We start from the raw sequence: 55,081 nt of genomic DNA, 5'->3' as shown, positions 1-55,081 counted from the left end.
GATGGCCAGCGCGGTGGGATTGCGCACGCCCGAGGCGTAGATGCGGCTCGCCCCGCTTTCCCGGTCGATTTCCCAGATCACCGCGCGGTCCTCCTCCACGTCCATCCCGCGCTCGCCGACATTGCTGTTGGAGCCGATGCCGACATAGAGCCGCGATCCGTCCGCGCTCGCGGTCATCGCCTTGGTCCAGTGGTGATTGATCCTGGACGGAAGTTTCGTCACCTCCGTGCCGGGGCCGGGAAGGCTGGTTGCCCCCTCGGTATAGGGGAAGCTGACCAGATTGCCCTGATTGGCGACGTAGAGCGTGTTGTCGACAAAGGCGAGGCCGTAGGGCGCGTCGAGCCCGTCGATGAAAACCGTCTGCAGATCGGTGCGCCCGTCGCCGTCGCTGTCGCGCAGGAGCGTGATGCGGTCGCCCCCCTCGACCGGGCTTTTGCCGCGGCTCTTGATCAAACCGGCGATGACATCCTTGGGCCGCAGTTTCGGGGCATGGCCGCCGGACCCCTCCGCCACCAGGATATCGCCGTTGGGCAGGACGAGCGTCTGCCGCGGGATTTTGAGATCGCGGGCGATCGGCGTGACGGTAAACCCGGCGGGAACGGTCGGCAATTCATCGTCCCAACCTTCGGGCGTCGGTATCTCCATCGCGGGCACGAGCGTATCATTCTGCGTCGGGAGGTCGGGCCGCGCGCCGGTCTGGTCGAGCGAGGGATCGGACGAACGCTGACACGCCGAGAGCGAGAGCGCCGCCGCAAGGGCCAGAAGGGGAAGACGGTTCATCGGCCATACTCCACCGCGCGCCCGCTCCCATAGGCGAGCCAGCCCGCGACGAGCGCGAGCACCGAACACAGGATCGACAGGACAAGCCCCACCGTACCCACCGAATGCCAGCCATCGCGCGCATGTTGAAACGCGTTCACCACGCCCAGGACGAACATGACCGCCACGACGATCAGATAGAACACGCGCCGCCCCCTGCCCTGTCCGGACCGACCGAAAAACACGGCAAGCAGCGCCCAGGCGAGAACGAGACCGGAAAACAGATCTGCCCCCGCGATCAACCACTGGGAGAAATTGGTCCACTGGACCTCCGCGGTGTTGAGATAGGTGATGTCGGTGACGAGCGCGGCGGCGAAAAGCGCCACCGGAAACGCCAGCAAGATTCCGTGCAACGGTGCGATACCTGCACCCGGCCGCGTAGCATGCGTTCTCAAATCGTCCTCCTGTGCCCAGACGGCCACCCTCTATAATGCGCGGAACGACGGAGGTTTCCTGACCGGCGTGTGGCCAGGCGAAAAGAGACGGGCATCGATGGGCATTCCATCGCGGCAAAGGGGGATCGGTCGCGCAGATCGCTATCGAAGGCAAACCCGCGAGTCCTCGCTCCGAGCCGCCAAGGCGGCTCGCAAAATGGCGATATTTCTAGTTTTGACCAGAAGTGGTGCCAGAAGAGGCATCACATTCGAGCTATTTTTCCGCGCATTATCTGCGAGTTATGAATTTGGCCTTCTTCAAAAAGCCCTCAAAAGGCCCCCAAAAATCATCTAATGCATTGGTTCGATGCCTTTTTCAGGACTCGGAATCGTAACAGCGGCTTCGGATTGCAAGGTAAATCAACGTCCGCTTTGCGCCCATCTCGGTCATTCGAGATCGTGTCAATTCACCTCGCAAACCGCCCTTTGTTCCGATCAAACAGATGCGAACTGAGCGGTTGGGTGTCCGCTGTACAGGGCGACCTATTTGCTCCACGAGCTTCAGGGCCCACCCCTTCGCACTTGCAACATTTAGATTATAACATTACGGGCCACTAATCCATCGGACCCGGCCGCGCCGGGTGGCTCGGCCCGGCGCCTATCCCCGGGACAACCTTTCAGACCGGCATTCTGGCCGCACAAAGTGTTCGCAGCTGAGCGATGCTTCCCCGCATCGTGCCGGTCGTGTGAGTCGTGTTAGGGTTCACATGTTCGATATTTCCACGCTCAAGCGTGAATGGCTTTCCAATCCCCGGCGGGACATTCTCGCCGGCATCGTCGTTGCGCTTGCGCTCATTCCCGAAGCTATTGGCTTCTCCATCATTGCCGAGGTCGATCCCAGGGTCGGCCTTTACGCGTCGTTCTCGATAGCGGTCATCATCTCGCTCGTAGGCGGACGACCGGGCATGATCTCGGCAGCCACCGCAGCTATCGCGGTTCTCGTTCTGCCGCTGATCCAGCAATACGGCGTCGAATACCTCTTCGCAGCCACGATCCTGATGGGCATCATCCAGGTCATCGCTGGTTTCCTGCGGCTGCACTTGCTGATGCAATATGTGTCGCGCTCTGTGATTACCGGCTTCGTCAACGCGTTGGCGATCCTGATCTTCATCGCGCAGCTGCCGGAACTCACCGGCGTGTCGATGCTGACCTACTTGCTGGTCGCCGCGGGGCTGGCGGTGATTTACCTCCTTCCGCGGCTTACGAAGGCAGTTCCCTCCCCGCTGGTTGCAATCGTCATCCTGACAGCGGTCGTCTACTACATGGGCATGGATGTGCGCACCGTAGGCGATATGGGCGAACTGCCCTCGTCGCTGCCGTCGTGGCTGATCCCCGACGTTCCGTTTACCCTTGAGACGCTGCAGGTCATCCTGCCGTATTCGGCAACGATGGCGGCGGTGGGCCTGCTCGAGTCCATGATGACCGCCCAGATCGTCGACGATCTGACCGATACGGGGTCCGACAAGCAGCAGGAAATGAAGGGCCAGGGCATCGCCAACTTCTTCACCGGCTTCCTCGGAGGCATGGGTGGCTGCGCTATGATCGGCCAGTCGGTCATTAACGTGAAGTCGGGCGGCGAGACAAGGCTCTCGACCTTCGTATCGGGCGTCTTCCTGCTGTTCCTGCTGCTTGTGCTCGGCCCGCTGGTCGCCATCATTCCGATGGCGTCGCTGGTCGCGGTCATGATCATGGTATCGATCGGAACCTTCTCGTGGCGCTCGATCAAGGACATCCGAACAAATCCCTGGCAATCGTCGGTCGTGATGATCGTCACCGTCGTTGTGGTGGTGTGGACGCATGATTTGGCGCAGGGCGTGCTCGCAGGCGTGATCCTTTCGGGTCTGTTCTTCGCCAGCAAGGTGAAGCGGCTCTTCACGGTCGATACCGACCTCTCGGCCGACGGCATGACGCGGACCTACCACATTGCGGGCCAGGTCTTCTTCGCGTCTTCGGACCGCTTCGTGGAAGCTTTCGACTACAAGGAAGTGCTCGACCGAGTGGTGATCGACGTCAGCCGCGCGCACTTCTGGGACATTTCGGCGGTGGGAACGCTCGACAAGGCAATCCTCAAGTTCCGCCGCGAGGGCACGGCAGTCGAGGTGCGCGGGCTGAACGAGGAAAGCGCCGCGATGATCGAGCGCTATGCTATCCATGACAAGCCCGGCGCCGAAGCGCAGCTGGGAGGACACTGATGGGAGAGAAAGCAATGGAAAATGTCCTCGCGGCGATCGACGCGTCGGCCTACGCCACCAGCGTTTGCGGCTATGCCGGTTGGGCAGCGAGGCGGCTGTCCTTGCCGGTCGAACTGCTCCACGTCGTCCAACGGCAGGATGCCATCACGGCGCGCAAGGACCTGTCCGGCGCGATTGGCCTGGGCGTCAAGAGCGACCTAATGGAGGAGCTTGTGCGCCTTTCCGAAGAAGGCAGCCGCACCGAAATCGAGAAAGGCCGCGTGTTGCTGCAAGCAGGCGAACAACTGCTGCGCGGTGCGGGCGTCACCGAGGTATCGACATTGCACCGCCACGGCGGCGTGGTGGAGACGATCTTGGAGCGCGAGGATCACGCCCGGGTGGTGGTGATCGGCAAGCGCGGCGTCGGCCATGAATATGCCTCGGACCATATCGGCTCGATGATCGAGCGCGTGGTGAGGGCGAGCGAGAAGCCGGTGCTGGTCGCCTCGCGCGAGTATGCCGAACCAAAGCACATCGTCTTCGCCTATGATGCCAGCCCCGCCGCAGAGCGCGCGCTGGAGCGTCTGGCCAACTCGCCGCTGTTCGACGGTCTGCCGGTCACCATCGTCATGGCAGAGGCGGATGGCGAAGCGCAGCGTGAGATGCTGACCAGGGCAGAAGCGGCATTCGCTTCCGACCACCCCGTTACCGTCGTGATGGAGCGGGACAAGGCCGAAAAGGTCATTCCTGGCGTCGTTGCCGCCTCCGAGCATTCGCTGCTTTTGATGGGTGCCTATGGCCATTCGCCCATACGTCGCATGATCGTGGGCAGCACGACCACCGAAATGGTTCGCACGGTCAAGGCCCCGGTGCTGATGGTGCGCTGACGTGTCGATCGATCCTGCCACGTTCCGCAATCTCTTGCTGCAAAGGCTCGCCGAGCTAGACGAGCAGGATCGTATCTCCGCGAATGATCGCGACCCAGTCACGTTGGACCAGGAGAGCGTAGGTCGCCTGTCCCGCATCGATGCTATGCAGGTGCAGGCAATGGCGCTGGCGCAGGAACGCCGGCGCAAGGTCGAACGCGCAGGCATCGCGGCAGCTCTCCAGCGGATCGAGGAAGGTGAGTTCGGTTATTGCATCGAATGCGGCGACGAGATTGCCGAGGGCCGACTGCGGAACAATCCGACGGTGGTAAAGTGCCACGAGTGCGCTGCCGGGAATACCTGAGGCGGGGCGGTTCACGGTAGCTTTACCAGAGCCTGTCAAGTTCTTCAGCCATGACAGCCTATATCGAAAGCGACGGATTACGGCTGCGCCGCAAGGTGCGGGCCGTTGTATTGAACGAAGACGGTGAGGTGCTGCTCGTTCGCCCGCATGGATACCGCGATGGTGAATGGACACTCGCAGGCGGCGGGGTTGAGGACGGAGAGTCCCCGCTCGAGGCCATGCGTCGTGAACTGGCAGAGGAATTGGGCGTAGGTTTGGAAGCTGACCTGTCCGAATTACCGGTCACCAATCGGTTCGTCTATTCCGCAGAGCACAAGGCGAAACGGAACCTCGACCATGACGGACAGGACGCGGTTATGTTTTCGTGTCGGATCGGCAAGAAGACTCCCCTCCGATTGCAGGCTGAGGAGGTAGCGGACGCGAAGTGGTTTCCCGCGAATGACGCATGTGCTGCCTTGCCCGTTAAGCCTCAGCGTGATGTAATGGATGCGTGTATGGCCGAGATCGCAAAACGCGCCAGCGGTCGGTGAAAGCGACTTCTGCTGACCTTCGCATAATATGGTTGCAAAGGCCTAGACTGGCATCGCCAGGTGCCGACCGGCCTTGCTACGATGAACGTAATGCATTCGCCGAGATATCCTGTTCGGGATCATTGAGCTTCCCAGCTTCCTTGCGCTCCGAATAGCGGTCCACGAGTTGCTCGGCATGCGGGCGTAGTAGCACTGTGAACCGAACGAGTTCCTCCATGACATCGACAATGCGGTCGTAGAGCGAGGACGGTTTCATGCGGCCCGCCTCGTCGAACTCCTCGTATGCCTTCGGCACGCTTGACTGGTTCGGGATGGTGAACATCCGCATCCAGCGCCCGAGCAGCCGCAGCGTGTTGACGGTATTGAAGGACTGCGATCCGGCCGACACCTGCATGACTGCCAGCGTCCGCCCCTGGGTCGGTCGCATGCCCCCGATGCTGAGCGGCAGGTGATCGATCTGGGTCTTCATGATGCCGGTGATCTGGCCGTGCCGCTCCGGGCTGCACCACACCATGCCCTCGGACCAAAAGGCGTGCTCGCGCAATTCGTGGACGGCGGGGTGGTCATCCCCGCCGACCTGATCGGGCAGCGGCAGGTCGGAGGGATCGAAGATGCGCGTCTCTGCCCCGAACAGCTGGAGCAAGCGGGCAGCTTCCTCGACCGCGAGGCGCGAATACGAGCGCTCCCGCAGAGAGCCGTAAAGCAGCAGGATGCGCGGCGGTGGCTGGTCGTCACCGAGACCTTCGGCAGGGCGGGCATGGACGAAGGCCGGATCGAGCGCCGGGAAAGTGTCGGGATCGGGCAAGGGACGCAGACGGGACAAGGAAATTCTCCGAATTCGGGTCGTCAGCCACGCGGGCCGAACAGGATGATGGCAGCGCCGGCGAGCACGACCGCGCCGCCGATGAAGTCCCACCGGTCGGGCGCAGTGCCTTCGACAATCCACAGCCACAGCAGCGACGCGGCAACATAGACCCCGCCATAAGCTGCGAAGGCGCGACCTGCAGCGTCAATCGGAACGAGCGTCAGAAGCCATGCGAACAGGGCCAGCGACACCATACCTGGAAGCAGCCACAAGGGGCTCTTCTCCAGCCGCCACCAGGCCCAGAATGCGAAGCAACCGGCGATTTCGAACAGCGCCGCGAGCGGATAGACGAGGAACAGCTTCATGCGAGGCTCAACCGTAGGGCGAGCGCCGCCAGGGTCACCAGCAGGATCGGCGTCGTAAGCGTGATACCGACACGGAAGTAATAGCCCCAGCCGATCTTCACGGCCTTCTGTCCCAGAACATGCAGCCAGAGCAGGGTCGCGAGGGAACCGATCGGGGTGATCTTCGGCCCGAGGTCGCAGCCGATGACGTTGGCGTAGATCATGGCGTCGCGAACCGGGCCGGTGGCACTCGTGGCATCGATCGACAGCGCGCCGACGAGGACGGTCGGCATGTTGTTCATGCCCGAGGATAGCACCGCGGACAGAATGCCTGTTCCGAAGGCCGCGCCCCATATGCCGCCCTCGGCCGAGCGCTCCAATAGTCCGGCAATCGCGGTGGCAAGCCCCGCATTGCTCATGCCGTAGACGACCAGATACATGCCGAGCGAGAAGATCACGACCTGCCAAGGCGCTTCGCGGATGACTTGGCCTGTGGGAATGACGTGGCCGCGCGCAGCAATAGCGATGAGCGCCAGCGCGCCGACGGCAGCGACCGCGCTGATCGGCACGCCGAGCGGATCTAGCACGAAAAACCCGATCAGCAGCAGGGCCAGCACCACCCAGCCGGCGCGGAAGGTCGCCCGGTCATGGATCGCTTCTGCCGGAGCGCGGAGCTGTGCGACGTCGTAGCTGGCCGGAATGTCCTTGCGGAAGAACAGCAGAAGCGCTGCCAGCGTGGCGGCAATTGCGGCCAGGTCCACCGGCACCATGACCAGCGCATACTCGCCGAAGCCGATGTCGAAGAAATCGGCCGACACGATGTTGACGAGGTTGGATACGACCAACGGCAGGCTCGACGTATCGGCAATGAACCCTGCCGCCATGACAAAGGCCAGCGTCGCTTTGGCGTTGTATCCTAGCGCCCTGAGCATCGCGATCACGATCGGGGTCAGGATCAGCGCCGCGCCATCATTGGCGAAGATCGCGGCTACCCCTGCACCCAGCAATACCACGAGCACGAACAGCCAGCGACCATCGCCGCGCCCCCATCGCGCCACATGGAGCGCCGCCCATTCGAAGAATCCGGCACGATCTAGGATGAGGCTGATCAGGATCACCGCGACGAACGTGCCGGTCGCATTCCAGATGATGTCCCACACCACCGGGATGTCGGCGAGCGAGATGACGCCGGTGGCAAGGGCCACCAATGCTCCGCCCAGCGCGCTCCAGCCGATTCCGAGCCCGCGCGGCTGCCAGATCACCATCGTGATGGTGACCACGAAGATCGCGATCGCCAGCAGCATCAGGCGATACGCTTGCCTGCCACGTCCACGATCTGCTCGCCGTCTTCCTTGGTGAAGGCGCCCAGCTGGGGACTTGGCATAATGTCGAGCACCGCTTCGGACGGACGGCACAGGCGAACGCCCAGCGGGGAATCGACGAGTGGTCTGTTGATGAGGATCGGGTACTCCATCATCGCGTCCACCAGCGCTGTATCGCTCAGGCTCTCATCGCCGAGCCCCAGTTCCGCATAAGGTGTGCCCTTTTCGCGCAGCAGCTCCCTGGGACTGAGCCCGGCGCGCTCGATCAGGCTTTCGAGCATGGCGCGCGAAGGTGGCGTCTTCAGATACTCGATGACATGCGGCTCGATTCCGGCATTGCGGATCATCGCCAGCGTGTTGCGCGAGGTCCCGCATTCGGGGTTGTGATAAATGACGATATCGGTGGTCATTCAGGATTCCTGGGCCTTAGCGCTCGCGCCTTCTTCGCGGCCGATGGCGGCCAGTTTGCTGCGCACAGACATTTCGTCGATGCTCTGGAGCGGCAGCATCAGGAAGAGTTCGATCCGGCGTTTAAGATAGCTGAGCGCATCGACGAACGCCTGCCGCTGGCCATCGCCCTCGACTGCTGCGGGATCCTCGACGCCCCAATGCGCGGTGAGCGGCTTGCCTGGCCATACCGGGCAGCTCTCGCCCGCAGCGTTGTCGCAGACGGTGAAGATGAAATCGAACTCGGGTGCACCGGGCTTGGTGAACTCGCTCCAGTTCTTCGAGCGCAAGCCATCGGTCGGATAGCCGAAGCTATCGAGCACCTCGAGCGACATCGGATGCACTTCACCCTTAGGTTGGCTACCCGCGCTGTAGGCACGGAAGCGACCTCCGCCCATCTTGTTCATCAACGCTTCGCCCAAGATCGAGCGGGCCGAATTACCCGTGCAGAGGAACAGGACACTATAAGTCTGGTTAGGCACTGTTGGCTCCATCAGCAACAATGGGAGAGTTCGGCCACGAGCGGCTCGCAAAGCTCTGCGCGGCCCTCGCAGCAGTCCTTGGCGAGAAACAGCATCAGGTCGCGCAGGACCTCGATGTTCGCGCGCTGGATCATCTGCCGTCCCCGCTTTTCCGGCAAGACGAGGCCAGCGCCGACGAGGATCGCGAGATGGCTTGAGAAGGTGCTTTGGGTGAGACCCGAGGCGTCTACAAGCTGGCCTGTAGAAAGCCCTTCGGGCTCGCTGCGCACGAGACGACGAAACGCGTCAAGCCGCGTTGGGTGCGCGAGCGCGGAAAGTGCATCGAGTGCTGAGGCCGACTTCATTCATCGACAATTATCGATGGATTGCGAGGCCGTCAATTCCCATCGAGGTTTTTCGATGGATTGTGACGTGACCCCCAGCTTTCCCCCAGCTGGGATTAGAGCCGGGCAGTTGTTTTGCGCATAAGCGCGGTTGAAGCAATGGGCTGCGTAGCGGAGCCCGTAGGGCGTAGCGAAGCAGGCCATTGCTTATCCAGTTCAGCGGCGAACGCCGCCGGTGTTGCGTAACCGAGAGACGAGTGTGGTCGCTCCCGATTGTAGTCTTCGACCCAGGCCGCGATCTCGACACGGGCATGGGTCATGCTCAAGAACAGCGTCTCGTTGAGCAGTTCGTCGCGCATGCGGCCATTGAAGCTCTCGACGTAAGCCTTTTGCATCGGCCTTCCGGGCGCGATGTAATGCCACTCCACGCCGACCTCGCCGCACCATGCCAGCACAGCGTTGCTGGTGAGCTCGGTGCCATTGTCGCTGACGATCATGCCGGGCTTGCCGCGCTGTTCGATCAGTGCGGTCAGCTCGCGAACGACACGGCGACCAGAGATCGAGGTGTCCGGCACCGCTGCCAGGCACTCCCGGGTCACGTCATCGACCACGTTGAGCACCCGGAACCGTCTTCCCGAAGCCATCTGGTCGTGAACAAAGTCCAGGCTCCAGCGCTGGTTCGGCAGCGCCAGAACCGGAGCAGGTGCCCTTGTGCCAACAGCACGCCTGCGGCTTCGTCGTCGCCTCACTGCCAGCCCTTCTTCCTTGTAGAGCCTCTGGGTCTTCTTGCGGTTGATCATGATCCCCTCCCGGCGCAGCAGGATATGCAGACGGCGATAGCCGAACCGGCGACGCTGGTTGGCCAGCTCGCGCAGCTTCTCGCGAAGCTCGGCATCATCGTCCCGGGTGGAACGGTAACGCACGCTTTTGCGATCAGCATCGATAACACGGCACGCCCGCCGCTCGCTCATCCCGTGGCACACCTGGAGATGAGCAACAGCTTCCCGCTGCGCGGCGGGCGTCAGAACTTTTTTGCCAGAAGATCCTTCAGAGCAGCCTTGTCCAGCATCGCATCGGCCAGCAGCCGCTTGAGCTTGGCGTTCTCGCTCTCGAGCTCCTTCAGTCGGCGGGCATCGGACACTTCCATCCCGCCATACTTCGACTTCCAGTTGTAGATCGTCGCTTCAGATACACCGTGCCGCCGGGCCAGGTCAGCGGTCTTGGCTCCCGCCTCCGCTTCCTTCAGCACCCCGATAATCTGCTCTTCTGAAAACCTCGTACGCTTCATCGTCTGTCCTTCCTTCAAGGCCAGACTCTAATCGCTCGTGGAGGAAAATCAGGGGGTCACGTCAATTGTGGTCAGTTTATCGCAAATGATGATTGATTCTAGAGCGTCGATGCTCGGATCAAACCGGTTATAATACAAGACCGGACTGTCAGTCGACGGTCCAGAACCAGTCATTAGATAGTCGCCCTCACATTTTATGCGGACTTTGTAACGGGCCTCGGCATCGGGCGCGACCAGCCTTCTGGGTCCCCCTTAGAAAGTTAAGCAGCCATCGACGAAGCTTTTTCAGGAATCAGAACCAGCAATTATCTAGCTTTGGCATCGCGGATGCAAATCCGCAAAAACGGTCAGCCAACCATCTCCGCACAGCCGTCCGATCACGTTTTTATCCCGCAAATGCACATTTCCATAAATTGCGGGATAAATACGCCCGGAGCATCTATTGGCCCATCGTAACCTCGTCGCGCACCTCCGGGCTGATAGGACGCTCGACCGCCTGTTCCGCTTTCTGCAATAGCTCTGGTGTGAGATCGGTCGTCCGCGCGGGGAGTGGCGTGCCGTCGCCCATCTCACCGTTCCTTTCGATGTCTTCGATCAGCAACTTCATCTCTGCAATTTCTTTGACCTGAGCCTCAATGATCGAGTCCGCCAACTTGCGAACACGCGGATCGGTGATCTCAGCCCGCGCACTCGTCATGATTGCGATCGAATGGTGAGGGATCATAGCCGACATGTACTCTTCGTCGTTGACGGTCGCCTGGCTGCGGACCAGCCACAGCGCCACCGCAAAGACCAGCGCGCCTACGCCCAGGATGATGAAGTTCTTGGTCTTGTCCTTGTACATGCCCCACATGAAGAGGAGCATGACGATCATCATCATGCCGCCCATGACGAACGTCATCCAGAAGCGCGTCTCGCTCCAGAACACGTGATCAAGCTCGTATGTGTTTAGATACATCAGGCCGAACATGATCGCGGTCGACGTCGCCACCATCGCCATGAAGCGCCAGTAGTTGCCTCCACCACCGTTCTGCTGGTGATCCGCGCTGTGGTTGTCGGCCATTCAATCCTCCTGTTGGCTCATCGTCTTGTATACGTACTGGGCTGTGCAGCTGATCAGGATGAAACCTGTCAGCGACGCGATGCCCGCAATCACCCTGAGGTGATCGGTTGGATAGATGTCGCCCAAGCCCACTGTCGTCACGGTGATCAGGGCGAAGTAATAGTAATCCATAGCCGACATGGCCGGTTCCTTGGCGAACCCGCCAAGACCGAGCGAGGCGGCCCATGCAAAACCGGCCGCGAAAACAACGGCTACCATCATGTAGCTGATGAGAACGAGCAAAGAGCCGCCCGTTAGTCTCAGACCGGTCGGCGCAAGCCCCGGCGGTGAAAGCTTCTTCGCAAGTCTCAGCATGGCCAAGTGCAAGATCAGTGACGCAATAAAGAGTGAAATCCCGATTGCCGTTGCCGCGATCATGCCCGACCTTCGCTCAAGGTTGGAAGTTTGAGCCCACGAAGACGCAGGGCATTGGCGATGACCGACACCGACGAGAGGCTCATGGCCGCGGCAGCGATCATCGGATTGAGAAGAAGGCCAAAGGCGGGAAACAGCACGCCCGCCGCCACCGGGATGCCCAGCGCATTATAGCCGAACGCGAACACGAGGTTTTGGCGAATATTGCGCATGGTGGCGCGCGACAGCACGATAGCTTGGAGCACACCGGTCAGGTCGCCGCGGACCAGCGTGACACCCGCGCTTTCGATCGCCACGTCGGTGCCGGTTCCCATTGCAATGCCGACATCCGCAGCCGCCAGCGCTGGCGCATCGTTAATGCCGTCCCCCGCCATTGCAACGCGCTTACCGGAGGCCTTGAGCGCCTCGACTTTGCGATGCTTATCCTCGGGCGAGACGTTTGCCTCGACCTCGTCGATGCCGAGCTGGCGGGCCACGGCTTCGGCGGTGGCGCGGCTATCGCCGGTTAGCATGACCACTTCGATCCCGCGCTCGTGCAGCGCCCGAATGGCCGCAGCGCTTGTCGGCTTGATCGGATCGGCGACCGCGATCAGCCCTGCCGGTGCGCCATCGGCGGCCACGAACATCACGGTCTGGCCTTGGGAGCGTCCGGCTTCTGCGGACGCGAGCCATTCCGCATCATCGATACCGAGTCGCCGCATCAGTTTCTCGTTGCCAATGGCGACTTTCTGCGGTCCCACGCGCGCCTCGACACCCTCGCCGGTAGTCGACAACAGTTCCGACGCTGCCTCGAACGCCACGTCTCGCGCCTTGGCGCCTTCAACTATTGCGTGGGCGAGCGGATGCTCGCTCCCCGCTTCGACTGCGGCAACGGCGGAAAGGAACTCGGCCTCGTCGAGGCCCACTCGGGGAGTGACGGCTACGAGATCGGGCTTGCCCATGGTGAGAGTGCCCGTCTTGTCGACCACCAGCGTGTCGATCTTCTCAAGCGTCTCCAGCGCCTCGGCGTTGCGAATGAGGATGCCGTGCTGGGCGCCCTTGCCGGTCCCGGTCATGATCGACATCGGCGTTGCAAGGCCGAGCGCACATGGACAGGCAATTATGAGAACCGCGATCGCGTTGACCAGCGCATAGGCAAGCGCGGGGAATGGCCCCCAGATTGCCCAGACGATAAACGTCACGATCGCGATGACGACGACGGAAGGCACGAACCAGGCCGCGACCTGATCGGCCAGACGCTGGATAGGTGCCCGGCTGCGCTGTGCCTCAGCGACCATCTGGACGATCTTGGACAGCATGGTGTCCTTGCCGACGGCGCCAGCGCGCATGACGAAGCCGCCGGTCTGGTTGACCGTTCCGCCGATCACCTGGTCGCCGGCCTTCTTGGACACGGGCAACGGCTCACCGCTGATCATGGACTCGTCGATCGCGCTCGCGCCTTCGGTCACTTCGCCATCGACCGGCACCCTGTCACCCGGGCGGACGCGGAGCATGTCTCCGCTCGCCAATTGGTCGAGGGAGACTTCGCGTTCATCGCCACTGCCGAAGATCTTGAGCGCGGTCGGCGGCGCGAGTTCAAGGAGCGCGCGCAAGGCACTCGAGGTCGAGCCCCGCGCCCTGAGTTCAAGCACCTGGCCAAGTAGGACGAGCGTGGTGATGACCGCCGCCGCCTCGTAATAGACGCCGACGCGCCCCGAGTGATCGCGGAAGGCGGGCGGGAATATGTCGGGCAGGAGCGTTGCGACGACACTGAACAGGAATGCGATCGCAACGCCGAAGCCGATCAGCGTAAACATGTTGAGATTACGGGTCTTCAGCGACTGCCACGCGCGCTCGAAGAAAGTCCAGCCGCCCCACAGAACCACTGGTGTGGCGAGCGCCAGCTGCGCCCATTGCGCGCGTGCCGGTTCGATCAGCCGGTCGAAGCTGATCCCGGGCACCATGTCGCTCATCGCGTAGACGAACAACGGCAGGGTGAAGAGCGCGCTGATCCAGAACCGGCGGGTCATGTCGACGAGTTCGGGGTCGGGTCCATCTTCGAGGCTCACCGTCTCGGGCTCCAGCGCCATTCCGCAGATGGGGCAGCTTCCCGGTCCTACCTGCCGGATCTCGGGATGCATGGGACAGGTGTAAGTCGTCCCTTCGGGAACGTCCTCGACCTGCTTGAGATGCGCTCCGGACAGATAGTGTTCCGGATCGACAACGAATTTGTCCTTGCACCGCGCCGAACAGAAGTAGTGCGTCGCGCCGTCGTGCTCGGCGATATGCGTAGCACCCTCGATCGTCACGCTCATGCCGCAGACAGGGTCGATGGCGGTAGCTTCACCTTGGCCTTGGCCTGCGTGGTGGGTGTCGCAACAGCTCATGGATTGGCTCTTCTGCTTCGCAGGTGCGTATGACTGAAATCAGGGATAGGACGCGAACACCTCGCGGCGGCCGCTGCCGAACGCTATGACCTGATAGGGTTGCACTTTGCCCCCCGCTTCCATGCCGGGCGACCCGAGCGGCATACCGGCGACCGCTAGCCCTTCGACCCAGTCGGGCCTTTCCGCGAGCAGACGCTCGACGTCCGCGGCAGGCACGTGGCCCTCGATGACGTATCCATCCGCAATCATGGTATGACACGAACAAAGGTCATCGGGCACGCCGTTCTGCGCCTTTACAGACGCCATGTCGGGGTGATCGACCGTGGCGACTTCATGCCGGTCGCCCTGCCGCATGTGCGCGGCCCAGGCTTCGCAGCATCCGCAGCTGGGATCGCGATACATGGTGAAGCTGGCTGCCTGCGCCGCGCCCGTACAGGCTGCGAGCAACATCGTGCCAAGTATGGGGAGAAGCGGGCGACGGGTCAGATTTCTGCTTTGGCTCATCAGTTGTGTCCCATTGCTTTCATGTCTTCGTCGGACATGGTGGACATGTCGTGGCCGGCATGCGGATCAGCGGCGGGCGTTGCGGCTGCCGTCGGCGTGGGAGTTGCGACGGGTGCCGGCGCGACCTTGCGAGCGGAAGGCGCGGGCGCGCTGGTGGTTGCAGGCTGCGGACTCGACGCGGCGACTGGCGCATCAGATCGCGGCTCGGAGACTGGCTCGGTGACCGCCTCGGAAATCGCTTCGGAAGCGATCGGAGCCGGGGTTGCGGCAGCCGCCTCGGCTGCCGGAGTTTCCTCTTCCACCGGAGCAGCAGCTTCTCCGCACGCTGCCAGCGGAAGCAGGAGCGCGGGCGCAAGCAACGACTTACCGGCGAAGGCGAGATAATTGAGACGCATGGCAGGCTCCTTCAGAGTTTGAGGTGATTGAGGCCGTGAGCGAGTTCGCCGCCCATGTAACCCTGAGCGATCAGCAGCGCTGCAATCGGGAAAAGCGTGAGGCGAAAAGCAAGGCGAGACTGCGGATTTTGAAACGCGATCCACGCTGCCACCAAGCTGAGGGCCGCGATCAGCATCCCGTTCCAGCGGTGAAGCTGCATGACGGTATCCCCGCCGAACCACAGTCCGGTGTGTATCCATCCGAACAGGGCTGCAACGACCGCTCCCGCAGCGCCGCCGTAGATCATGATCTTCACGGCCGCTTCGCGTTCGGGAGTGCGGCGCGCCATCACGAACAGCTCGGTAAGCGCAGCCATCAGCAAGAGCGCAATCGGGAAGTGGACGGTTGCCGGATGCAAGCTCTTCAAGACACCGGCGATGCCGCCGCTCTCGACTTGCTCGGTATCATGGCCTTGGGTGGTTTCTTCGGAAACTGCTGCACCGCCCATCGCTTCCATATCGTGACCGGGCTGAGCACGGACCGCCTCGCTTGCAACTGCGCGCGTGTTCTCCTCCCCATGCTTCTCGTCGCCATGCGCGAACGCAATCGTCGCAGAGAATAAGAGAAAAATACCAGCGCCGAGGCGAAGCACGAAGTTCACCGCTTTGCCTTCTCGAAAAGGTCGACCAGCTCGCCGAACTTCTGCTTCTGCTCGTCGGCATCACCGCTCGCGATCGCTTCGGCCACGCAGCACGCCGCATGGCGCTTGAGGATTTCGCTCTCGGCACGGCCAAGGGCAGCCTTGACCGCCTGGACCTGGTTGAGGACATCGATGCAGTAACGATCGTCTTCGATCATCTGCGCCACGCCGCGCACTTGCCCTTCGATTCTCCGAAGCCGATTGACGATGCGGGAACCATCGGTTGCTGACACGTTTAACGCTCCATCTGTCAGAATACCCTGCGGGGTATCTTGCAATACTCCTGGGGGGTATATATGACAAGGGCAGAAGGAGTTGCAAGACCCATGTCTCAATTGCTGGTTTCCCGTCGAAGGCTGATTGGAGCAGGAGCGCTTGGCGCAGGTGCACTGGCCTTGCCCGCCTGGGCACGCGGTGCCGATCTGCACGGCGGTGGATCGATCCGCCCCGGCTTCGACGAAGTGTCAGGCCGCGACATCGCGCTGACCATCGGCGAAGGACCTCGCGTGGTTCAGGGTCGACGCGGACACGCAGTCGCCGTAAACGGTAGCGTGCCCGGTCCGCTGGTGCGCCTGCGCGAAGGTCAGCCGGTTCGCCTCGCGGTCACGAACACTCTTGATGAGGACAGCTCGATCCATTGGCATGGCCTGCTGCTGCCGTTCCAGTTCGACGGCGTTCCCGGTGTCAGCTTCCCCGGAATCAGGCCGGGCGAAACCTTCGTCTACGACATCCCTGCGCTGCGACAGAGCGGCACATATTGGTGGCATAGCCACTCGGGACTGCAGGAACAGGCCGGACATTACGGCCCGATCGTGGTCGAACCGTCCGGCACGGACGCCGTGCAGGCGGACCGCGACTACGTGCTGCTGCTTAGCGATTTCACCCCGCTTCACCCGCACACGATCATGGATAAGCTGAAGAAGGGTGAAGGCTACTTCAATTACCAGCAGAACACCTGGACCGACGACTATCCGCTGTCGGGCGAGGACCGGCGGATGTGGGCGCGCATGCGTATGATGGCAACCGACATTCTGGACGTGACGGGATCGACCTACACCTACCTCGCCAATGGGCGCGGCCCGGAAGAGGGTCTCGAGTTCCTGTTCAACCCCGGCGAGCGGGTGCGGCTGCGCGTCATCAACGGCAGCGCGATGACCTTCTTCAACGTCCGCATTCCGGGCGTGAAATTCTGGGTGGTCGGCGCCGATGGGCAGAGCGTGCGCCCGGTCGAGGTCGAGGAGTTTCAGATCGGCACTGCGGAGACCTATGACATCGTCGTCGAGCCGACCGGCGAAGCCCGGACGATCGTGGCCGAAAGCATGGACCGCTCGGGCATGGCTGTGGCGACCCTCGCCTCGCGTCCCGGCGCGCGGGCACCGGTCCCGCCCTTGCGCGATCCGCCACTGCTGACGATGGCGGACATGGGCATGAACCACGGCTCGGGCGGAATGGACCATGGTGGCGGCGACATGGCCGGCATGGATCATTCGGCCATGGGCCATGACATGTCATCACAAGGTGCGACCGCCGACCAGATGGCCGGAATGGATATGAGCGGCATGAACATGCGCGACACATCCCTTCTTCCGCCTGACGTGAAGGTCGGGCCCGGCATCGACATGGTGTCGATGAACCCGGTCGACCGCATGGGTGATCCGGGTCTCGGCCTGGACAACGTTCCCCACAAGGTTCTCACCTACAAGGATCTTGTTGCGCTCGAGCCGAACGACGATCTGCGCCGCCCGTCACGGAGCATGGAGATCCATCTGACCGGCAACATGGAACGCTACATGTGGTCGTTCGACGGCAGGAAGTTCACCGCCGTGAGCGACGACCCCATTCGCTTCGCTTACAACGAGCGCGTCCGCGTGAAGCTCGTCAACGACACGATGATGGCACATCCGATCCATCTGCACGGGCATTTCTTCGAGCTGGTCAACGGCGCGCCTGCCGACCGGCAGCCGCAGAAGCACACGGTGATCGTGCAGCCCGGCGGCAGCGCGACCTTCGACCTCACCGCTGACGAACAGGGCGACTGGGCCTTCCACTGCCATCTGCTCTACCACATGCATTCGGGCATGTTCCAGATTGTGACCGTCGCCAAGCCGCCTTCGGCTCCCGATGTGAAGCGGGTGGGAGAAGACTGATGCGCCTGATCGTCGCCATGCTCCTAGCGGGCACCGCCACGCCGGCCTTCGCGCAGGACCATTCGGGCCACGCAATGCCCGCCGCGCAGTCACCAGCCCAGACCGAATGCGAAAAGGAAGCCGCCCGCCATCGTTCTATGGGTCATGCGGTACCCGAAGGGGCGTGTGAGCCCACTACGCAACCGAGCGAAACAGCCTCGGCCGACTTGCACGAAAGCCACTCCGGCATGGATCATTCGCAGATGAAGCATAGCCAGATGGAGGGAATGGACCATCCAGCGATGGACCATTCCAATATGGAAAGCATGGACCACGCGGCGATGGGCCATGAAGGGATGCAATCGTCCGGCCAAGCGCCGATGGACCATCAGGTGATGGACCACGGAGCGATGGAACATGGAGCCATGGACCATGGCGCTATGGACATGCCCTCCATTCCGCAAGGACCGCCTCCGGCTGCGGCGGGATCGGGACCGCCTCGCGCCGCCGATGCGATCTGGGGTGCGGACGCAATGCGCGCCTCGCGCGATGCTCTGCGCGCTGAGAACGGTGGGATGAAGGTGTTCTGGTTCCAGGGCGACCGTGCCGAATATCGCGCACGCGAAGGTGGCGATGGTTACCTGTGGGACGTGCAGGGCTATTACGGCGGCGACCTCGACAAGTTCTGGTTCAAGAGCGAGGGCGAAGGTACCTTCGGGGAGAAGCCCGAGTCCGCCGAAATCCAAGGCCTTTGGAGTCACGCGATCGGTCCTTGGTGGGACCTGCAGGCTGGTGTCCGACAGGACCTGACCGGCCCTGAACGGACCCATGCCGTCCTCGGCGTGCAGGGTCTTGCGCCTTATATGTTCGAGGTCGACGCGGCCGCTTTCCTGTCGACCAAGGGCGATCTGACCGCACGAGTCGAAGCCGAACTTGACCAGCGCATTACTCAACGTCTCATCCTCCAGCCGCGCGCCGAGGTGAACCTGTCAGCGCAGGACATTCCCGAACTGGGTGTCGGAGCTGGTCTCGATTCCGTCGAACTGGGCCTGCGGCTGCGCTACGAATTCGCCCGTGAATTCGCGCCCTATGTCGGCGTCGAACAGGAATGGAAGGTGGGCCAAAGCGCCGACTATGCCCGCCTTGCAGGCGAAGATCCGAGCGTGACCAACTACGTCGTAGGCGTCCGGTTCTGGTTCTGAGGAGGTAAACGATGAGGTTTACAGGTTTCGCGGCTGCGGCTGCAGCGGCACTCGGTGCGTTCGTCCCTGCGGCACACGCTCAGCATGCCGATCACGCCGATCATTCGGCCCATGGTACCCAAACCGCAGCGCCGGACGCGCTCAAGCAGCAGGCGAAGTCCGTGCTCGTTGCCTACCGCGACGCACTGGTTGCCCGCGACGAGGCTGCCATGCGTATGCTGTTTGCCGCGGACTCCTTGGTGTTCGAGAACGGCAAGGCCGAGGACACGTTCGCGCAATACATGGAGCACCACCTCGGCCCGGAGCTCGGCGAAATAACCGAGTTTACATCACCAATCCGACGGTGAACGTCCGGATGGTCGGTCATGTGGCGTTTGGTCATGAAACCTACCACTACCGGATCGCCCTCACGGATGGTCGTGCAATCGAGCGCGACGGGGTTCCTACATCGGTCCTGACTCACGAGGATGACGCTTGGAAAATCCTCCAGTACCATTCCTCGTCCCGCGCGCCGCGCCCGAACTGATCGAGCGGCCGCTTCCGCAATGACAAGCCAGCGTTCGCGCAAACTGCGGCTGCACATCTTCGGCAGCAAGGTCCACAAGTGGCTCGCCGTCTTCGTCGGTGTCCAAGCGCTCCTGTGGATGGCAACCGGGACGATCATGTCGTTCCTGAAGATCGAACACGTCCGTTCCGAGCACGTGATCTCGCGCGAGCCGTTACCCCTGGGTGCTGACGCACCGCTACCCGCTTGGGCAACGAATGACGGCGACCTGGTCTCGGCAACCACGAAGACCGTCAACGGAAAACCGGTGGTCGAGTTGAAGCGCGTCAATGGCAGCGCCACGCTGCACGAAGCAATGACCGGACGGATATTGTCGCCGCTCTCCCGCGACACCGCCGAGCAAATCGCCTCGGCTGCCTGGACGGGGCCCGGCAGCGCGATCAGATCCTCGAAGTCCATCGAAGCGCCGGTCGGCACCGAATTCGGTGGGCCGTTCCCTGCCTGGCAGGTGCAGTTCGCCGATCCGGATAGCACGCGCCTCTATGTCGATGCATCAACCGGCGCGGTTCTTGCGGCGCGGAGCGACACCTGGCGCTTCTTCGATTTCGTCTGGGGGCTCCACATCATGGACTGGACCCAGCGCGACCGGATCAACAGCTGGTGGCTGCTTCTGTTTGGCATCGGTGGGACCGTCATCGCTGGTTCGGGGTTCGTTCTTCTCGCCAATCGCCTTCCCAAACTGCATAGAAGGCGAACACCAAAATGATATTCTGCAAGTCCGTGCTGGGACGTGAACAAACCTGACAACGCACTGGCTATTTCTTCAGGTCGCTCGATCAGCAATTCGAATGATCGCACTCCTTCCGGCTAAGATTTATCTTGCGCTGACCGTTCAATGCCAGGTTCGGCTGAGTTTGCTTGGCCGGGCATTGTTGAAAGGTAATCCACTATCGCGGGAATGCTCTGCTCGCCGACAGGTGCCTTGTAGACATCGCGCATTTTGATCACGATCTCGCGCCACTTGTCTTTTGACAGCGGCGGTTGTGTCAGTGCCATGCTCGCCGAATGGCACGACGTGCAATTGGCGTTGATAACATCTGCATTTGCTCCTTCGGGATATTGTTGCTCATCGAATGGCAGATCGATCGATTCAGAAGTAAGTGTGAACCCTGCCACGGAAACACTCGATGCTTGCGGCACAGTCTCGGACGTGGGTTCACGAAGCTTGGTTGGTCGCGCGCCAGGCGGTCCGATGATTATCAGAGCAATGGCCGTTACACCTACTGCACCAAATGCGAGCGTTCCGATCGGAGGGGCTTTCATGGCTCTTTCCTCTTACGACGCTACGATCGTGGTGATTTCGATATTGCCGCGCATGTAGCCACCCGAATTCCAGATTGGCTGCATCGGCTGGGAAACACCGTCGGTATTCCAGCAACGCGACATCAGTTTGACGGACCCGGGTCCGGGGAGCGGAACTCTCGCGTCCCATCGGCGGAAGCTGTACTTGCCTTCGTCGGGTCCGAGCTGTGTCTGATACCAGCTTCGCCCACCGTCGGCAGAAACCGCCACTCTCGCAACACCGCAATCTCCTCCCATGGCAATTCCGCCCAGAGGAATAGTCGGTTCATAGGCAATGGCCTGGCCATCGCCGAGGCTGGTTACCCAGGAACGTGGCACCATTTTATTGATGGGCACGGTCTTGTAGCCTGTAGCACCAGGCTTGACATCGGCACGGGGTGTGTCGGGTATCTTGTACGCCTTCGCCATCCAGTATTTGTCGTCGGGTCCCGGCAGGACCTCGATGGAACTGAGCATCTTCACCCAATAGGTCGAGTACCATCCGGGCACTATCAGACGGCAGGGAAAGCCATTGAGCAGTGGGAGTTGCTCTCCGTTCATCCCGAAGGCGATCATGACCTCTCCGTCACGGGCGTGATCGATCGCGAGCGATTTGAAATAGTCCGGACCATCGGGAACCACCGGCTGGTCGAGCCCGCCGAACCGCACCTGCGCCGCCCCGGGCCTGACCCCGGCCAGGTCGAGCACGGAACGCAGGCTGACACCGAGCCACTTGGCGTTCCCCATCGCCCCGTTGCCCCACTGGGCGCCCGGCACGCGAGGCACAAACAGGCCCCGGCTGTTTCCCGAGCACTGGTTGACCGCGGCATACTCGATCCGCGGCAAGCTCAGAAGCCGATCAAGACTGATCGAAATCGGCTTATCGACGTGCCCGGACACCTCGAGGCGAAATGAGTCGACATTGATCGACGTGGGGATATCGGCCCAGTGCCAGCGCACGTAGAACTGGTCGTTGGGCGTGAAAACAGACTTGTCGAACACCTCCATGGGCGTTTCGAGCAGCGGGGGATGGATCCGCTGAAGGATCATCCGGCCCTTACCCGGAAAGGCGTCGGTCACCGGTCTGTCCGAATTACCTCCCGGTAAGTGCAGGTCCACCAATTGTTGCGCGAGCGCAGGAGCTGCCGCGAAACCTGCTGTGCCCAGAACTGCCTGCGCGAGAAATCTTCTCCGGCTCGTTTCAGTGGCTAGCTCGCCGTCCAGTGACTTCATTTAACTCTCTCCAACCCGGCTTATTACTTGCGCTATGACATCCGTGATCTGCAAGCGATCGGTTTGACCCAACCGATCCAGAAGCCTGATCAATTGGTGGCAGCGATGCAGGGTGACACGAACAGGTTTCCGCGCCAGGCACCGGCGACGGTCTTCGCGCCGACCAGCAACCACATGGCTCCAAGTGCAATCGTGAGCACCGTTCCCGCGACGTCGAAGAAGACAAGGTTCAAGGTGGTGCCGAGGCGGAAGGTCGCTACCGTGTAAACACCGAGCGGAAACGTGTAGCCCCACCAGCCCAGATTGAACGGCACCCCGGCACGCCAGTAGCGAATGGTAATGAGCGTTGCGAGGAGCAGCCACCACAGACCGAAGCCCCAAAGTGTCAGCCCCGCGATCACGCCGATGCCCTGGGCCGTTTCACCAACCGCGCCCAGCCCGTGCTGTGCCATGATCTGCGGTGCGTCGCCGCCAAGGACGAGCATTCCGAGTGCGCCGGTGCCGATCGGGCCGAGTGCCAACCAGGATGATGCAGCCATGCCCTCATGAGGCAGCTTGTGCAGCGCCATCCGCAGGATCAGGATTGCGAGGATTCCGAAGGCGACCGGCACCGAATATGCCCACAGCACGTACGATGTGGCCAGAACGATTAGCTGCGCCTGCGGATCGGCGAGATGCGGCGCGAGCAGGCCGCCGCTCGCCCCCGCGACTTCTGCCGCCACGACCGGCAGGAGCCAGACGGCGGTCATGGCATCGAGGCTGTGCTGGTGCCGAGTGAACATAAAATACGGTATGAGCACGCCGCACGCGAGCGACATTGCGACATCGATCCACCACAGGACATGCGCCACCGGCACGATTGCGTCGCCGAAGCGTGCAATGCCGAAAGCGAGACAGCCATTGATGATGGTCGCCAGGCCCATCGGAATGGTCCCGATGAACATCGAGACGGTGTTGTGGCCGAAGATGCGCCGCGCTTCGTGCCCGAACATCAACCACCGTGCTGTATAGAGGACGGTAAACAAAGCGAACAATGCGATGTTGAAAAACCACAGTGCTTCGCCGACGGGCGTCAGAATATGTCCCATGCCGGGGATCTGCGGCAGTGCCAGCGCAAGGATGCCGGTTCCCATGGTCGCGGCGAACCAGTTCGGCGTGAACTGCCGGATCATCTCGCGGGGATGATCGAGATGTGCCAGCGGGCGCTGGCCGCGAAGAATGCCCTTGAGGTCGTTGGTCACGGGCGTTGCTCCTTGATGAGATCGGTCAGCGCGTCGGCCGCGCGAGTGCGATAACGTTCCTTGTGCCGCAGCGCATGAAAGGGCCGGTCGGGAACGTCGAAAGGCAGTTCCACAAGATCGCCGTTGCCGAGAGCTCGCCCAACGACCAGCCGCGAGAGCGCGGCAACGCCGGCGCCTGCCTCGACCGCGGTGCGGACCGCTTCGTTCGATGGCAGCGTCATGGAGATCGCCAGCTGAGCCGGATCGATATGCCGCGCCTGCAGGACCTCCTCGAACGTGGACCGCGTTCCCGATCCCTGCTCGCGCACGATCCATCGGGCTTCGCGCAGCCAGGCATCGTCGATGTTGGTCACCCGCTCTCGTCCCACCAGGACCATCGGGTCATGCCCGACCACCCAATGGGCAAGCGCGGGATCGTCGATCGTCCCCTCGACGAAGCCGAGTTCGGCCGCGCCGCTCAACACCTGCATCGCTGCTCCCTCGGTGTTGTCGATAGCAAGCTCCACGGCGATCTTCGGATACATGGCGTTGAAGGCGGCAAGCTTGCCCGGCAGCCAGTAGCTGGCGATCGTCTGGCTCGCGACCAGGCGCAAGGTCCCGCGTTCAAGGCCGCCGAACTCGGCAAGCATCATCTCGGCATGGGCGGCGCGTCCGACCACCGCACGCGCTTCTTCGAGAAATGCGCTGCCAGCCTCGGTCAGCTGGATGCCGCGACCGACACGGTGGAACAACGGCACGCCATGCCGCGCCTCGAGCGTCGCAATGGCCCCTGACGCCGCCGACTGGGTGACGTTGAGGTCCTGTGCTGCCTTGGTGACATGCTCGCGCTCGGCCACACCGATGAATATCCGTAACTGTTCAAGGGTCATGTTCGATCTCCTGCCGGTATCGATACCGTCGTTCGATCAATCACTCCAACAGTTTGATATGAACATTCCAATCGCCATTTATGATTGATTGGGTTGCGCGCTTTGCTTTCCAGCGCGCGCGATCACCTGATCGAGAGTGGCCCGGTCGATCGCTCCAGGCACGATGATGTCGCCAATTACGATGCCGGGCGTGCCTTGCAGCCTGTAAGAGCGCGCAAGCGCGTCATTCGACTGGAGGATTGCATCTATATCCGATGCTTTGGCGAACAGATCCTGATGGAGGCGGTCCAGGTCAAGGTCGGCGGTTCGGGCAGCCACTTGGAGATCGCTGCGCGACATACGCTGGGGAGCTGTCATGAGGGCCGCGTTAAAATCTGCGTGTCGATCCTGGAAATTGCTCGCGATCGCCCAGCGCGCGGCTTCAACTGACTCCCGCCCCAGAACCGGCCAGTCCCGATAGACGATCCGAACTCCCGGATTGTCGCGGCGATAGTGTTCCAATGTGGTGTGAAAGGCGCGGCAATGGCCGCACCGATAATCGGAAAAGACCGTGATGACGGTTGCAGCTTTTGCCGGGCCTGCTGCTGGTACGGGTGGGCGTGCAGTGGATACGGGATCGCGCGCGGGCTCTGCCTGGCCGCATCCTGCGGTAAACAGAAGAAGTGTCGCAAACGCCGCTGCGGATTTTCGGATCGGTATAACAAACATCGCCGATCCCTAATTGCTCAAAGATCGGTTCGTCCAAACGTGAATAGCGATCATTCCAATCTGGCAGCGGCATCTGACAGCACAGTCCGGATGCTTTGTCCGATGCGCGGCGATGTGCAAACGTTAGCTGGGCTCGGGTGTGGCATGTAAAGGATAGAAACGTCGGGGCGCTGAATGGCAATCACCTCACCGGCTTCACTTGCCACTTTCCCGGCGAGCACGACCACCTGAACTCGAGGCAGGATAGCAAGAAGACCGGGAAGCAGATCCAGACCCTCGGCGATTTCCGCCCGCCGCAAGCGGCGGTTGATGGCGCCCGGTTCGTGAACGACCCAGGGTACGCAATTCCACAGCAGCATGTGCGACCGCGCGATGCCCGCTTCGTCGAGAAAGCGCGAGAGATTGCGCTGCGTGCCGCTGGGATTGTCACGCGAAACGAAGCGGAGGGCCGAGCTTCTCTGACCTCGCATTGCCCGCGGCGTCTCCAGCAATATCAGCAGCCGGGCACACGCGCCGCCATCGAATGGGTCGAAATGGGGCATCGCCCTGCCCGATGCGACAGTTTCGCGCCATTGCTCCAAGGGTGCAACGTGAGGTTCGCTCAGTCGGCGCGCGCGCTGTTTCATATCTGCGACCATTCATCATTCTTTCGGATTGGAACAATTGGAACGATCTGTTGGACCGATCATCGGCCGTCCACCATCTTTGCCTTGTTCGGTTCGTGCATCCCGCACGAGTTGAATTGGAGACATCACGATGGCCAGCCTGCCTGATAAAGTCGAGCTCGCAGTCCAGCCACTGCAGCCCGCACCTCGCCCAATGCTGACGCTGGTTCATACCGCGGGAAACTACGATGCGATCGAGAGAACCGCTCCCGGCGTAGCTATGCGCGGAGTGCATCCCGGTGCGCTCGTGTCGCTCGTTGGATTGTATGCCGCGATGCTCTCCGGGTTCTGGATTTTCTTCGCCCGCAGTCCGGAAGCGGCGCTCGTCCTGGTCATGGTTACCGTGCTTATGCTGGTCTACTTCGCTCTCGTGATCGGTGGCATCCTGGTCGCAGACGCGGTCGATCCTGCCGAACCTCAGCGCGGGTTCGGGGCATTCCTCGAGGGCCGGGTTGAAACCCTGACCGAATTGATCACGGGGAAGCAGGCGCTCATGCAGATGCTCTTCCTGCCGGCGTGTATGGCGGTGATGGCTATGACGATCGGGATCATCGCGCGGCTCTCGCTGGCCGGGTGAAAGGCCACGCTTATATCCGAACCTCCGTCATGGTTGCGAGAGCAACCCTACGCTCCGAATGGACACCGCTGGAAGGGGAACGATCGTAAAGCCGAAAGCTTGAGATATTCGATAGGACAACAGACCATGCCCCTGAGATATACCATTGTACCGGCCGCACTTCTTCTCTCGGCAGCAGGACCGCATGCGCAACCGCCTGGTCCATTCTATTCCGAAATGGACACTGCGATGTCTCGGATGATGGCGCAAATGCACGTTGAACCAACGGGAGATGTCGATCGTGATTTCGTCCGGATGATGGTCCCGCATCACCAGGGTGCAATAGAGATGGCCGTTGCTCAGCTGAAATACGGCAAGGACCCCGTGCTCAAGCGCATCGCACAGGAAATCATTATCGAGCAACGCCAGGAAATCGACGTGATGAAAATGGCCGTGGGCGATCCGCTGCCGCCATCCAATCCCGTGCCGACGCAGCAGCGAAAATCGAACCCGTGAAACCAGTGAAGGGGTACTATCCGTGAAAACAATCATCGCCGCCATGATCGGCACAGCGTCTCTCCTTGCCTCCTCTGCAAATGCCCAGGATCGACCCCAAATTCCGTGGGGCGAGAGTGAAGCTCAGACCGGCGCGGATCGCCTCTATACTGCCGACCAGTTCTCCAATACCGTCACTGTCATCGATCCCGTCGAAGGCAAGACGCTGGGGATCATCAAACTGGGTGAATTGCAGCCCGCCAATTTCGGCGCGCTCTACAAGGGACAGCTGCTCGTCCACGGCCTTGGATTTTCCCCCGACGGAAAGACGCTGGCGGTGGTTTCTGTCGGATCGAACTCGGTGACATTCATCGATACGGCAACCAATACCGTCAAGCATACGACCTATCTTGGACGCAGTCCGCATGAAGCTTTCTATACGCGCGACGGGAAAGAAGTCTGGGTCACGGTTCGCGGCGAAAGCCACATCGCCGTCCTCGATGCCAAGACTTTCGAGGTAAAAAAACGGATCGATACACCTGAAGGTCCAGGCATGCAGATCTTCTCCATCGATGGAAAATACGGCTTCGTTTGTTCGTCCTTTACACCCGAGCTCGTCGTATATGACGTGGCTTCACATAAGGAGGTTGCGCGACTTGAGCAGCCCAGCCCTTTCTGTCCAAACCTTGCGGCGAGCCCCGATGGAAAACAGCTCTGGTACACTCTGAAAGACATCGGCAAAGTGGCCGTGATAAACGCGAAACCGCCCTTCGATACGATAAAGGTGATCGACACCGGGGCAATCAGCAATCACGTCAACTTCGCAAATACCGACCGCGGTCTAATGGCCTATGTGACGATTGGCGGATTGAACCAGGTCAAGGTGTTCCGGACGGACGATTTTCGCCAGATCGCCACAATTCCCGTGGGTCGATTGCCGCACGGCGTCTGGCCGTCCGGAGATGGTCGCCGCGTCTACGTGGGTCTAGAAAACGACAACCGCGTCGACGTCATCGATACGGCATCTCAGAGGGTTGTTGGCTCATGGCCCACTGGTCACGCTCCCCAGGCGATTGCCTACGTCCCCGGTGCCGTGAGCGGCAATGGAAAAGCGAATCTCATGCCACTAGGTGACGCCGGGAACCTGACGCGGCTCAACCTTACTGGCACAGGCATGACGTCGATCGCGCTGTTCGACCAGGGGCTCGTACAGATTCTGGAAGCGGGCGTCGCCGGATTGAAGCCCGGACAGGAATATCAGCTCATTCTTGCCAGTCATCCCGATGGTACGGGCGAAGTCGAGGCGATTGCTAAGTTCAAGGCCAATCCTGCTGGAGGTGCGATTGTCAACACCACCGGACCAATTCGTCAGATAGTTCGAGGCAACGAAACGGCAACCCGGAGGTATCTCGCGATCCGTGAAATGGCAGACGGACAGCCGGGTACTGTCGTGCAGACTCAGCAGGATTGAAGGTGTCAAAATAACAGGTCGGACCGTTAGAAAATGCCAGAAAGCCGCTAGGCTAATCTGGATTAGGAAAGAGTATCTACCAATGTTCAAACCATTTAACATCGCGGCAGTTGCAATGACTGCCCTCTCCCTCGCCGGATGCGGTTCGCAACAAGAGCAGAAGGCAGATCAGAACGACATGGTATCCCCCGGACCGGAGTTGACAAGCGCGGCGCCTGCCAACGCACTTAGCGTTCAGGACCAGCCTGCCGGTTCGTCCGTAACGGTCCAGTCGGTTTCTGCAGCCCAGAACGGTTGGGTGGTGATCCACCGCGTCCAGGACGGCAAACCTGTTGTCCCCGCTTCGATCGGACACACCTACGTCAAGCAGGGCGACAACAGCGATGTCAAAGTCGATCTTCTCGATGCTCCCGAAGGCAACGAACTAATCGCGATGCTGCATGTCGATGATGGCGAGCCGAGCGTATACCAGTTCGGGCCAGGCACAACGGACTATGACAAGCCGGTCATGAAGGACGGAAATCCCGTGGTCGCCAAGTTCTCGGTTCAATAGGACACCATCCTGAGTCGAGCCGGATCTTGACGGTCCGGCTCGACTCTGTGCGCAACGCTCTTTCACTCGTGCCGGCCTCTGGTGCTGAGTTCCGAGTGATTTATTCATCTTTCCCGAAATTGGGATGGGCATTTCTGCCGCTATGAAGTTCAGGCGAAGTCGTACAGAGACGCCGCTCTCATATTTCGCCGCTTGGATCCGGCCTTTACGCTACCGGCCCCATTGCGTTCATCCGAGTCTGTCATCGATCCAATTCTCGATCTCGTGCTCGGCCCACGCAACGGCATATCCACCGAGTTGCACTGGTCTCGGAAACTTGCCCTCGGCCATCCAGCGATAGATCGTCGATCGGCCCAGCCCGACACGATGCTGCACTTCCGGCAAACGAATGAGGCGAGTGACCCTGCGGGCTTCCGTCGCTCCTTTGTCGATCTCTTCACCCACGATGGCCTCCTTCGACACCGGCAAAGACATCGCCGAGTAGCGCATCCTTTCGTTCAAGCTCATCGATGTGGTCGGAAAGCAAGCGCGCAACCCGGTGCGCGGTGCCTTTGGCCCAACGCGGCTTCACGTCATGAACCTGGTTGCCCAAGACACGCTCGAGTGCTGAAGGCAGCTCCCCGGAAAAGTCCTCGAAGAATTGCGCGAGGTCCGATTGCAACCACGCAATCGCGTGATCGCCGCTGCTGACGAGGAAGAGGAGCAGGTGTGCGTGCGGCGCAACTCCGCTCGCGGCAAGAATGCGCAAGGCTTCGCCGAGGCTGGCCGAACGCTCGCCTGCAAGGACCCGGCGCAAGGCATCCTTATGGATCTGCGCGTCGCGCGCGATGTCGCAGCGGGCACGACCGCTGGCTTCGACGGCCGCCAAAAGCAGCCGGGCGAGGTCGGCGCGAACCTGTTGTTCGGCAAAGAGCGCCATGTTGGTCATCGACGAATCCTTATCTCTAGAAGTGAACGACTCACCGCTAACCGCGAAGGAAGCCTGTAGGAAAACGAAAAGAACATCTAGAGAACATGGAGGAAGGAACGAATCAGCTTCCTTCGACAATTCGCGCGAATTCCGGCCGCGCTCGCGCGTATCGCAGCACCCTTCGCGCTAAAGTCGGCACAGGCGGCGCTGCTGCGCGATCAGCCTGCGCGAATCCCGGCCATCGCACCTTCCGATGTCGCTTTTTGCTTGGTCGGCAGCCCCAAAATCCAGTTCCTGATTTCCTACAGCCCGGCTTCGGGGAGAGGAAAGAACATACAGCGAACACATCGCTGGCTGATGCTCAATCCCTCGAAAGGTTCCATCCATGACCACCAAGACTGCCCTTCCGGCCCAGCAGCGCACGCTCAACCGTGCCCGTGGCCGCGACTACATTCTTCCCGCCTGCGTGGCGCTGGCCTGCGCCGGTGCCGCCTTTGCCGGTGCCGACACGACCTTCGATCCCGCGCTGCAGAAGTTCACCGATTTCCTCGAAGGCTCGGGCGGCAAGATCATCACCGTGCTCAGCCTTGCGGGCGGTCTGATCGGTCTCGCCTCAGGGCGCTTTTCGCTCGGCCAGGTCGCGGTGCCGGTCGGCGTCGGGATCGGTGTCGGCACCGGCGTGCCGATCGTCACCTCGGTCGTGACCGCGGTCATCTGATCAGCGGATCCGGTCACGACAGGAGGGCGGCATCATGGCCGACAGGTACCTCGTTCCACGGCGGCTCGACGACCCGGAGCTCATCGGCTTCTGGACCATCGACGAGTTTGCAGGGATTCTCATTCCCTTCGCCTGGGGCATTCTCTCGCAGCATATCTTCATCGGTATCGGCCTGGCCGCCGGGGCCTGGCTCGCCTTGCGGAAGGCAAAGGCACGCGGCGCCGGTTCGGCACTGGTGCATGCTGCGTACTGGTACCTGCCCGGGAGCTTTCTCGGGCTGAAAGCCACGCCGCCCTCCCACTGCCGCCTGTTGGCGGGCTGAGGGAGGCGACCCATGCGAGCAGAATTCGCGCACGAACAGGCGCAGACCTACCTCCGGCAACGCAATCGCTTTGCCGTGCTGGCAGGTGTCCTTGGTCTGACTACGCTGGTCAGCCTCGGCGCCGCAGTGACCCGCGACGAACAGGTGGTGCTGGTGCCGATCACCGCCGAGCGGATCACCGTCTCGAGCGGCGGGATCGACGCGCCCTATCTCGAGCTCGTCACCCGCGACACGGCACTGATGCTCCTCAACCGGGCACCGGAAAGCCTCGATTACTGGATGGCGAACATCCTGAAGCTCGCCGATCCCGCCGCGCACGGCCGGCTCAAGGCCGAGCTCGTCAGAATCGTCGAGGAACAGCGCGGCTCGGACATCAGCCAGGCCTTCGTGATCGCGGAAATGCACGTCGACCCCAAGGCCCTGACCTCGACCGTCACCGGCACGCTCAAGACCTTTGTCGGCGCGCAGGTGATCGCGAGCCAGAGCCGCTCCTTCCGTTTCCGCTGGTCGAAGCGTGGCCTCAGCCTCGCGCTCGCCGGCTTCGAGCAACTTCCCACCGACAAGGAGGAACCCGGCCAATGAGCCTTCTCCCATCTCCCCTCGCTGCCGCAATTGCCGGAACCGGCCTTGCCTGTTTCGCGATCGGCGCGACACGGCGCCCCGATCCCGGCCTCAAGCTGACTGGCCTCGCCGTATTCGCCTTCGCGCTCGCGCCGGTCCCGGCACATGCCGACCAGTTCGTCGAAGCGGCCGACAACGCGACCATCGACTGCGAGCTCGCCCGCGGCGAACTCACCCGGATCGCGCTCATCGATGATGGCTTTGCCAATGTCTCGAAGATCGCGAGCGGCTTTCCCTACAACGACATCCAGGTGACGCACGAGCCGGTGCGTGGAGACATCTATATCTCCGTGCCCCCGCAATTTGCCGCTGCCCGGGTCAGCTTCTTTGCGACCAGCAAGGCGGGCTATGTCTACAAGTTCGCCTGCCGCCTCGGCGGAGAGGAAGCGACCCAGCTCTTCATCACCAATCCCGCGCTCGCTAAAGCCGCGGCTACCGAATGGGAGACCGAGACCGGCCTCGAGGACGCCGCGATCCGCCTGATCGAGGCGATGGCGAGCGATGCCGTCCTGCCCGGGTTCACTGCCCGCGCTGAACTGTCGGCGCCGCGCCGCACCGGCGGGATCGAGGTCCAACTGGTCGCCGAATACCAGGGCGATGAACTTACCGGACAGCGCTTCCTCGTGCGCAACCTCGGCCAGGAAAGCCTTGCGCTTGGCTCCGAGCGCGAAGGTCCCGCAGGCGCGCTCGCCTTCGCCTATGGCCGCGATGCACTCGCTCCCGGCGAAGCGACCAGTGCCTTCCTTGTCTTTGCCAAAGGAGGGCTCGACTGATGGCCGAGGCAACACAGAAGGATGCCGAAAAGAGGCCTCTGCCGGGCTCGCCGGAAGCGCGCGAAAGCGGACGGCGCAACCTCAATTCGCAGATCGCGCAGCGCCAGAAGATGCTGCTCGCCGGGATCGGGGCCATCGCGCTCATCGGCGGCGGGATGTTCATCTTCGGCGGCGACGGCGACGAGGGCGGCAGTGATGCCAGTGGTGCGGCGACGATCGACACCGGCGGCCTCGTCAATCGCAACCTCTCGCAGCGCGAATTCGTCGCGAGCTACGGTAACCGGCTCGATGCACAGGGCCGCGCGATCAAGGATCTGCAGCAATCGCAGCTACCGCGACCCGAGATCGAGCAAGAGCTCGAAGCGCTGCGCAGCGAGAACGCGCAGATGCGCTCCGACGGCCAGGCGGCGATCGACGCGATCTCGACCGAGAATGCCAATCTGCGTTCACAGCTCAGCGACGCTGCGAAGGCGCCTGCAACCGCGCCGCCGCTGCCACCACCACCGGCCTATGGTCCCGGCGTCGGCACCGGCGGATCTGTCCAGCCACCGCAAGGAGCGCCGGAAACGCAGGGCGGACAGCTCAGCCTGATGAGTTTCAGCGCTGAGCCGGGCAAGGACGGCAAGCCGCGTGCGGCAGAGACTGCGCCAGCCTTGCTGCTCGAAGCGAGCCGCGATTACCTGCCGCCCAACAGCTACGCACCGGCAACGGTCATCGTGGGTGTCGATGCCTCGACCGGCGTTGCCAGCCAGAGCGATCCGCTTCCCGTGGTGCTCCGGATCACCGGACCGGCCCGCTCGGTGATGCGCGGCAACAAGCTGCTCACCACCGATATCACCGGCTGCCTCGTCAATGGCGCGGCGCGCGGCGATCTCTCGGCGGAGAAGGTCTACGTCAAGCTGGTGCGCATGACCTGCGCGCAACCCGGTGGGCGCTTCGCGGTGAGCGAGGTCAAGGGGTTCATCTCCTTCGCCGGAAAGTCGGGCGTACGCGGCCGCGTGGTCAGCCGCGAAGGCAGCTTGGTCAGCCAGGCGCTGCTCGCCGGGATCGTTGGCGGCTTCGGGCGCGGATTTTCCGCCAACGCCAACGGCATCTTCACGCAGCCTGTCGGCGCCAACGGTCAGCGCGAGGCGCTGTCGCCGACCGACATTCTCGCCGGTGGCTTCGGCCAAGGTGCCGGCGAGGCTGCCGACACCGTCAGCCGATACCTCATCGAACGCGCCGAACAATACCAACCCGTCGTCGAGATGCCGACCGGCATCGAGGTCGAGATCGTCTTTCTCGACGGCGTCCACGTCAGGAGCCCCTCCAAATGAACTACAATGACCACCGGCCGGCCTTGAAGGCCCGCGCCGCCCACCTTGCCCTTGCCCTTTCGAGCGCCGCCGCCGTCCTGACGCTCGGAGTCTCTGCCGTCACCGCTATGCCTGCGAGCGCTGCCGGCATGGCCAGCGATGTCGCGCAAGCACTGAAGCTGCGGCTGCCCAAGACCCCGATCGATGCGATCAGCTGCGACACGCTTGGCCCCTGGTGCGAAGTCGTCTCGGGCGACACGCTGTTCTACATCGACGAGACCGCCCGCTATCTCTTCGTGGGCCGTCTCTACGACATGGAAGAGCGGCGCGACGTCACCGCCGCCCGCTTGCTCGAACTCAATCCCGACCTGCTTGCGGCCGGTGCGGCACGCGTAGCCAGCGACGCGCCGGCGGGACGCGACGAAGCGCCTGTCCAGGCGGCCGCCAGCCATGTCGACCTCTCGTCGCTTCCGGCTGCGGGCGCGATCCACTGGGGCAACCCCAAGGGCGAAAGGCTGGTCGTCTTCTCGGACTTCCAATGCGGGTATTGCCAGCGCCTGGCGGGCGAACTCGCCAAGGCCAAGGTTATGATCGAAGAGCGACCGATCTCGATCTTTGGCGCGGCGAGCCGCAAGATTTCCGAGGCGGTGCTGTGCGCCAAGGATCCGGCAAAGGCGCTGCATGCAGCCTACGCCGGGCAGGCTCCGGCGACCGGCAAGGCCTGCAAGGACGCCAAGGCGCTCGATGCCAACGAAGCCTTCGCAAAGGCCAACGGGTTTGCCGGAACCCCGGTCATCGTGCGCGCCCGCGATGGGGCGGTGCTTCATGGCTACCGCGATGCCCCGGCGATCCGCCGCTTCGTGGCCGAAGGCAAGGGAGAGGCGCAATGAGCCGGCTTCCGATCCTTCGCGCCGTGGTGCTCGCTGCGCCGCTCCTCTTCGCCAGTGGCTGCGCCAGCCTTGGCGGCAACGTCAAAGGCAGCTTTGCCTGCCGCGCTCCCGAAGGGACCTGCGCGCCGACCTCCGCGATCGATGCCGGGGCGACCGGCATCGAAAAGTCCGACACGTCTGACGCGCATCGGACGGTGACCCTGACCGGAGAAGCGGTTCGCCGCCTGCAGGTCGTGCTGACGCCCTACCGTGACGCGGCAGGCCGCGACCATGAGGCGCGCGTCGTTCACCTGACGCTGCCCGAACAGGCAGGGACAGGCTGGCGCGCGCCGCAGGGCCGCCGCGAAGTCCTGCGCTCGCTGGCATCGACCATTGCCGCGACGCGCGATGGCAACCCCGCACCCGATTTCCAACCAACAGACACATTGCCGGAACAGCTGTTCATCCCCTCGCAGCCCGTTCCGGCGATGCCCGGCGCTGACGCGCCGGGACCCGGGGGACCTGGCTCGTTTTCCCCTCCCCGCGAGCCGGTCCCCCACCCTGACATGACCGAAGGAGAGAGCCAGTGACGCTATCCCTTGCTGCCGCGCGCGACGCACTCTCGCGGGGCCTGTTTGCCGACACGGCTCGGCCTGAAAAGCCGCAGGCGCATTTCGGGCTCGACATGCTCTCGGACTGGCTGCCCTACCGGGTCTATGACGAGGGGGCGAAGCTCTACCGCAACGCCCGCTCGAAGGGCTTCGTGCTCGAGGTCACCCCGCTGATCGGGGCCGACGAACGGACCGGCGAGATCCTCGGGCAGTTCTTCTCCGAAGGCCTGCCGCAGGGCGCCTGCCTTCAGGTCCTGAACTTCGCATCCCCGCGGATCGGCAGCGTGGTCGGCCCCTGGTTCGCTCCGCGCTACGAGCAGGGCGGGATCTACGAGGCCATCGCCAGGGCGCGTACCAGGCGCCTTTACGATCTCGTCTGGAATTCGGGCTCGGCGCTTGCGCCCTTCCATGCCCGCAACGTCCGGCTGATCGTCTCGCTCGGCGTGCCGGTGCCCGGCAGTGTGACCGACGCGGAACTCTCCGAATGCCGCGAAGGGCTGATGGGCATGCTCCATTCGCTCGGACTGCATGCGCAAGAGCTGCGTCCGGGCGGGCTGCTGGCGCTGATCGACGAGCTTACTTCGCCGACCACCGCGCACGAGACCGACATACATGCGTGGAACCCGCACGATACGCTCGATGTCCAGGCGATCCGCCGCGACATCGAGCTCGAGGTCGGCGACGATCGCCTGATCCTCAGAACCGAGCGCTTTCGCGAGACCGGCCGCGACGAAGAGGGCAATCCCGAAGTCGGCGAATGCTATCCCGACCATTTCGACGTGCGGCATTATGCCGTGCGCTCTACGCCTGAGCGGTGGGCGCCGTGGGAATGTGCGCGGCTCATCGGCGACATGTTCACCGACAAGCTGCGTTTCCCCTGTCCGACGGCGACCATGCTGTGCCTCGTCTACCCCGACCAGGAAGCCGCCTCGGCGCGCGCTGGCTTCAAGTTCATGCGCACGACCAGCCTCAGCCAGACCAAGAGCGCGCGCTTTCTCCCGAAGCTCGCCGAACAGTCGGCCGAATGGCGCCACGTCCAGGCCGAACTCCAGGCCGGCAAGAAGCTCGTCAAGCTGTTCTACGGGCTCACCAGCATCTCGCCGCTCGGCCAGGGCGACGCGCACGAACGCATCATCAAGGCGATCTACAAGGCAGCGGGCTGGGATCTGGCCGACGAGCGCTTCCTCCAGCTGCAGGGCCTCGTCGCTGCCTTTCCCTTGAGCCTTGCCGATGGCCTCGCCGACGACATGGCGCGGTTGAAGCGCCTCAAGACCATGCTCTCGACGACAGCGGCGCATATCGCGCCGATGCAGGGGGAATATCTCGGCGGCGTGATCCCGCACCTCCTGCTCGTCGGTCGGCGCGGCCAGCCCTTCTGGTGGTCGCCCTTCGAAAACTCTGCCGGCAACCACAATATCGCGATCTGCGGCAAGTCGGGCTCGGGCAAGTCGGTGCTGCTGCAGGAGCTTTGCGCCGCCCTGCGCGGCGCGGGCGCCAAGGTCGTGGTGATCGATGACGGGCGCAGTTTCGAGCATTCGGTCAAACTGCAGGGCGGACGCTTCGTCGAGTTCACGCTCGCCTCGGGCTTCTCGCTCAACCCCTTCTCGATGGTCGACGATGCCCGTGCGCACGAAGACGAGGATTACCGCCTCGACTGCTTTGCCATGATCAAGGCGATCATTGGCCAGATGGCGCGACCGGGCACTGCACCGAGTGACACCGAACGCGGGCTCATCGACCGGGCCGTAACCGCGACCTGGGAGGCACTGGGAAGCGGCGCATCGGTCGATGATGTCGCGCACGCTCTCCACGGTTCGGAAAGCGAGGCGGGCCGCGATCTCGCCACCGCAATCGCGCCCTTCTGCCGCGGCGGCAGCTACGGCGGGTTCTTTGCAGGCAAGGCGAGCTTCGCGCTCGACGATGATTTCACCGTCTTCGAGATGAGCGATCTCGCGTCCCGCGAAGAACTGCGCAGCGTCGTCCTTTCGGCAATCATGTTCATGACCAGCCAGGCGATGACGCGCTCGTCGCGAGCAACCAAGAAACTGCTGCTGATCGACGAGGCCTGGGCCATGCTCAAGGGCGGGTCGATGGGCGAGTTCGTCGAGACCTACGCTCGCACCGCCCGCAAATATGGCGGCGCGCTCGCGACCGCGACCCAGTCTCTCAATGACTATTACAAGTCCGATGGCGCGCGCGCCGCGCTCGAGAACAGCGACTGGATGCTGGTTCTCCAGCAGAAGGCCGAGACGATTGCCGATTTCAGGGCGAACGCGCGGCTCGACATGGACGACCGCACCGAGACCCTGATCCGCAGCCTCAAGCGTTCGGGCACCGAATACAGCGAGGTCTTCATCAAGGGCCCCGAGACCGAGGCCGTCGGCCGGCTCGTGCTCGATCCCTTCTCGGCGACGATCTATTCCTCCGATCCCGACACTTATGCCGCGATCCAGGACTGCGAGCGGCGCGGACACAGCCTCGCCGATGCCATCCGCATCGTGGCGGGAGGTGGACAATGATGGTCTCGCATCTTGCCGACCGGACGCCTCCGGCCAACCTCCGCAGCCTGCTGCCGTTCCTGCAAGGGAGCTGTTTCGTCCTCATCGAAACCGCGCGCTTTGCCGCGACATCGCTGCTGATCGTGCTGGGATTGCCGCTTGCGCTGTTCCTGTTCGTTGCGGGCTGGGACCTTGGCGCCCTCTTCACCCAACTCGCCAATCTGTCGGATCGATATCTCGAAGCCGACGGCCTGCGCCGCAGCCTGTTCAGCCAGGACCTCAAGGGCGGCTTCCTCATCCTGACAGGTGCGGTGACGCTGTTTCGCATGCCGCGCTTCCTGAAGCGGCTCGCGGTCGATCTCGAAAACCATCCGGCCCGGGAGGCAAACCGTGACTGACACGCGCAGATTACCATCGCTCAATCGCCCGCTTTTGCTGAGAATTCTCGGTGTGCTCGCGCTCGTGGTCGCACTACTCTGGGCGGCCTGGGTCAGCCGCGAACTGTCCGAACCGCGCAAGCAGATCGTCACTGTCCGGCTTGCCGAGACCATCGCGGGTTTCGTCGATGCCGAAGCGCGCGGGGCACAGGATCCCGAAGCCAGCCAGGCGCGCGTGCTTGCCTTCCTCCAGGCGTCCGAGCGCGCCGTTGCAGAAATGGGGACCGGTGGCCGCGTGGTGTTGGTCGGCGAAGCGGTGCTCGCGGGCGATGCCCCCGATGCTACGGATGAACTGCGCGCACGGATCGCCCGCCAGCTTGAGCAGGGAGGCGGTCAGTGACGCACTTTGCCTCTCGTCTTGTCCGCACGATGAAACGGCCGCTCGTCCTGACCGGACTGGTGCTGCTGCCCCTCGGATGGGGCGCGGTCGACGCCTTCGCGAAAGACCATGCCTTCCTCATCAATGCCAGCCCGAGCCTGCCCAACTGGGCTTTCTGGCTCGACAAGCACGCGCGGATCGAGCGCGGCAGCCTGATCTTCTTCGAGCCGCCGGCAAGCAGACTCGTTGAAGTGCATTTCGGAAAAGGCGCGCAGCTCTTCGGCAAGCGGGTGCTCGGCGTGCCGGGCGATGTCGTAAGCCACCGTGGCCACGAGGTCTTCATCAACGGTCGCAAGATCGCCGCGCGGCTCGATGAGACCCGTCTCGGCATTGCGCTACACAAAGGCCCCGAAGGCCCGATCCCTGACGGCTGCTTCTACACCGGGACCAGCCATCCCCGCGGCCTCGACAGCCGCTACGCCGAGATCGGTTTCGTCTGCCGCGGCCAGATCCTCGGCAGCGGGAGGGCGATCCTGTGAGCAAGCTCATCCTCCCTGCAGCGCTACTTGCAGTCCTGCTCTGCCCTGCCGAGGTGCTGGCGCGCGACTATGGCCAGCGCGGCACGGTGTTTCCCGTGATCGAGCGCGACCTCCTCGAACAGATCCATTCGCGCCTGACGCAGATGGAACGTTCGGGCGAAACCGCGCGGCTCAATGAAGACCTGAAGCGCCGCACGATCGCGCGGGTGGGCCGGCCCGATCCTGTCGCCGGGATCGTCCGGGCCAGCGAAGCGCGGCGCTGGCACTTCGATCCGACGATTACGCTCGCTGCCGATATCCGCGGGGCAAAAGGCGAGCTGATCCATGCCGCTGGCACGAGGGTCAATCCGCTCGACAGCGTCGGCCTTCGCGCTGATCTCCTGTTCCTCGACAGCGACGATCCCGACCAGCTCGCCTGGGCGCTCAAGCAGGACGCCGATGCCAAGCTGATCCTGGTGAAGGGCGCGCCGCTCGAGCTGATGAAGGCCCGCCAGCGCCGCTTCTATTTCGACCAGGGTGGCAAGCTCACGGATAGGTTCGGGATCAGGTCGGTGCCCGCACGCGTGCGCCAGCAGGGCCGCGTGCTCGAGATTAGCGAAATCGCGCTGCCACCGAAAAGGAGGACAGCCCAATGACACGCCTACGAAAGCTGGCGCTCGTGCTGGCCGCCATTCTTGGTTTCGCCACCGCAACGCCCGCCATGGCCGATGCCGGCCCCGGTCGCTGCACCGGCAGCTTCGTCAACCCGATCACCGACATCTGCTGGTCTTGCCTGTTCCCGATCTCGATCGGCGGGCTGGACATCTGGCCGTCGAGCCGGCCCGATCCCGATAACCCCGATCTGCCAGTGTGCCTGTGCGGCCTGAGGCCCGGGATTGCGATGGGCTTCTGGGAACCGGTGCGGCTTGCCGATGTCAGCATGAAGCCGTGGTGCTTCGTGAACCTCGGCGGCATGAAACTCGATCCGGGTTTCGATATCGGCTTTCGCTCGATTTCGGGTCCATCGGCAGTGGGCGGCGCGAGCCAGTATTATTCGAGCTGGCACGTCCACTGGTATGCCTATCCGCTAATCTACTGGATGGAGATCGTCGCCGATTTCCTGTGCCTGGAATCGGGCTCGATCGACATTCTCTATATCTCCGAGATCGATCCGCTGTGGCAGGATTCCGAGCTTACGGCGATCATCAACCCCGAGGCCGTGCTCTTCGCCAACCCGCTGGCGCTCGCCGCCTGTGCGGCCGACTGCGTCGCCTCGACCGCGAAGCTGCCGATCGACGAGATGTTCTGGTGCGCGGGCTGCCAGGGGTCGATGTATCCGATGAACGGCAATGTCTCGGCCTCAATCGGGCACGTCCAGGCCTCGCGCCTCGTGCTCTCGCGCTTTGCCTACAAGCTCCACCGCGAACTCGTCTCGTGGGGGACGATGGGATCCAAGGGCCTGTGCGGCAAATATCTGATGCCGGTGATGCGCAAGCAGCAATATCGCTTCCAGGCCACCAACCCCAACCCGGCGACCTCGGGCCGTTACGCCTGCCCGCCCATCGGCGCCTCCACCACCTTTCAATCGGCCGGACAGGTCATCCCCGCCATCGGCGAAGACATGGGATACCTCGTCTGGCGCAAGCGGAACTGTTGCGCGCTATGAACAAACATCTCCTCCTTTTGCCCGTCGGCCTTGCCGTCACCCTCGGTGGCCTCGCTCTCGCCCAGAGCGCGCCCGAAGGCATCGACCTCGAAGCGATCCGCGAGCGCGCGGCCGAACACGCCGATGATGCGCAGGCGCTCAGTACCAATGTCCGCCAGCGCGCCGAGGCACTGACCGAGGATGCACAGGCTATCCAGGCGCAAGCGCAGGCCAATCGCGCAGCCTATGCGGACACCATCGAGGCAATCGAGACCGACGCCGTCCTCGACTTCGACGCGATGATCGCGGGGCAAGCCGCCGCCGAGAAGGCATCGCTCGGGGGAACTCCACGCTTCATTGCCTTTGCCAGCCTGTCTATGCCGCCCGAGGCGCTGAAGGCACTGGTCCACGACATGACCAGGGCGGGAGGCGTCACCGTGCTGCGCGGTTTCCCGCAAGGAAACAGCGAGGCGTTCAAGAAGCGGCTCGCCGCTATCTGGAGCAGCCGCGACGCGGCCGGTTCGCTGGGCATCGATCCAAGGCTGTTCCGCGCCTTCAACATCGAGGCCGCACCGAGCTTCGTCATGCTGAGCGCCGAGTTCAGTCCCTGCGACGGGTTCGATTGCACCAGCGAGGTGCCGCCGCACGACCGCATCGCCGGCAACATCAGCGTGGGCGAAGTCCTCGAGACCTTTGCATCTGGCAAGGGTCCGGGCGCCGAGCTTGCCCGCCTCCATTTACGCCAGCTCTCCAGGGAGGAACGGCCATGACCGGCAGAACCCTCGCCAATCTTCTTGCCGCACTCGTCGCCCTCACAGGCGCGGCTTCCATTCACGCTCAGACCCGCGATGCGGCAAGAGCTGACGGGAAGGACTTTGCCACCGAGCTGCTGGGCGAGGCGCGCGATGCCGCAACGACCAATCCTGACGCGGCGCGCGTTCCCAATTTCGATCCGCAGGCTACGCGCGACCTGCAGGGTCTTGCGCGTGATCCCGACCAGATCGAGGCCCGCGGACGCAGTGCCGCGACGACCAGCACGCCGATGCGGACCATTCGCGACAGCATGGATTCGCGCGCGCAGTTCGACCCGGACGAAATCGCGGATATGCTCGCGCGAAGCCGGACCATCAACGAGACCCCGCTCGATTACACCAGCGGCATGACGGTTACCGGCAACCAAGGTGCCTGCGTGCCGCTGCCGCCGGGATCGGCAAGTGCGGGCACCTATACCGCCACCTGCAACACCGGCGTTACGGCAACACGCGAGACAGGCACCTGCCAGGTCACGCTCGATACCAGGGTCGAGGCCCGTGATGTCTACGGCTACTATTGCATCGCCGGGACCGGGGTCGATCCGACGAGCCCCTATGCCTGCAATCACTACCAGGGACCGCAGTGCCGCGTAGTCCAGTCCTGGGATATCCCGTGCGGCTACGACTATTATTCGGGCTATTACTGGGGCTGCTACGGAACGCTGCGCGTCGACCTGGTCAGCTGCAGCGAGCCGGTGCCGGGTGCCACCCCCTACACCGTGACCAGCGAGAACGTCGTCACCACGACGCGCAACGAGAGCCAGTGCTCGTCCTTCCTCGACAATGGCGAATGCACGCTTGATGCCGAGACCTGCACCGACAGCACTCCACAGACCCGTATCATTGACGGTGTCGAGGTCACGCAAAGCTGCTGGGCCTGGCAGCGCAGCTACAGCTGCGCCCGCCGGACAGCCGGGAACGACTGCAGCGAACTCGAAGCGAACGGGAGCTGCCGTTTCCTGCGCGAGGATTGCCTCACCGACGACACGCCATGCTCGACCAGTGAGCGCGTTTACGAGTGCCCGCTTCCAGCCGGCGATAGCGGAGGCACGCAATATGTCTGCGACGGCGATGTCTATTGCATCGACGGCAGCTGCGAGACGATCGAGCGCACCGCGAACGACGAGTTCAAGGATGCCGTCACCGCGCTCCACGCGATGGAGGAGGCCCGCGGCCAGTTCGATCCTGAAACGCTGACGCTGTTCCGCGGCACGCGCAACACCTGCTCCTCCAAGGTTTTTGGGGTGCTCAACTGCTGCAAGGGCAAGGGCTTCCCGCTCATCCCCGGGATCAGCCTGCTGGTCGCGCTCGGCTGCAGCCGCGAGGAAGTGCTGCTCCACGAACGCGATGCGCAAGGGCTTTGCGCTTATGTGGGGACCTATTGTTCGGACAAGTTCCTCGGCGTCTGCCTGACCAAGAAGAAGGTCTACTGCTGCTTCGAGAGCAAGCTCTCGCGAATCCTGCAGGAACAGGGCCGCCGCCAGCTGCCCAAGCCGTGGGGCAAGCCCAAGGAAGAACAGTGCGAGGGTTTCACTCTCGACGAGTTCGCCCGGCTCGACCTCAGCCAGATGGATTTCAGCGAGGTCTATGCCGAGTTCACCGAGGCTGCGCGGCTCCCCGACGAGCTCGAGACCAGCATCCTCATCCAGCAGAAAATCGAAGACTATTACGCAAGGAGTGGTCAATGACGCGCCGCCAATCACTGCCGATGCTGTCCCTCACAGTATTGGCCATGTGTCTCGCTGCACTGCTTCCCGTTTGGGCAGTTGCCCAGGACGCGCGCCAGGCAGAGCCAGCCGCGTCGGCAGACAGCCTCTACTGCGAGCAGCGCAGGCTCGGCTACTGGTTCTACTGCGTCAGGCCGGAGCCGAAAGCCGACCCGCAGATGGCGCAGCCACCGGCCCAGGTAACCGCCACGCAAGAACTCGACGCGGTCACGGGGGAACTGCGCGAACTCAAGGCGCGCGCGATTCTCTATCCGACGCCGGAAAACGTCACCGCCTATATCCGCTTCCAGCGTGCCCAGCTCGACCGGGCGTCGATGTTCTCCGATGTCTGGCAGCGCGCGATCTGGCAGGATCCCGAGCTCGACTACACGCTCGAACGACCGGTCGGCGCGCTCGCCAAGAAGCAATGGCAGGACGCGCGCGCTGCCGACCGCGATGCGGTGATGGCCAGGCTCTCAGAACGCTATGGACTGTTCTACTTCTTCGCCCAGACCTGCGGCGCCTGCGAAGTGATGAGCCCGATCGTGCGCTCGGTGGCGGACCGCTGGCATATCACTGTCCGGGCGATCTCGACCGACGGCGGACCGTCCCGTCACTTCCCCGACTACAAGGTCGAAAGCGGTCAGCGGCCGCGCATGGGGCTCGAACCCGGCATCACCCCGGCGCTCGTGCTGTGGGACAGCGTGGCCAGGCGCCCGATCCCGATCGGATACGGCGTGCTCTCGGCCGACGAGCTGCAGGATCGCATCTACCTCCTCACCTCGAAGGAAGCCGGACATGATTACTAGCATCCGCAATGCGGCGCTCACCATAGCTGCCGCCAGCATGGTCGCGTCCCCCGTCGCCGCAAACGTCGGTGATAGCATGGACCGTTTCATGGACGACATGGGCGCTGCGGCCAATGTCACCGGGCCGAGCGCGTTCGAAGGACAGTCGGCGGGCTATTACAGCCTCGGAAATGTCTGGACGCGCTTCCCGCAAAAGACGACCAACATCGCCAATCTCCAGCTGCCGCGTGCCCGCGCTGGTTGCGGCGGTATCGATATCTTCGCCGGGTCTTTCTCCTTCATCAACGCGAGCGAGATGGTCGCGCTCTTGAAGGCCGTCGCGAACAATGCGGTGGGGTTCGCCTTTAGTCTGGCGATTGATACCGTCTGCCCCGAGTGCTCGAAGATCATGCAGGAGTTCAGCCAGAAGGCGCAGCTCATGAACAATCTCTCGATCAACTCCTGCGAGATGGCGCAGGGGCTGGTCGGCGGCGTCTGGCCCAAGGGCGATCTCGCCGACAAGGCAATCTGCGAAGCGATCGGCAATTCCGAAGGCATCTTCACCGACTATGCCGCTGCCAAGCATGGTTGCGGTACGCGCGGTCAGCGTGCGTCGACCAACGAGGGTGCCGGCGCCGACTATGCCGACGTCAATCCCGGTGTGCCGCGCAACTACACCTGGCATGTCCTCAAGCAGAGCGCCTTCTTCAACCCCGGTGGCACCTTCGACCGCGATCTTGCCGAGTATGCGATGACGCTCATCGGCACGGTGATCTACGTGCCGCCCCGCGACGACGAGCCCGGCAAATTCGTGCCTTTCGCGGGCGATGCCTCTTCAACGCTCGTCACCGCGCTGCTCGACGGGACGCAAGGCCAGTCGGTGCGGGTGTTCCAGTGCGACGAGCCCGACCAGTGCCTCAACCCCACCTTCCAGCAGATGAGCCTCTCGAGCGCAAAGGCCATCCGGCCGCGCGTTGCCCGGCTCATCGGCAGCATGGTCGAGGCCATCCGCAGCGACACCGCGATCGGCGACGAGGAGAAGGAATTGCTCCAGGTGGCATCGGTGCCGCTCTACAAAATCCTTACCGTGCAGGCCGCCTATGGACGTGGGATGGCCACCGACGACCGCGACACGCTGGCCGAGATCGCCAGCATCGATCTTCTCTATGCCATCCTCGAACGCATCACCGCCGAGGCCGGACGCTCGATGGCGAGTTTCATCGCGGCCGATGAAGCCAAGCTCGCTATCTGGCGCGCTCAGGTCGCCGAGGTGCGATCGAGCCTCGCCCAGAGGCAAGCGACCGGACAGGCGCGGGTCTCCGCGATCATGCAGATCATCGAGAAGACCGCGATGATCGAGAACATGCTCGCTGCCTCGATGTCGCCGTCGATGGCCGCCGCGCTCGACTGGTCGCGCGGGATGCAGTCCCGCTCCATCGTTCCATAAGGGTCAGGCAGTATGGTCGAGATTTTCACGGTCGGCGGCGGCGAGTACATCGTCAATGTCCTCAACGCCGTTGCCGCCTGGACCGGTGCCGGCGGCTACAAGAGCCTCATTCAGGTCGCGCTGGTGATGGGGATGGTGCTTGCGGTCATCGTGGTCGCGTTCAACCAGGACTGGCGCGCATGGCTCAACTGGTTCCTCGGTGCGACGCTCATTTACATGTGCCTGATGGTGCCGCGCATGGACGTCCATGTGACCGACCGGGTCAATCCCAGCCTTGCACCGGCAACGGTGGCCAATGTCCCGCTCGGACTGGCCCTGATGGCAAGCTTCACCAGCCAGGCGGGGGACTATCTGACCCGCTCGGCCGAGCTCGTCTTCGGGCTGCCGGACGACCTGAACTACTCGAAGAACGGCATGATCTATGGCGCGCGGCTGCTTGAATCGACGCGCAGCCTGCGCATTTCCGATCCGGAGTTTGCTGCGAACTTCGACGAGCATGTCCGGCAATGCGTGTTCTACGATCTGCTTCTCGGCCGCTACTCGATGAAGGAGCTGTCCGAGAGCGACGATATCTGGGCGACGATCGCACCAGGCAGCGCGGCGCGCGCGCAGAAATTCCTGACCCGGCAGGCCGACGACAGCGTGACGGCCTCGATCATCACCTGCCGCGAAGCCTACACCGCGCTGTCGGGGCAGTGGGCGAGCCTTATCGACGAGATGACGCTTGTCGCGGGACGCCAGCTCTATCCGCGACAAACCGAAGCACTCGCCAAGGCCAAGCTCATGGCCGACCTCCCGATTGCCTATCAGTATCTCACCGGCATCTCGCGCAGCGCGAGCGACATTTTCCGCCAGGTGCTGACGATCAATGCCATGAACCAGGCCATGCACGGCTTTGCAGGGGCGAGCGGCACCGGCAGCATTGACGTCTTCGCGCAGACCCGCGCCGACATTCAAACCGAGCGGACCTATTCCTCGATCGCGCACAACGCGATGAAATGGGTCCCAATCCTCAATGTCGTGCTGACAGTGGTGTTCTACGCGCTGTTCCCTGTCCTGTTTCCGCTGTTCCTGATGCCGCGGACCGGACCCATTGCATTGAGAGGTTACGTCAACGGCTTCTTCTACCTTGCAGCGTGGGGACCGCTCTTCGTCATCCTGCACATGATCCTGATGTTTAAAGGTGCAGGCGATGTCGCCGCCGCTGGCGGCAGTACGGGCCTCAGCCTCGCGACCTTTGCCGGCATGAGCGACGTCAACAGCGATATCGGCATCTTGGCGGGTTATCTTGTCGCCTCGATCCCGTTCCTTGCCGGCGGGGTGGCGCGCGGTGCGCTGGCGATCTCGGGCCAAGCAACGAGCTATCTCAACCCGAGCCAGAACGCAGCCGAGGAAGCCTCGCGCGAAGCGAGCACCGGCAATGTCTCGCTCGGCAATTCGAACATCGACAATTCGACAGTGTTTTCCCGCCAATTTGCGCAGGGCAATCTTGCCCCCAACATTGCCTATGGCGCGGCACAGACGCGTGGTTTCAGCGACAGCGGCACGCAGACCACCAGCTTCCCCGATGGAGAGTTCGCTGCTGTCCCGAATTCAAGCTATCCGTTCACGCCGACACTGGGGCAGGACTTCACCGGCCGCCTCGGAACGATGGCGAGCCAGAGCCGGACGCAGAGCGAGACCTATGCCAACCTCGCCCAGCAATCGACGAGCTCTGCGCTCACCCGGTTCAGCGAGATCCGCAACGCCTACAGCCAGGGTCAGAGCTCCGACACAGTCAGCGGCGTCGGCACGAACGACAGCATCGGCACGGCATTCAGCGAAGTCGACAATGCCTCGAGGACGCTTCAGCAGCAGTTTGGCCTTTCCCGGCGCGCGTCAGACGACATTACTATTTCTTGGTTCCTTAACGGCGAAGCAGGAGCCGGAGCAAAGGCCGAAGGCGGAGTACTAAACGCGCAGGCGGGCGTCCGCGGAGGCCGAAATCAGTCGTGGACCGACAGCGATATCGGGATCGCCTCGGAAGACCGTGGCAGGATCATGGGAACGCTGCGTCAGCTTTCCGACAGTCGCAACTGGTCGAACACGCGTGAAGGCTTCCTGCGCGAGACGAGCTCGAGTTCGGTATCACAGGTATCGACCAGCTCGTCGGGTCTCAACCGATCGCTGACCGAAGCCGAGAGCTATACGCGAGAGGCGCGTCGGGCCGAAGAGATGGCCAGCCGCCTCGAGAACCAGGCCAGCTGGTACGAGGCCAACAGTGCCGCAGGCACGCTAAACCTGAGCCAGGCTTATCGCGAATGGGGCATGGCCGAGATCGAAGCCAATCGCGACTATTACGGGCCGGTACGCTTCGACGACATCGAGTTCCAGATGAGCGCGCGCGGCCAACAACTGCAATCGCGGTTTGTCGAAAGCTATGCTGATCGCCTGCAAGACGACATCGAAGCCGACCTTTCGCTGCCTGACTTCGCTCCTGTCAGCCGCCCCGGGATAGGGAGTGTTGAGCAGGTACGCGCAAGAGGGGCAGTGGGCTCTGCGGGTGGTCCCTCTATGCCCGATGGCCCCGATCGAACAGCGATTTCAGACGAGGTCGAGCGGGTGCGCCGACAGGGTCGTGGCAGGATCGGAACCGTGCGATCTTATCTTGATCGCCAGACGGAAGGCGCCACGGGCGCGAGTGAAGAAGCTGCGGACGACGTCAAGGAATGGAGCAATAGATAGCTACAGCACGAAATCCTGCAGGATGACGAACACAGCGAATGCGATGACGACCAACGCGAGTAGCCAAAGGCCGCGTCGTTCCCAAGGATCGGCCAGGGCCTTCTTCCAGCGATATTCCATACGCCGGTTTTCGGAGATGGCACGGTCGACTTCCTTGATGCCCTCCCATTGGTGCTCGTCCTGATCGGGCCATTGCTTCGTCATTGTGAATTCCTCAGTAAGCCCGCCCCATAATGTCGCACAATTGAGACCTTATGCCCCTTTTTGCCGTTAATGTCGCGATTTCGAGACATTAGCGGATCTGCCAGATCAAAAGATCTAGCACCTTAAGATCAGTGAATTTCTTGAATTGGGGAAATTCTAGGTCGAAGCGCTGACGCAGGAGCGGAAAGCGATCGGCACGTATCAGGGCATCGAGGTGAGCCTGGATGGCTTGGTAATCATCAACAGCGTCGGCAATCTTTTCGAGCCCGGAGCCAGTGCGGGTCCGCAGTCCCAAATTGCTCCGCACGATCGAATCATAGACCGCTCTGGTCGGATCCACGGTCGCGATCAGCTTCGAGGCGAATGACGCTTCGACTCTCCCGGTGCTCTCGAAAATTGACCGAACAATCTCCCCAAACTGGATGTCCGAGTTGGACTTCTGCTGTTCAAAAATCCGGTAGAAACGGCCTCGCCAGTCGGCGTTTCTGCGGACCCCATAGAGGCCGTTGAAGGCTCGTTGGTAGGCAAGGTCCTCGTCGACATTTGTCCGATGGAGCTGGTCGACCGTATAGGCATAGCGCGAGAGGTCGGCATGGCGCTGCGCCAAGCCAGCTAGTGCGTCATCCGAACGCCTGAGCAACTCGGCAATCGTAATCACGCCTGATCATCTCCTCGATTTTGGCGCATTTATTTACACAAAAACTTTGCGCGATTGGCACATTAAATGTAGCCGTTTTGTTCCGCCCTTGCTATCAAAAATGCTCAACCGGCAGGAAAAGATCTTGGCTATCGTTATCACCACGTGCACAAACAGGAAGCGAAAGCCGGTGGCTTCCCGGCTGCACGCGGGTGATCTTAAGAAGGGTGGTATCACCCAGGTCGCGGCAGAGTGGGGCGAACGGCTAGGCGAGGCCTGTCAGACCTATCCTGCGAGTTCGCTCTATGGCGGCAGGTCCTTCAGGGACTCTATGGTTGCCGCCGAGAAGGTCGGCGCGGAACTGCTGATCGTGTCAGCGGGCGTTGGCCTGGTCGGAGCACGAACGCAGGTACCATCCTATGCTTGCACCGTACTCAGCGGGGCAGACGATAGCATCGCCGCCCCTATCACCGAGGGATTCAGTAGAGCGAATTGGTGGAAAGAACTCGGCCAAGTGTCTCCGCACACGATGAAGCTAGCCGATGTGGCAGATTGCCGCACCGGCCTGATCATGGCCGCATTGTCCGATGGATATATCGAGATGATGCTCGAGGAGTTTCTGACGCTTCCGGAAGGACGTCGAGGCAATCTGCGATTGTTCACGCGCACACCTAGAGAGCGAATTCCAGTACAATTGCAGCCTTTCCTGATGCCATATGACGACCGGCTTGACGGCCCAGACAGCCCAATCCGCGGCACCCGTAGCGATTTCGCTGCCCGCGCCCTACTGCACTTCGTCGACAGCATCCTTTCCTCTGATGATGACCGCTCAGCCAGCCAACATGCCGACGCCGTCGAAAGGGCGGCAAAGGACTGGGCTGAACCTCCAGTATTTTCCCGCCGCCGGCTTTCCGACGACGAGATCAGGCAATTGATGCGCCGCCATTGGCTCGAAACCAATGGGAGCACGACCAAGTTGCTCAGGCTCTTTCGGGATGAACTCGATATTGCCTGCGAACAGGGGCGCTTTGCATCGCTCGCAAGAGAGATACGGTCGGAGGTGAGCCATGGCTAAAGAGACATTGGCCATTCGTGCTGTTCGCAGCGAGCAAGGCGACGGAACCGCGGTTTTCGTCTTCTTCCTCGAAGGCGCGGACATCATGCGTATCGCCGATATCGCCCGCCTGCGGCGCGAAGAACAGGAACTCAAGGGCTTCCAGCGCAGCGAAATCAAGGCGCACGTTTCGGCGATCACGCAGTTTCTCGATAGCGGGAAAGTCCTCTTTCCAAACGCGATCATCCTGGCTCTTTCGGAGGAAGTGGAATTCGCGTCGGCACGCGGGCGCAAGCCCGGAAACATCTGCGAGATCGGTGACGCTGGCACACTGACCATTCCTGTTTACCCTGCAGGCCGCCGGGCGGCCTGGATCGTCGATGGCCAGCAACGATCGCTGGCCTTGGCGCAAGCAAAGGATCAATCGATCGCCGTACCAGTCGTCGGCTTCGTCTCGGATGAGATCGAGGCTCAACGAGAACAGTTCATTCTCGTCAACAAGGCGCGGCCACTGCCCAAACGTCTGATCGATGAACTGCTGCCAGAAGTGAGCGCCCTCCTTCCGAGGGATCTGGCTGCGCGCAAGCTGCCAAGCGCGCTCTGCGAATTGCTCAATCAGCATAAGGACTCGCCATTTCACAATCTGATCAAGCGGGAATCCAATGCGCGCTCCGGAACCGGTGTCGTTGCGGACTCCGCCTTGATCGAAGCGATGCGTACAAGCCTAAGGTCAGCGTCGGGGGCTCTCGGCCAATTCAAACGCAATGGCGACGGCACTGACGCAAATGCAATGTATGAAACGCTCGTTCTCTACTGGAGCGCTGTGCGCGACACATTCCCGGATGCCTGGGGCAAGCCGCCAACCCAAAGTCGCCTTATGCATAGCGCTGGCATCCGGGCGATGGGCGCCCTGATGGATCAGATCATGTTGCGGGTCGACAGCGCAGAAGACCGCGGGGCCGCGGTGCGTACCATCCTGAAGAAGTTGGCGAAGCATTGCCACTGGACCGAAGGGCGTTGGGATGCCCTCAACCTGATGTGGAATGAAGTGCAGTCAACGTCCCAACACATCTCAAAGCTCACTGACCATCTGATGCACCTGGAACGCGACCTGGCGAGGGGAACCTCATGAAGTTCATCTTCGCCGACAGTCTGGATTATGTCGATCCGGCCTTTGACTTCATTGCCGACCGCAGTCCTGCGGAACGGCAGCCCTATTGGGACGACGCCTATCCTCACGAGATACTTGGCTATGCGCCCTACGACGGGGTGCTCGTGTCGAAAGGCATCGTCGGCGACCATCGCGTCAAAGGGAAATACACGGCCAGCCAAGCCCGGCGCTTCGAGTTGGTTGGCGCGCGCAAGTTCCTGAGGCTCGACAAACCGGAATTCGCGCATCTCGACATCTTCGGCGACTGCGGCGCATTCACCTATGTCAACGAGGAGCGTCCGCCCTACTCACCTGCAGAGATCGCTGAGTTCTACGATGATTGCGGCTTCACGCATGGCTGCTCGGTCGACCACATCATCTTTGACTTCGATGTTGCCGCAAAAGGCCTCGATGGTGGATCGAACGACGCCAAGGATCGCTTCGAGATCACGCTCGAGAATGCTGATGCTTTCCGGAGGGAAGCCAAAGCCATTGACGCACTGTTCAAGCCCCTCGGCGTTGTTCAAGGCTGGTCGCCCGATAGCATGGCGGAAGCTGCGCGCAGGCTGGTGGCGATGGGGTATGATTACCTCGCGCTCGGCGGCATGGTCCCATTGAAATCACCTGAGATCAAACAGTGCCTCGCGGCGATCCGAGAAGTCGTACCTCCGGCGACACGCCTCCATATCCTTGGTTTCGCGAAGGCAGACGACATCGACAGCTTCCACAGTTACGACATCGCCAGCTTCGATACGACGTCGCCGCTCATTCGCGCGTTTAAGGACGCGAAGCAGAATTACTACCTGCCCGGCGATGGTCTGGGACTGCGTTATTTCACTTCGATCCGCGTACCCCAGGCGCTTGAAAACCCGCGCCTTCAGAGAACGGTCAAGCGCGGTGTCTTTCGAGCAGAAGATCTGGTCACCATGGAAAGCGCGGCATTGTCGAGCTTGCGCGCTTTCGATCAGGGCGAAGCCGGCATTGAGGAAACACTTCAGAACGTCCTCGTCTACAGCGCGCCACTCGTGGAAGAAAAACCGTTTGAAGACTGCAAGGACGCGACCAGCATGGTTCGCCTGGCGACGCGCTATCGCGTTACTCTCGAGAGCAAACCATGGAAGCAGTGCAGTTGCTCAATCTGCGAACATGCGGCTGTCGATGTGATCATTTTCCGGGGAAGCAATCGGAACAAGCGTCGCGGGATTCACAATCTCGCGGTCTACAAGGATCATATTGAGAGATTGGATTTGAAGCGTGCCCTCACCTAAGCCCATGCAATACCTTGCCGTGACCGCGGAACAGAGCAGCGAGCATCGGGTCCTCGTGTTTGCGGCCAAGGCATCCGACATTCTCAAGTTTGCATCGATTGACCGCATTGGCCGCGATGCACAGGGCGAACTCAGCGGCTTCCAACGGCCACAGGTTGCTGCTCACATTCGGGAGATCCAGGACTACCTGATCAAGCCAAACTCTGTCCTTCCCAATCCGATCGTCGTGGCCTTTACAGATCATGTCGGCGTTGAAGATTTGGGAGATGGATCGGCGCGCCTGACGATCGACGTCAGCAAGGGGACACCAGGACTGGTTGTCGATGGACAACAGCGGCTTTCTGCCTTGAGCACGCTGGAGCGTGATTTTCAGGTCTTCGTGTCAGTCCTGATTTGCCAGGACGAGGCAGAGCTGCGTCGACAGTTCGTGCTCATCAACAACACCAAGCCGCTGCCCAAGTCGCTGATTTATGAACTGCTGCCTACTGTCGATGACCTTCCGGCGCGGCTCAGCAGGCGCTCGACTGCCGCAGATCTGACCGCGCGGCTGAACTTCGAGAACACCTCACTCAAAGGCTACATCCGCCAGCACACCTGCCCGGAAGGGATCATTGCAGACACCGTGATGCAGAAGATCATCATGGAGTCGCTCGCCAACGGCATCATGCGCGACCTGATTGGTCGGCCCAAAGGCGAAGACAAGTGCGTGCGGCTTGTCTCGAATTTCTTTGAAGCTGTGAAACGGGTTTTCCCGGACGCTTGGCATGGTCACAAGCCAAAGACTTCCCGGTTACTCCACGGCGCCGGTATCCAGGCGATGGGCGATGTCATGGAAGTGCTGGCCCAAAGGGTTGATGCCCGATCGGTCGATGATTTCCAGGCAGGCATGGAATGCCTCAAGGACAAGACCGCGTGGACATCCGGCGACTGGGAACTCGGCGGCGAAGTTCGGCGCTGGAACTCGCTGCAAAATGTCAATCGCGACGTTGCGCTGCTCAAGCACTATCTCATTGGCATCCTCAAGGCCGATCTCAGACAAAAGCGGCGAGCAGCACCAGCCCCGCTCTTCGAAGACGCGGCTGAATAGCCATGGCTTATGCGGTCAAAGAGATATTCAAAACCTTGCAGGGTGAAGGTGCTCATGCGGGGCGCACGGCTGTTTTCTGCCGTTTCTCGGGCTGCAATCTTTGGTCGGGTCGCGAACAGGACCGCGCGAGCGCGCAATGCTCCTTTTGCGACACCGACTTCGTGGGTGTGGATGGGACCGGTGGGGGCCGTTTCGCGGACGCGGAATTGCTGGCACAAACAATCGCTGATGAATGGGCTGGCTCGAATGAGAGTCGCTATGTTGTGCTCACAGGTGGTGAACCGTTGCTGCAGGTCGATGCGCCTTTGGTAGATGCACTTCATCGACACGGTTTTGAGATCGGGGTCGAGACCAATGGTACGCGTCCTGCCCCAGAAGGCATCGATTGGATCTGCGTTAGCCCTAAAGGGGAAAACGAACTGGTCTTACGGTCGGGCAACGAACTGAAGCTCGTATTCCCGCAGGTTGGCGCGCGACCTGAACGCTTCGAAGACCTCGAGTTCGAGCACTTCTTCTTGCAGCCAATGGATTGCGCCGAGGCCGACCAATGCCTCGACGACACGATCCATTACTGCCTCGAAAATCCTCGCTGGCGCCTATCGCTCCAGTCGCACAAGCTAGTCGGAATCCGCTGATGTACGAACTCTCGAAACAATTTCGCTTTGACGCGGCTCACACACTCGATCGGGTCGTCCAAACCGAGTCCAGCCGCAGGATCCATGGTCATAGCTATCGCGGCGAGGTCACGCTACGTGGAAGGCCCGACCCTGTAAGCGGCATGATTGTCGACGTTGGTATTCTGGAGAAAGAACTCGAGAGCGTTCGGGACGCGCTCGACCATCGTTTTCTGGACGACATCAACGACCTTGGCCCGGCAACCATGGAAAATCTGTGCCGTTGGATCTGGAACAGGCTCAAGCCCGAGTTCCCGGCGCTTTCGAAGGTCAGTGTCTACCGCGACAGCAATAGTGATGCGGTCACCTACTGGGGCGAAGAAGAGCTTGCATGATTGCTGACGAGAAGGCTCTCGTCCTTTTCTCCGGCGGGCAGGATTCCGCAACTTGTCTTGCTTGGGCACTTGAGAAATTCAGCGCTGTCGAGACGGTAGGGTTCGACTACGGGCAGAGACATCGGATCGAACTGGAATGTCGTTCAGAGCTTCTCGCGCGGATTGTTGAGATCAATCCAACCTGGAAAGAGAGGCTTGGAGCCGACCATACGCTCGATCTGTCGGTTCTCGGCCAGATCAGCGAGACGGGACTGACCCGAGACGCCGAGATCGCCCTGCGCGAAGACGGATTGCCGAACACCTTTGTGCCTGGCCGCAACTTGTTGTTCTTCACTCTTGCGGCGGCGCTCGCATTCAGACGCAAGGCTCGACACATGATTGGCGGCATGTGCGAAACTGACTACTCTGGATATCCTGACTGCCGCGACGACACACTCAAAGCCCTACAGGTCACGTTGAACCTAGGGATGGGCAGTCGAAGCGTGATCCACACGCCCCTGATGTGGATCGACAAGGCTGGCACCTGGGCATTGGCGCAAGATCTGGGCGGCGACCTTCTCTTGGATCTGATCACAGAACATAGCCACACCTGCTACCTTGGCGAACGCACAGTTCGCCACGAATGGGGCTATGGCTGCGGAACGTGCCCTGCTTGTGAGCTTCGAGCACGAGGATATGAGAGTTTCCGCGAAGGCACCAGGTCTTGACTGACTCTGGCACCACTTCCGACGATGCTTCAGTCGCTTCTTCGACCAATGAAAGCGGCGGGCCCGAGATCACTCCGTCAAAGGTAAAGACCGGCGCAGGCCTCCATGCGCTTCGTGCGACGGTGTTATCGTTTTTGGATCGGCCGATAGACTTCTACCCGCGCCTTGAGGCTAAGGTTCGCAGCGTTCCCTCGGATGAAATCGTCAATCGGTTCTACAATCCTAAGCATGGAGTAATGGCCGCCTGGGCCAAGATCGACCCCAATGATTCCAATCTTGATAAAGCGGTCGACCTAGGCCGCGTTGACATAAGATTTCAGCCATAGGCGCACTGCGGCGAGGTTGAGAAAGCTCTCAAAGGAGAGGATCG

Annotated in this window: 65 protein-coding genes and 1 other annotated feature (1 of these 66 cut by a window edge); of the genes, 39 read left to right on the top strand and 26 right to left on the bottom strand. The window is 62.0% G+C overall.

Features of this window, described 5'->3' with window-relative positions:
• On the bottom strand, positions 1-780 hold the 5' portion of the coding sequence (locus tag Q0897_RS00325; RefSeq protein ID WP_299306870.1) for a sorbosone dehydrogenase family protein. It extends 573 nt beyond the left edge of the window; only the first 780 of its 1,353 coding nucleotides appear in the window; it begins with the start codon at positions 778-780; the stop codon falls past the left edge of the window.
• A complete protein-coding gene (locus tag Q0897_RS00320) occupies positions 777-1,241 on the bottom strand; it encodes a DUF2231 domain-containing protein (RefSeq protein ID WP_366519886.1) in 465 nt (154 codons plus the stop codon). The genes Q0897_RS00325 and Q0897_RS00320 overlap by 4 nt, the downstream gene beginning before the upstream one ends.
• Positions 1,242-1,814: 573 nt before the next feature.
• Positions 1,815-1,868, top strand: a sequence feature (sul1 is cis-regulatory element that is thought to sense ions involved in sulfur or methionine metabolism; They are found in Alphaproteobacteria).
• Between the two features lie 92 nt (positions 1,869-1,960).
• Here Q0897_RS00320 and Q0897_RS00315 point away from each other — a divergent pair.
• The 4 genes from Q0897_RS00315 (at position 1,961) to Q0897_RS00300 (ending at position 5,184) form a co-directional block, all read left to right on the top strand.
• Entirely contained in the window at positions 1,961-3,445 is a 1,485-nt protein-coding gene (locus tag Q0897_RS00315) for a SulP family inorganic anion transporter (protein ID WP_299306867.1), read from the top strand.
• Entirely contained in the window at positions 3,445-4,311 is an 867-nt protein-coding gene (locus Q0897_RS00310) for a universal stress protein (RefSeq protein WP_242404743.1), read from the top strand. Before Q0897_RS00315 ends, Q0897_RS00310 begins: the two co-directional genes overlap by 1 nt.
• A 145-nt stretch (positions 4,312-4,456) precedes the next feature.
• Positions 4,457-4,654, top strand: coding sequence for a TraR/DksA C4-type zinc finger protein (locus Q0897_RS16090; RefSeq protein WP_366519896.1), 198 nt, complete (start codon positions 4,457-4,459; stop codon positions 4,652-4,654).
• A 50-nt stretch (positions 4,655-4,704) separates the two neighbouring features.
• Complete coding sequence (locus Q0897_RS00300) at positions 4,705-5,184, top strand: NUDIX hydrolase (protein ID WP_052321957.1); 480 nt, start codon at positions 4,705-4,707, stop codon at positions 5,182-5,184.
• 76 nt (positions 5,185-5,260) lie between these two features.
• On the opposite strand, the gene arsH is transcribed toward Q0897_RS00300, so the two are convergent.
• The 14 genes from arsH to Q0897_RS00230 form a co-directional block, all read right to left on the bottom strand.
• Positions 5,261-6,007, bottom strand: coding sequence for an arsenical resistance protein ArsH (arsH, locus tag Q0897_RS00295; RefSeq protein ID WP_299306862.1), 747 nt, complete (start codon positions 6,005-6,007; stop codon positions 5,261-5,263).
• A 23-nt stretch (positions 6,008-6,030) separates the two neighbouring features.
• A complete protein-coding gene (locus Q0897_RS00290) occupies positions 6,031-6,354 on the bottom strand; it encodes a YnfA family protein (protein ID WP_039388511.1) in 324 nt (107 codons plus the stop codon).
• Entirely contained in the window at positions 6,351-7,637 is a 1,287-nt protein-coding gene (locus Q0897_RS00285; protein WP_039388513.1) for an arsenic transporter, read from the bottom strand. The genes Q0897_RS00290 and Q0897_RS00285 overlap by 4 nt, the downstream gene beginning before the upstream one ends.
• Positions 7,637-8,065, bottom strand: a complete 429-nt coding sequence (gene arsC, locus Q0897_RS00280; protein WP_039388515.1) for an arsenate reductase (glutaredoxin) — start codon at positions 8,063-8,065, stop codon at positions 7,637-7,639. Before arsC ends, Q0897_RS00285 begins: the two co-directional genes overlap by 1 nt.
• Positions 8,066-8,596: an arsenate reductase ArsC gene (locus Q0897_RS00275; RefSeq protein WP_039388518.1), complete on the bottom strand. Its 531-nt coding sequence runs from the start codon at positions 8,594-8,596 to the stop codon at positions 8,066-8,068. It lies immediately after the preceding gene.
• Positions 8,596-8,928 (bottom strand): metalloregulator ArsR/SmtB family transcription factor, encoded by a 333-nt coding sequence (locus Q0897_RS00270; protein WP_039388519.1) that lies wholly within the window; start codon positions 8,926-8,928, stop codon positions 8,596-8,598. The genes Q0897_RS00275 and Q0897_RS00270 overlap by 1 nt, the downstream gene beginning before the upstream one ends.
• 95 nt (positions 8,929-9,023) lie before the next feature.
• A protein-coding gene (locus Q0897_RS00265; RefSeq protein ID WP_299306855.1) for an IS3 family transposase occupies positions 9,024-10,195 on the bottom strand; the annotation gives its coding sequence in 2 pieces (ribosomal slippage) (positions 9,024-9,943 and positions 9,943-10,195; 1,173 coding nt in all).
• Between the two features lie 439 nt (positions 10,196-10,634).
• A complete protein-coding gene (locus Q0897_RS00260; RefSeq protein WP_340140827.1) occupies positions 10,635-11,189 on the bottom strand; it encodes a DUF305 domain-containing protein in 555 nt (184 codons plus the stop codon).
• Positions 11,190-11,258: 69 nt separating this feature from the next.
• Positions 11,259-11,675 carry an ion channel gene (locus Q0897_RS00255; RefSeq protein WP_039388525.1) on the bottom strand — a complete coding sequence of 139 codons (417 nt, stop codon included), beginning with the start codon at positions 11,673-11,675 and terminating at the stop codon, positions 11,259-11,261.
• A complete protein-coding gene (locus tag Q0897_RS00250) occupies positions 11,672-14,038 on the bottom strand; it encodes a heavy metal translocating P-type ATPase (RefSeq protein WP_120107330.1) in 2,367 nt (788 codons plus the stop codon). Before Q0897_RS00250 ends, Q0897_RS00255 begins: the two co-directional genes overlap by 4 nt.
• 39 nt (positions 14,039-14,077) lie before the next feature.
• Positions 14,078-14,542 (bottom strand): DUF411 domain-containing protein, encoded by a 465-nt coding sequence (locus Q0897_RS00245; protein WP_039388531.1) that lies wholly within the window; start codon positions 14,540-14,542, stop codon positions 14,078-14,080.
• Positions 14,542-14,937 carry a hypothetical protein gene (locus Q0897_RS00240; RefSeq protein ID WP_120107333.1) on the bottom strand — a complete coding sequence of 132 codons (396 nt, stop codon included), beginning with the start codon at positions 14,935-14,937 and terminating at the stop codon, positions 14,542-14,544. Before Q0897_RS00240 ends, Q0897_RS00245 begins: the two co-directional genes overlap by 1 nt.
• Positions 14,938-14,948: 11 nt before the next feature.
• A complete protein-coding gene (locus tag Q0897_RS00235) occupies positions 14,949-15,578 on the bottom strand; it encodes a DUF2231 domain-containing protein (RefSeq protein WP_240623683.1) in 630 nt (209 codons plus the stop codon).
• Positions 15,575-15,850 carry a metal-sensitive transcriptional regulator gene (locus Q0897_RS00230; RefSeq protein WP_039388532.1) on the bottom strand — a complete coding sequence of 92 codons (276 nt, stop codon included), beginning with the start codon at positions 15,848-15,850 and terminating at the stop codon, positions 15,575-15,577. The genes Q0897_RS00235 and Q0897_RS00230 overlap by 4 nt, the downstream gene beginning before the upstream one ends.
• A gap of 93 nt (positions 15,851-15,943) precedes the next feature.
• Between Q0897_RS00230 and Q0897_RS00225 the strand changes: the two genes are divergently transcribed.
• The 5 genes from Q0897_RS00225 to Q0897_RS00205 are packed head-to-tail and all read left to right on the top strand — an operon-like array spanning position 15,944 to position 20,216.
• Positions 15,944-17,764 carry a copper resistance system multicopper oxidase gene (locus tag Q0897_RS00225; RefSeq protein ID WP_120107335.1) on the top strand — a complete coding sequence of 607 codons (1,821 nt, stop codon included), beginning with the start codon at positions 15,944-15,946 and terminating at the stop codon, positions 17,762-17,764.
• Complete coding sequence (locus Q0897_RS00220; RefSeq protein ID WP_120107337.1) at positions 17,764-18,945, top strand: copper resistance protein B; 1,182 nt, start codon at positions 17,764-17,766, stop codon at positions 18,943-18,945. Before Q0897_RS00225 ends, Q0897_RS00220 begins: the two co-directional genes overlap by 1 nt.
• Positions 18,946-18,956: 11 nt before the next feature.
• On the top strand, positions 18,957-19,292 hold the full coding sequence (locus Q0897_RS00215) for a hypothetical protein (RefSeq protein WP_052321960.1): 336 nt from the start codon (positions 18,957-18,959) through the stop codon (positions 19,290-19,292).
• A gap of 8 nt (positions 19,293-19,300) precedes the next feature.
• Positions 19,301-19,471 (top strand): nuclear transport factor 2 family protein, encoded by a 171-nt coding sequence (locus tag Q0897_RS00210; protein WP_299306842.1) that lies wholly within the window; start codon positions 19,301-19,303, stop codon positions 19,469-19,471.
• A 19-nt stretch (positions 19,472-19,490) separates the two neighbouring features.
• On the top strand, positions 19,491-20,216 hold the full coding sequence (locus Q0897_RS00205; protein WP_084591921.1) for a PepSY domain-containing protein: 726 nt from the start codon (positions 19,491-19,493) through the stop codon (positions 20,214-20,216).
• Positions 20,217-20,317: 101 nt separating this feature from the next.
• Here the strand turns inward: Q0897_RS00205 and Q0897_RS00200 are convergent, their stop codons facing one another.
• The 6 genes from Q0897_RS00200 to Q0897_RS00175 all read right to left on the bottom strand — a co-directional run bounded on the left by Q0897_RS00200 (position 20,318) and on the right by Q0897_RS00175 (position 25,480).
• On the bottom strand, positions 20,318-20,773 hold the full coding sequence (locus Q0897_RS00200; protein WP_084591922.1) for a hypothetical protein: 456 nt from the start codon (positions 20,771-20,773) through the stop codon (positions 20,318-20,320).
• 12 nt (positions 20,774-20,785) lie between these two features.
• Entirely contained in the window at positions 20,786-22,024 is a 1,239-nt protein-coding gene (locus tag Q0897_RS00195) for a molybdopterin-dependent oxidoreductase (RefSeq protein ID WP_039388536.1), read from the bottom strand.
• 89 nt (positions 22,025-22,113) lie between these two features.
• Positions 22,114-23,265, bottom strand: a complete 1,152-nt coding sequence (locus Q0897_RS00190) for a TDT family transporter (protein WP_205664870.1) — start codon at positions 23,263-23,265, stop codon at positions 22,114-22,116.
• Positions 23,262-24,134 carry a LysR substrate-binding domain-containing protein gene (locus tag Q0897_RS00185; protein WP_120107339.1) on the bottom strand — a complete coding sequence of 291 codons (873 nt, stop codon included), beginning with the start codon at positions 24,132-24,134 and terminating at the stop codon, positions 23,262-23,264. Before Q0897_RS00185 ends, Q0897_RS00190 begins: the two co-directional genes overlap by 4 nt.
• Positions 24,135-24,212: 78 nt before the next feature.
• Positions 24,213-24,842, bottom strand: coding sequence for a thioredoxin domain-containing protein (locus tag Q0897_RS00180; RefSeq protein WP_084591923.1), 630 nt, complete (start codon positions 24,840-24,842; stop codon positions 24,213-24,215).
• 50 nt (positions 24,843-24,892) lie between these two features.
• Positions 24,893-25,480 carry a uracil-DNA glycosylase gene (locus tag Q0897_RS00175; protein ID WP_039388540.1) on the bottom strand — a complete coding sequence of 196 codons (588 nt, stop codon included), beginning with the start codon at positions 25,478-25,480 and terminating at the stop codon, positions 24,893-24,895.
• 181 nt (positions 25,481-25,661) lie between these two features.
• Between Q0897_RS00175 and Q0897_RS00170 the strand changes: the two genes are divergently transcribed.
• From Q0897_RS00170 to Q0897_RS00155, 4 genes are all read left to right on the top strand, one after another.
• Positions 25,662-26,084 carry a hypothetical protein gene (locus Q0897_RS00170; RefSeq protein WP_299306833.1) on the top strand — a complete coding sequence of 141 codons (423 nt, stop codon included), beginning with the start codon at positions 25,662-25,664 and terminating at the stop codon, positions 26,082-26,084.
• A gap of 126 nt (positions 26,085-26,210) precedes the next feature.
• On the top strand, positions 26,211-26,579 hold the full coding sequence (locus Q0897_RS00165; protein WP_052321962.1) for a DUF305 domain-containing protein: 369 nt from the start codon (positions 26,211-26,213) through the stop codon (positions 26,577-26,579).
• Positions 26,580-26,601: 22 nt separating this feature from the next.
• Complete coding sequence (locus Q0897_RS00160) at positions 26,602-28,029, top strand: hypothetical protein (protein ID WP_240623684.1); 1,428 nt, start codon at positions 26,602-26,604, stop codon at positions 28,027-28,029.
• A gap of 82 nt (positions 28,030-28,111) precedes the next feature.
• Positions 28,112-28,582: a hypothetical protein gene (locus Q0897_RS00155; protein ID WP_120107341.1), complete on the top strand. Its 471-nt coding sequence runs from the start codon at positions 28,112-28,114 to the stop codon at positions 28,580-28,582.
• A 228-nt stretch (positions 28,583-28,810) separates the two neighbouring features.
• Here Q0897_RS00155 and Q0897_RS00150 read toward each other — a convergent pair whose 3' ends face one another.
• Together Q0897_RS00150 and Q0897_RS00145 are read right to left on the bottom strand one after the other, a co-directional pair.
• Positions 28,811-29,026 (bottom strand): AlpA family transcriptional regulator, encoded by a 216-nt coding sequence (locus Q0897_RS00150; RefSeq protein ID WP_039388545.1) that lies wholly within the window; start codon positions 29,024-29,026, stop codon positions 28,811-28,813.
• Positions 29,019-29,510 (bottom strand): hypothetical protein, encoded by a 492-nt coding sequence (locus Q0897_RS00145; RefSeq protein ID WP_039388546.1) that lies wholly within the window; start codon positions 29,508-29,510, stop codon positions 29,019-29,021. Before Q0897_RS00145 ends, Q0897_RS00150 begins: the two co-directional genes overlap by 8 nt.
• A 367-nt stretch (positions 29,511-29,877) precedes the next feature.
• On the opposite strand from Q0897_RS00145, the gene Q0897_RS00140 reads away from it, so the two are divergent.
• The 18 genes from Q0897_RS00140 to Q0897_RS00055 are packed head-to-tail and all read left to right on the top strand — an operon-like array spanning position 29,878 to position 47,595.
• Complete coding sequence (locus Q0897_RS00140; RefSeq protein ID WP_039388547.1) at positions 29,878-30,210, top strand: TrbC/VirB2 family protein; 333 nt, start codon at positions 29,878-29,880, stop codon at positions 30,208-30,210.
• A 34-nt stretch (positions 30,211-30,244) separates the two neighbouring features.
• Positions 30,245-30,532, top strand: coding sequence for a type IV conjugative transfer system protein TraL (gene traL, locus Q0897_RS00135; protein ID WP_006834208.1), 288 nt, complete (start codon positions 30,245-30,247; stop codon positions 30,530-30,532).
• A gap of 12 nt (positions 30,533-30,544) precedes the next feature.
• Positions 30,545-31,114, top strand: coding sequence for a type IV conjugative transfer system protein TraE (locus Q0897_RS00130; protein WP_039388549.1), 570 nt, complete (start codon positions 30,545-30,547; stop codon positions 31,112-31,114).
• Entirely contained in the window at positions 31,111-31,926 is an 816-nt protein-coding gene (locus Q0897_RS00125; RefSeq protein WP_039388550.1) for a type-F conjugative transfer system secretin TraK, read from the top strand. The genes Q0897_RS00130 and Q0897_RS00125 overlap by 4 nt, the downstream gene beginning before the upstream one ends.
• A complete protein-coding gene (locus Q0897_RS00120; protein ID WP_039388552.1) occupies positions 31,926-33,242 on the top strand; it encodes a TraB/VirB10 family protein in 1,317 nt (438 codons plus the stop codon). The genes Q0897_RS00125 and Q0897_RS00120 overlap by 1 nt, the downstream gene beginning before the upstream one ends.
• Positions 33,239-34,111: a DsbC family protein gene (locus Q0897_RS00115; RefSeq protein ID WP_299306815.1), complete on the top strand. Its 873-nt coding sequence runs from the start codon at positions 33,239-33,241 to the stop codon at positions 34,109-34,111. Before Q0897_RS00120 ends, Q0897_RS00115 begins: the two co-directional genes overlap by 4 nt.
• On the top strand, positions 34,108-34,680 hold the full coding sequence (locus Q0897_RS00110) for a hypothetical protein (protein ID WP_299306813.1): 573 nt from the start codon (positions 34,108-34,110) through the stop codon (positions 34,678-34,680). The genes Q0897_RS00115 and Q0897_RS00110 overlap by 4 nt, the downstream gene beginning before the upstream one ends.
• The gene (traC, locus tag Q0897_RS00105; RefSeq protein ID WP_299306811.1) at positions 34,677-37,220 is read left to right on the top strand and encodes a type IV secretion system protein TraC; all 2,544 of its coding nucleotides are present in this window, start codon (positions 34,677-34,679) and stop codon (positions 37,218-37,220) included. Before Q0897_RS00110 ends, traC begins: the two co-directional genes overlap by 4 nt.
• A complete protein-coding gene (locus tag Q0897_RS00100; RefSeq protein WP_039388558.1) occupies positions 37,217-37,597 on the top strand; it encodes a hypothetical protein in 381 nt (126 codons plus the stop codon). The genes traC and Q0897_RS00100 overlap by 4 nt, the downstream gene beginning before the upstream one ends.
• Positions 37,590-37,976 (top strand): type-F conjugative transfer system protein TrbI, encoded by a 387-nt coding sequence (locus tag Q0897_RS00095; protein ID WP_299306807.1) that lies wholly within the window; start codon positions 37,590-37,592, stop codon positions 37,974-37,976. The genes Q0897_RS00100 and Q0897_RS00095 overlap by 8 nt, the downstream gene beginning before the upstream one ends.
• Before the next feature lie 29 nt (positions 37,977-38,005).
• The gene (locus tag Q0897_RS00090) at positions 38,006-38,494 is read left to right on the top strand and encodes a S26 family signal peptidase (protein WP_299306805.1); all 489 of its coding nucleotides are present in this window, start codon (positions 38,006-38,008) and stop codon (positions 38,492-38,494) included.
• Positions 38,491-39,129 (top strand): type-F conjugative transfer system protein TraW, encoded by a 639-nt coding sequence (traW, locus tag Q0897_RS00085; protein WP_299306803.1) that lies wholly within the window; start codon positions 38,491-38,493, stop codon positions 39,127-39,129. Before Q0897_RS00090 ends, traW begins: the two co-directional genes overlap by 4 nt.
• Positions 39,126-40,139, top strand: coding sequence for a conjugal transfer pilus assembly protein TraU (gene traU / locus Q0897_RS00080; protein ID WP_299306801.1), 1,014 nt, complete (start codon positions 39,126-39,128; stop codon positions 40,137-40,139). The genes traW and traU overlap by 4 nt, the downstream gene beginning before the upstream one ends.
• A 17-nt stretch (positions 40,140-40,156) precedes the next feature.
• A complete protein-coding gene (trbC, locus tag Q0897_RS00075; RefSeq protein WP_299306799.1) occupies positions 40,157-40,888 on the top strand; it encodes a type-F conjugative transfer system pilin assembly protein TrbC in 732 nt (243 codons plus the stop codon).
• Entirely contained in the window at positions 40,885-42,618 is a 1,734-nt protein-coding gene (locus Q0897_RS00070; protein ID WP_299306798.1) for a conjugal transfer protein TraN, read from the top strand. The genes trbC and Q0897_RS00070 overlap by 4 nt, the downstream gene beginning before the upstream one ends.
• Positions 42,615-43,445, top strand: a complete 831-nt coding sequence (locus tag Q0897_RS00065; protein ID WP_299306796.1) for a conjugal transfer protein TraF — start codon at positions 42,615-42,617, stop codon at positions 43,443-43,445. Before Q0897_RS00070 ends, Q0897_RS00065 begins: the two co-directional genes overlap by 4 nt.
• Positions 43,435-44,871 (top strand): conjugal transfer protein TraH, encoded by a 1,437-nt coding sequence (locus Q0897_RS00060; protein ID WP_226792064.1) that lies wholly within the window; start codon positions 43,435-43,437, stop codon positions 44,869-44,871. The genes Q0897_RS00065 and Q0897_RS00060 overlap by 11 nt, the downstream gene beginning before the upstream one ends.
• A gap of 12 nt (positions 44,872-44,883) precedes the next feature.
• Complete coding sequence (locus Q0897_RS00055; RefSeq protein ID WP_299306792.1) at positions 44,884-47,595, top strand: conjugal transfer protein TraG N-terminal domain-containing protein; 2,712 nt, start codon at positions 44,884-44,886, stop codon at positions 47,593-47,595.
• Here Q0897_RS00055 and Q0897_RS00050 read toward each other — a convergent pair whose 3' ends face one another.
• Positions 47,596-47,799 carry a hypothetical protein gene (locus tag Q0897_RS00050; protein WP_299306790.1) on the bottom strand — a complete coding sequence of 68 codons (204 nt, stop codon included), beginning with the start codon at positions 47,797-47,799 and terminating at the stop codon, positions 47,596-47,598.
• Between the two features lie 88 nt (positions 47,800-47,887).
• Complete coding sequence (locus Q0897_RS00045) at positions 47,888-48,457, bottom strand: hypothetical protein (protein ID WP_299306788.1); 570 nt, start codon at positions 48,455-48,457, stop codon at positions 47,888-47,890.
• 100 nt (positions 48,458-48,557) lie between these two features.
• Between Q0897_RS00045 and Q0897_RS00040 the strand changes: the two genes are divergently transcribed.
• Genes Q0897_RS00040 through Q0897_RS00005 form a run of 8 tightly spaced genes read left to right on the top strand, consistent with a single transcriptional unit; the run spans position 48,558 to position 55,037 of the window.
• A complete protein-coding gene (locus Q0897_RS00040; RefSeq protein WP_299306786.1) occupies positions 48,558-49,511 on the top strand; it encodes a hypothetical protein in 954 nt (317 codons plus the stop codon).
• Entirely contained in the window at positions 49,504-50,622 is a 1,119-nt protein-coding gene (gene dbpB, locus Q0897_RS00035) for a DGQHR domain-containing protein DpdB (RefSeq protein WP_299306784.1), read from the top strand. The genes Q0897_RS00040 and dbpB (Q0897_RS00035) overlap by 8 nt, the downstream gene beginning before the upstream one ends.
• Positions 50,619-51,908 (top strand): tRNA-guanine transglycosylase DpdA, encoded by a 1,290-nt coding sequence (dpdA, locus tag Q0897_RS00030; RefSeq protein ID WP_299306781.1) that lies wholly within the window; start codon positions 50,619-50,621, stop codon positions 51,906-51,908. The genes dbpB (Q0897_RS00035) and dpdA overlap by 4 nt, the downstream gene beginning before the upstream one ends.
• 4 nt (positions 51,909-51,912) lie before the next feature.
• Complete coding sequence (gene dbpB / locus Q0897_RS00025) at positions 51,913-52,995, top strand: DGQHR domain-containing protein DpdB (RefSeq protein WP_299306780.1); 1,083 nt, start codon at positions 51,913-51,915, stop codon at positions 52,993-52,995.
• A 2-nt stretch (positions 52,996-52,997) separates the two neighbouring features.
• Complete coding sequence (gene queE / locus Q0897_RS00020; RefSeq protein WP_299306778.1) at positions 52,998-53,630, top strand: 7-carboxy-7-deazaguanine synthase; 633 nt, start codon at positions 52,998-53,000, stop codon at positions 53,628-53,630.
• Entirely contained in the window at positions 53,630-54,004 is a 375-nt protein-coding gene (locus tag Q0897_RS00015; RefSeq protein WP_224812447.1) for a 6-carboxytetrahydropterin synthase, read from the top strand. Before queE ends, Q0897_RS00015 begins: the two co-directional genes overlap by 1 nt.
• A complete protein-coding gene (gene queC / locus Q0897_RS00010; RefSeq protein WP_299306775.1) occupies positions 54,001-54,711 on the top strand; it encodes a 7-cyano-7-deazaguanine synthase QueC in 711 nt (236 codons plus the stop codon). Before Q0897_RS00015 ends, queC begins: the two co-directional genes overlap by 4 nt.
• Complete coding sequence (locus Q0897_RS00005; protein ID WP_299306774.1) at positions 54,708-55,037, top strand: hypothetical protein; 330 nt, start codon at positions 54,708-54,710, stop codon at positions 55,035-55,037. Before queC ends, Q0897_RS00005 begins: the two co-directional genes overlap by 4 nt.
• Positions 55,038-55,081 lie beyond the last annotated feature (44 nt).

It is taken from the genome of uncultured Croceicoccus sp., assembly GCF_947496385.1.
GTDB lineage: Bacteria > Pseudomonadota > Alphaproteobacteria > Sphingomonadales > Sphingomonadaceae > Croceicoccus.
The sequence above is the reverse complement of the archived record's forward strand: the minus strand, read 5'-3'. Positions and strand labels throughout refer to the sequence as shown.

Bases quoted from the DNA above. Each gene is read 5' to 3' on its own strand.
- Q0897_RS00315 (WP_299306867.1), top strand. From the start codon at position 1,961: ATGTTCGATATTTCCACGCTCAAGCGTGAATGGCTTTCCAATCCCCGG.
- Q0897_RS00310 (WP_242404743.1), top strand. From the start codon at position 3,445: ATGGGAGAGAAAGCAATGGAAAATGTCCTCGCGGCGATCGACGCGTCG.
- Q0897_RS16090 (WP_366519896.1), top strand. From the start codon at position 4,457: ATGCAGGTGCAGGCAATGGCGCTGGCGCAGGAACGCCGGCGCAAGGTC.
- Q0897_RS00300 (WP_052321957.1), top strand. From the start codon at position 4,705: ATGACAGCCTATATCGAAAGCGACGGATTACGGCTGCGCCGCAAGGTG.
- Q0897_RS00290 (WP_039388511.1), bottom strand. From the start codon at position 6,354: ATGAAGCTGTTCCTCGTCTATCCGCTCGCGGCGCTGTTCGAAATCGCC.
- Q0897_RS00285 (WP_039388513.1), bottom strand. From the start codon at position 7,637: ATGCTGCTGGCGATCGCGATCTTCGTGGTCACCATCACGATGGTGATC.
- arsC (WP_039388515.1), bottom strand. From the start codon at position 8,065: ATGACCACCGATATCGTCATTTATCACAACCCCGAATGCGGGACCTCG.
- Q0897_RS00275 (WP_039388518.1), bottom strand. From the start codon at position 8,596: ATGGAGCCAACAGTGCCTAACCAGACTTATAGTGTCCTGTTCCTCTGC.
- Q0897_RS00270 (WP_039388519.1), bottom strand. From the start codon at position 8,928: ATGAAGTCGGCCTCAGCACTCGATGCACTTTCCGCGCTCGCGCACCCA.
- Q0897_RS00260 (WP_340140827.1), bottom strand. From the start codon at position 11,189: ATGGTGGCGACGTCGACCGCGATCATGTTCGGCCTGATGTATCTAAAC.
- Q0897_RS00255 (WP_039388525.1), bottom strand. From the start codon at position 11,675: ATGATCGCGGCAACGGCAATCGGGATTTCACTCTTTATTGCGTCACTG.
- Q0897_RS00250 (WP_120107330.1), bottom strand. From the start codon at position 14,038: ATGAGCTGTTGCGACACCCACCACGCAGGCCAAGGCCAAGGTGAAGCT.
- Q0897_RS00245 (WP_039388531.1), bottom strand. From the start codon at position 14,542: ATGAGCCAAAGCAGAAATCTGACCCGTCGCCCGCTTCTCCCCATACTT.
- Q0897_RS00240 (WP_120107333.1), bottom strand. From the start codon at position 14,937: ATGCGTCTCAATTATCTCGCCTTCGCCGGTAAGTCGTTGCTTGCGCCC.
- Q0897_RS00225 (WP_120107335.1), top strand. From the start codon at position 15,944: ATGTCTCAATTGCTGGTTTCCCGTCGAAGGCTGATTGGAGCAGGAGCG.
- Q0897_RS00220 (WP_120107337.1), top strand. From the start codon at position 17,764: ATGCGCCTGATCGTCGCCATGCTCCTAGCGGGCACCGCCACGCCGGCC.
- Q0897_RS00215 (WP_052321960.1), top strand. From the start codon at position 18,957: ATGAGGTTTACAGGTTTCGCGGCTGCGGCTGCAGCGGCACTCGGTGCG.
- Q0897_RS00210 (WP_299306842.1), top strand. From the start codon at position 19,301: ATGGTCGGTCATGTGGCGTTTGGTCATGAAACCTACCACTACCGGATC.
- Q0897_RS00205 (WP_084591921.1), top strand. From the start codon at position 19,491: ATGACAAGCCAGCGTTCGCGCAAACTGCGGCTGCACATCTTCGGCAGC.
- Q0897_RS00200 (WP_084591922.1), bottom strand. From the start codon at position 20,773: ATGAAAGCCCCTCCGATCGGAACGCTCGCATTTGGTGCAGTAGGTGTA.
- Q0897_RS00195 (WP_039388536.1), bottom strand. From the start codon at position 22,024: ATGAAGTCACTGGACGGCGAGCTAGCCACTGAAACGAGCCGGAGAAGA.
- Q0897_RS00185 (WP_120107339.1), bottom strand. From the start codon at position 24,134: ATGACCCTTGAACAGTTACGGATATTCATCGGTGTGGCCGAGCGCGAG.
- Q0897_RS00180 (WP_084591923.1), bottom strand. From the start codon at position 24,842: ATGTTTGTTATACCGATCCGAAAATCCGCAGCGGCGTTTGCGACACTT.
- Q0897_RS00175 (WP_039388540.1), bottom strand. From the start codon at position 25,480: ATGGTCGCAGATATGAAACAGCGCGCGCGCCGACTGAGCGAACCTCAC.
- Q0897_RS00170 (WP_299306833.1), top strand. From the start codon at position 25,662: ATGCTGACGCTGGTTCATACCGCGGGAAACTACGATGCGATCGAGAGA.
- Q0897_RS00165 (WP_052321962.1), top strand. From the start codon at position 26,211: ATGCCCCTGAGATATACCATTGTACCGGCCGCACTTCTTCTCTCGGCA.
- Q0897_RS00155 (WP_120107341.1), top strand. From the start codon at position 28,112: ATGTTCAAACCATTTAACATCGCGGCAGTTGCAATGACTGCCCTCTCC.
- Q0897_RS00145 (WP_039388546.1), bottom strand. From the start codon at position 29,510: ATGACCAACATGGCGCTCTTTGCCGAACAACAGGTTCGCGCCGACCTC.
- Q0897_RS00140 (WP_039388547.1), top strand. From the start codon at position 29,878: ATGACCACCAAGACTGCCCTTCCGGCCCAGCAGCGCACGCTCAACCGT.
- traL (WP_006834208.1), top strand. From the start codon at position 30,245: ATGGCCGACAGGTACCTCGTTCCACGGCGGCTCGACGACCCGGAGCTC.
- Q0897_RS00130 (WP_039388549.1), top strand. From the start codon at position 30,545: ATGCGAGCAGAATTCGCGCACGAACAGGCGCAGACCTACCTCCGGCAA.
- Q0897_RS00125 (WP_039388550.1), top strand. From the start codon at position 31,111: ATGAGCCTTCTCCCATCTCCCCTCGCTGCCGCAATTGCCGGAACCGGC.
- Q0897_RS00120 (WP_039388552.1), top strand. From the start codon at position 31,926: ATGGCCGAGGCAACACAGAAGGATGCCGAAAAGAGGCCTCTGCCGGGC.
- Q0897_RS00115 (WP_299306815.1), top strand. From the start codon at position 33,239: ATGAACTACAATGACCACCGGCCGGCCTTGAAGGCCCGCGCCGCCCAC.
- Q0897_RS00110 (WP_299306813.1), top strand. From the start codon at position 34,108: ATGAGCCGGCTTCCGATCCTTCGCGCCGTGGTGCTCGCTGCGCCGCTC.
- Q0897_RS00100 (WP_039388558.1), top strand. From the start codon at position 37,217: ATGATGGTCTCGCATCTTGCCGACCGGACGCCTCCGGCCAACCTCCGC.
- Q0897_RS00090 (WP_299306805.1), top strand. From the start codon at position 38,006: ATGAAACGGCCGCTCGTCCTGACCGGACTGGTGCTGCTGCCCCTCGGA.
- traU (WP_299306801.1), top strand. From the start codon at position 39,126: ATGACACGCCTACGAAAGCTGGCGCTCGTGCTGGCCGCCATTCTTGGT.
- Q0897_RS00070 (WP_299306798.1), top strand. From the start codon at position 40,885: ATGACCGGCAGAACCCTCGCCAATCTTCTTGCCGCACTCGTCGCCCTC.
- Q0897_RS00065 (WP_299306796.1), top strand. From the start codon at position 42,615: ATGACGCGCCGCCAATCACTGCCGATGCTGTCCCTCACAGTATTGGCC.
- Q0897_RS00060 (WP_226792064.1), top strand. From the start codon at position 43,435: ATGATTACTAGCATCCGCAATGCGGCGCTCACCATAGCTGCCGCCAGC.
- Q0897_RS00055 (WP_299306792.1), top strand. From the start codon at position 44,884: ATGGTCGAGATTTTCACGGTCGGCGGCGGCGAGTACATCGTCAATGTC.
- Q0897_RS00050 (WP_299306790.1), bottom strand. From the start codon at position 47,799: ATGACGAAGCAATGGCCCGATCAGGACGAGCACCAATGGGAGGGCATC.
- Q0897_RS00040 (WP_299306786.1), top strand. From the start codon at position 48,558: ATGCTCAACCGGCAGGAAAAGATCTTGGCTATCGTTATCACCACGTGC.
- dbpB (WP_299306784.1), top strand. From the start codon at position 49,504: ATGGCTAAAGAGACATTGGCCATTCGTGCTGTTCGCAGCGAGCAAGGC.
- dpdA (WP_299306781.1), top strand. From the start codon at position 50,619: ATGAAGTTCATCTTCGCCGACAGTCTGGATTATGTCGATCCGGCCTTT.
- dbpB (WP_299306780.1), top strand. From the start codon at position 51,913: ATGCAATACCTTGCCGTGACCGCGGAACAGAGCAGCGAGCATCGGGTC.
- queE (WP_299306778.1), top strand. From the start codon at position 52,998: ATGGCTTATGCGGTCAAAGAGATATTCAAAACCTTGCAGGGTGAAGGT.
- Q0897_RS00015 (WP_224812447.1), top strand. From the start codon at position 53,630: ATGTACGAACTCTCGAAACAATTTCGCTTTGACGCGGCTCACACACTC.
- queC (WP_299306775.1), top strand. From the start codon at position 54,001: ATGATTGCTGACGAGAAGGCTCTCGTCCTTTTCTCCGGCGGGCAGGAT.